The sequence below is a fragment of the Streptomyces melanosporofaciens genome, from assembly GCF_900105695.1.
Lineage (GTDB): Bacteria > Actinomycetota > Actinomycetes > Streptomycetales > Streptomycetaceae > Streptomyces > Streptomyces antimycoticus.
This window is the reverse complement of the sequence record NZ_FNST01000002.1, coordinates 5,200,037-5,257,707: the sequence shown is the minus strand read 5'-3', so window position 1 is coordinate 5,257,707 and position 57,671 is coordinate 5,200,037. Positions and strand designations below refer to the sequence as shown.

Below are 57,671 nucleotides of genomic sequence, written 5' to 3'. Positions count from 1 at the left end.
GAAACCCGGTCGTCTTCGGGGGAGTTGCCGTCTTCGGGAAGGTTGCCGATGGACACGGGGGCGCCTTTCGAGCGTGAGCCACCTGCTGGGGGTTCAGTCTAGGGGTGGGGCGAAAGGGTCGGGCAAGCGGGAGGACGGAGTTTGTCCGCCATCGGGATTGCCGTTCGATCACGATTCTGGGGTCTCACTCCGCCACCTCCCTCAACTTGACGTTTCGGTAGGGGAAACGGTTGCCCGCCAAACCCTTATGAGTGAGCCTTACCGCGGATCACGTCGAGCACGCCATCCAATTCATCCGGCTTGACGAGCACATCGCGCGCCTTGGATCCCTCGCTCGGGCCGACCACGCCCCGCGACTCCATGAGATCCATCAGCCGCCCCGCCTTGGCGAAACCCACCCGCAGCTTGCGCTGCAGCATCGAGGTCGAGCCGAACTGAGTGGAAACCACCAGCTCAGCGGCCTGGCAGAGCAGATCGAGATCATCGCCGATCTCCTCGTCGATCTCCTTCTTCTTCGACGAGCCGACCGTCACGTCCTCGCGGAAGACCGGTGCCATCTGCGCCTTGCAGTGCGCGACGACCGCCTCGACCTCGGCCTCGGTGACATAGGCGCCCTGCATCCGGGTGGGTTTGTTCGCGCCCATCGGCAGAAAGAGGCCGTCGCCCTTGCCGATCAGCTTCTCGGCGCCGGGCTGGTCCAGGATGACGCGGCTGTCGGCCAGCGAGGAGGTGGCGAAGGCGAGCCGTGAGGGCACATTGGCCTTGATCAGACCGGTGACGACGTCCACGGAGGGCCGCTGGGTGGCCAGCACCAGGTGGATACCGGCCGCGCGCGCCAGCTGTGTGATCCGCACGATCGAGTCCTCGACATCCCGCGGTGCGACCATCATCAAATCGGCCAGCTCGTCGACGATCACCAGCAGATACGGATAGGGCTTGAGCTCCCGCTCGCTCCCCTCGGGCTCCTTCACCTTCCCCTTGCGGACCGCCGCGTTGAAGTCGTCGATATGGCGGAAGCCGTACGCCGCGAGGTCGTCATAGCGAAGATCCATCTCGCGCACGACCCACTGGAGCGCCTCGGCGGCGCGTTTGGGGTTGGTGATGATCGGTGTGATCAGATGCGGAATGCCCTCGTAGGCGGTCAGCTCCACGCGCTTGGGGTCGACCAGCACCATCCGCACATCGTCCGGGGTGGCCCGGGCCATGACCGACGTGATCAGGCAGTTGATGCAGGACGACTTGCCGGAACCGGTCGCGCCCGCCACCAGCACATGCGGCATGGTGGCCAGATTGGCCGCCACATAGCCGCCCTCGACGTCCTTGCCCAGCCCGACGAGCATCGGATGGTCGTCGCCGACGGAGTCCGCCGAGCGCAGCACATCGCCCAGGTTGACCATCTCGCGGTCGCTGTTGGGGATTTCGATGCCGACGGCCGACTTGCCGGGGATCGGGCTGATGATCCGCACATCGGGGCTGGCGACCGCGTAGGCGATGTTCTTGGTCAGCGCGGTGATCCGCTCGACCTTGACGGCCGGACCCAGTTCCACCACGTAGCGGGTGACCGTCGGGCCGCGGGTGAAGCCGGTGACGGCGGCGTCCACCTTGAACTCCGTGAACACCTTCGTCAGCGAGTCCACGACCGCGTCGTTGGCCGCGCTGCGGGTCTTGCCGGGACCGCCGCGCTCCAGCAGCTCGAGCGAGGGCAGGGAGTAGGTGATGTCGCCGGAGAGCTGCAGCTGCTCGGCGCGCGGCGGCAGCGGCTCGCTCGTCTCGGTGACGGGCCGGGTGAGGTCGGGGACCTGGGCCGGGTCCGCCTCGCCGGCTCCGTCCGTACGGCCCTTCCCGCCCGCGGCCTTGCCCCTGGCGCCGCCCTTCCCGGAGTTCTTGTCGGCGTCGCGCGCGACCGGCACCCCGCCGCTCGCGGCCCCGTCCTCACGCTCGCCCGAAATCCCGCTGCTGAGCCCGGCGACGAGCGGCGAGGGCTGCACACCGTGCAGCACGGCCCCGTCCAGCGAGGCGGCGGCCGCGGCCGCCACGTCCACGGCGTCCATGGGCCGGTCCAGCGGCTGCCCCGCGGACGACGAGCGGCGCGGGCGCCGGCGCTTGCGCAGCGCCTCCTCCTCGGCCCGCTCCGGGCCTCCGGCACCGTCCGGGTCCCCTTTGGCGAGCGAGGTCCTGCGAGCGCCTCTGGCGGGCCTCTCGCGCCATTCGCCGGCGTACTCCCCCGCGTCGTACCCGGCCTCCGACGCGTACGCGTCCTCGTCGTCCCGCACCAGGCCGAGCCGGACGCCGAGCTGCCGCAGCCGCTGCGGAATGGCGGCGACCGGCGTCGCGGTGACCACCAGCAGCCCGAAGACGGTGAGCAGCACCAGCAGCGGTACGGCCAGCACGTCGCCCATCAGGTAGATCAGCGGCCGGGACACGGCCCAGCCGATCAGGCCGCCCGCGTCCTGTATCGCCTCGGTGCCCTGGCCGCGCCCCGGGGCGCCGCAGGCGATGTGGACCTGCCCCAGGACGCCGATGACGAGCGCCGAGAGCCCGATGACGATCCGCCCGTTGGCCTCCGGCCGCTCCGGGTGGAGGATCAGCCGGGCGGCGATGGTGCCCAGCAGTATCGGCACCACCAGGTCGAGACGGCCGAAGGCACCGGTGACCAGCATCTCGACCAGACTGCCGACCGGCCCGTCCAGATTGGACCAGGTGCCCGCCGCGACGATCAGGGCGAGGGCGAGCAGCAGCAGGGCGCTGCCGTCCTTACGGTGGGCGGGGTCGAGTCCCTTGGCGCCGCGTCCTATGCCGCGGAACATCGCCGCGACGGCGCGCGCCGTGCCCATCCACACGGCGCGCACGGCGCGGTACACGCCGCTGGTGGGATTCGGTGCGGGAGGCGGCGCCACCTTCTTCGCCGCGGCCTTCCTCGCGGGCGCGGCGGCCTTCTTGGCGGGTGCCTTCTTCGCGGGCGCCTTCTTGGCGGCCGCCTTCTTCGCAGCGCCTCCGGACTGCCCGGCGCGCTTCTTCGAGGTGCCCGCCGTGCTCTGGGAACCCTTGCCGGACGTACGAGAGGCCATGGAGGCGAGATTACCCGCGTCCGCCGTACGGAGCACGCATGGCGGGGGTATCAGGCGCCACGGACGTCACACCGGTGCCGCTGCACCGTCGAGACGGTGAGGCGGCCGTGACGGCGCGTCAAAGTGCGGGTGACCGATCGGCTATGACCGACCGACGGTGACGGTGGGGTGACCGCTCAGTTCTGCGAGGGGACCTGGCCGGCCCCGCTGCCCGCACCCGGCTCCAGCGCGTCCAGCGCCCGCCGCAGTCCGGTCAGCTTGCGCTCCAGATGAGCCGCGGTGGCCACGGCGGCGGCATCGGCCGACTCGTCCAGCTGCTTGGAGAGCGCCTCGGCCTGCTCCTCGACGGCGGCGAGCCGCGCGGACAGCTCGGCGAGCAGCCCCGCCGACTCCTTGGCCTCACCGGCGGCGGGCTGACCGCCCTCCAACTGCAGCCGCAGCAGCGACGCCTGCTCCCGCAGCTGGCAGTTCTTCATGTACAGATCCACGAAGACCGAGACCTTGGCTCTGAGCACCCAGGGATCGAAGGGCTTGGAGATGTAGTCCACCGCGCCGGCCGCATAGCCCCGGAAGGTGTGGTGGGGGCCGTGGTTGATCGCCGTGAGGAAAATGATCGGGATGTCCCGGGTCCGCTCCCGGCGCTTGATGTGCGCCGCGGTCTCGAATCCGTCCATGCCCGGCATCTGGACGTCCAGCAGAATCACCGCGAAGTCGTCCGTCAGCAGCGCCTTGAGCGCTTCCTCCCCTGACGATGCCCGCACCAGGGTCTGATCGAGCGCGGAGAGAATGGCCTCCAGCGCCAGCAGATTCTCCGGCCGGTCATCGACCAGGAGGATCTTGGCCTTCTGCACCATGCCCCGTCCTCCTCGTCCCGGCTTGGGGTCTCCCCAGCTCGAAGAGCTGAGGGAAGCACCGGGCGCCGCCCCAGGGGACGACTCCCTTGCGCCGCCCGTCCTTGTGCCGGTCATGGTAGCCGCACCCCGCTGTTCGCCACACCCTGTCACCGCGATGTCACTGTGCACGTAGCAGAAACGCGGTGGGAGACCAGAAGGTTCCCCGAATACCGCGTTCCCACACGTGTTCGGCGACACTCAGTCAACACCACGGCCGGCCCGAGCGTGCCGCGGGTCACTCAGTCGACATCCAGTGCTCCATCACGGTAAGGAGATGATCGGTGTCGACCGGCTTGGTGACGTAGTCCGACGCGCCCGCTTCGATGCTCTTCTCCCGGTCGCCCTTCATCGCCTTCGCGGTGAGGGCGATGATCGGCAGCCCGGCGAACTGGGGCATCCTGCGGATCGCGGCCGTCGTGGCGTAGCCGTCCATCTCCGGCATCATGATGTCCATCAGGACGAGCACGACATCGTCGTGCTGCTCCAGGACCTCGATGCCCTCCCGGCCGTTCTCCGCGTACAGGACCTGCAGCCCGTGCTGCTCCAGCACACTGGTCAGCGCGAAGACATTACGGATGTCGTCGTCGACGATCAGCACCTTCTCGCCGTGGAAGCCGCCCACCGGCTCCGGGGCCACCAGGTCCTGGCCGCCCAGCAGCCACGGCTCGGGGGCCTGCGACTGCCGCCCGGCGCGGCGGCCGGACGACCGGGCGCTCAGCTCCGCCTGCGGCGGTGCCTGCTCCCCGTCGGCCCGCGAGGCCTCCTGCTCGGCCCGCTGACGCCGCCGGAACAGCCCGGAGCCGCCACGGCCGCGCGCCGCCGAGGAAGCGCCGGAGGCGTCCTGTGCGCCCTCCTGCTCCGCCCCGGCCCCGTTCTCCGCGGTCTCCTCCGCGCCGCTGGGGAGCGCCGCGAGTGCCAGCGGGCCCGGCCCCGAACTGCTCGGGGCGAGCTGCGGATAGCCCTGGGGCGGCAGCTCGCTGGGGTGCAGCGGCAGATAGAGCGTGAAGGTCGAGCCGCGGCCCGGTTCGCTGGCCGCGTGGATCTCGCCGCCGAGCAGCCGGGCGATCTCCCGGCTGATGGACAGGCCGAGTCCGGTGCCGCCGTACTTCCGGCTGGTGGTGCCGTCGGCCTGCTTGAACGCCTCGAAGATCACCCGCATCTTGCTGGCCGCGATGCCGATACCGGTGTCGGTGACCGAGAAGGCGATCATGTCGGCGTCCGCGTCGCGCAGGGCGCCGTGCTCCAGCAGCTGCTCCCGGATGGCGTGCGGCACATCCGCGCCCGCCGGCCGGATGACCAGCTCCACGGCGCCGCTGTCGGTGAACTTCACCGCGTTGGACAGCAGGTTGCGCAGCACCTGCAGCAGCCGCTGCTCGTCGGTGTGCAGCGTCGCCGGAAGCTCCGGCGACACCCTTACGGAGAAGTCCAGGCCCTTTTCCGCGGTCAGCGGCCGGAAAGTGGCCTCCACATAGTCGACGAGCTGGACCAGGGCGATACGGGTCGGGCTGACGTCCATCTTGCCCGCCTCGACCTTCGACAGGTCCAGGATGTCGTTGATCAGCTGCAGCAGGTCCGAGCCCGCGCCGTGGATGGTCTCGGCGAACTCCACCTGCTTCGGCGAGAGATTGCCGTCGGCGTTGTCGGCGAGCAGCTTGGCCAGGATCAGCAGCGAGTTGAGCGGTGTGCGCAGCTCATGCGACATGTTCGCCAGGAACTCGCTCTTGTAGCGCATCGAGACGGCGAGCTGCTCGGCGCGCTCCTCGAGCACCTGCCGGGCTTCCTCGATCTCGGTGTTCTTGACCTCGATGTCGCGGTTCTGGCGGGCCAGCCGCTCGGACTTCTCCTCCAGCTCCGCGTTGGACGCCTGGAGCGCCTTCTGCCGGTTCTCCAGCTCGGCGGACCGCTCGCGCAGCTGCTCGGTCAGCTCCTGCGACTGCTTCAGCAGCACCTCGGTCTTGGTGTTGACGCTGATGGTGTTGACGCTGGTGCCGATCATCTCGGCGATCTGGTTGAGGAAGTCCTTCTGGATCTGGGCGAAGGGCTGGAACGAGGCCAGCTCGATCACGCCCAGCAGCTGCCCCTCGAAGAGCACCGGCAATACGATCACATGGGCCGGAGCCGCCTCGCCGAGCCCCGAGGCGATCTTGAGATAGCCCGGTGGCACGTTCTCCACCAGGATCGGGCGCTTCTCCTCGGCGACCGTGCCGATCAGCGTCTCCCCGGCCTTGAAGCGCGTGGGCATCGAGCCGAGGGTGTAGCCGTAGGAGCCGACCAGCAGCAGTTCGTAGCCGTTGTCCGAGGTGCTGTCCGCGACCACCTCGGTGCCCTCGCCCGGCGGTACGGCCAGGAAGAAAGCGCCGTGCTGGGCGGAGACCACCGGGGTCAGCTCGCTCATGATCAGCCGGGCGACGTCCTCCAGGTCGCGCCGTCCCTGCATCAGACCGGAGATCCGGGCGAGGTTGCCCTTGAGCCAGTCCTGCTCCTTGTTGGCGAGCGTCGTCTCGCGCAGGTTGGCGATCATGGTGTTGATGTGGTCCTGGAGGACCTGGATCTCGCCCGAGGCGTCCACATCGATCTTGAGGTTGAGATCGCCGCGGGTCACCGCCGTGGCGACCTCGGCGATGGCGCGCACCTGACGGGTCAGGTTGCCGGCCATCTCGTTCACCGACTCGGTCAGGTCCTTCCAGGTGCCGGCCACGTCCCGCACCCGCGCCTGGCCGCCCAGCTGACCCTCGGTGCCCACCTCGCGGGCCACCCGGGTCACCTGGTCGGCGAACGACGAGAGCTGGTCCACCATCGTGTTGATGGTCGTCTTCAGCTCGAGGATCTCGCCGCGCGCCTCGATGTCGATCTTCTTGGTCAGATCACCCTGGGCGATGGCCGTGGTGACCATCGCGATGTTGCGGACCTGTCCGGTCAGGTTGGACGCCATCGAGTTCACGGACTCGGTGAGGTCCTTCCACGTCCCCGAGACGCCGGGCACCCGCGCCTGGCCGCCCAGGATGCCGTCCGTGCCCACCTCGCGGGCCACGCGGGTGACCTCGTCGGCGAACGAGGACAGCGTCGTCACCATCGTGTTGACGGTGTCGGCCAGCGCCGCGACCTCGCCGCGCGCCTCGACCGTCACCTTCTTCGTCAGATCACCGTTGGCGACCGCGGCCGAGACCTGCGAGATGTTCCGCACCTGGATGGTCAGGTTGTTGGCCATCAGGTTGACGTTGTTGCTCAGGTCCTTCCAGATACCGGTCACGCCCGGAACCCGCGCCTGACCGCCCAACTGCCCCTCGGTGCCCACCTCACGGGCCACCCGGGTCACCTGCTCGGCGAACGACGACAGCTGGTCCACCATCGTGTTCACGGTGGTGACCAGCTCCAGGATCTCGCCCTTGGCATCGACGGTGATCTTCTTCGACAGATCGCCCTTGGCGACCGCCGTCGTCACCTCCGCGATCGAACGCACCTGGGACGTCAGGTTGTTGGCCATGCTGTTGACGGACTGGGTGAGGTCCTTCCACGTCCCGGAGACGCCCTGCACCTCGGCCTGGCCGCCCAACTGGCCCTCGGTGCCCACCTCACGGGCGACCCTGGTGACCTCCTCCGCGAAGGACGACAGCTGGTCGACCATCGTGTTCAGGGTGTTCTTCAGCTCCAGGATCTCGCCGCGCGCATCGACGTCGATCTTCTGGGAGAGGTCACCGCGCGCGACCGCCGTGGCGACCTGCGCGATATTGCGCACCTGGGCGGTCAGATTGCCCGCCATACCGTTCACCGAGTCGGTCAGATCGCGCCATACGCCCGCCACACCGGGCACCTGCGCCTGACCGCCCAGCCGGCCGTCCGTACCCACCTCACGGGCGACGCGGGTCACCTGCTCGGCGAAGGCGGAGAGTTGGTCGACCATCGTGTTGATGGTGTTCTTCAGCTCCAGGATCTCGCCGCGCGCGTCCACCTCGATCTTCTGCGACAGATCGCCGCGCGCGACCGCCGTCGTCACCTGGGCGATACCGCGCACCTGCGCCGTCAGGTTCCCGGCCATGGAGTTGACGGAGTCGGTCAGGTCCTTCCAGACGCCGCTGACCCCGTCCACCCGGGCCTGACCGCCGAGCCGGCCCTCGGTGCCCACGTCCCGCGCCATCCTGGTGACCTGGTCGGCGAACGAGGAGAGCTGATCCACCATCGTGTTCACGGTGTTCTTCAGCTTGAGCATCTCACCGGAGACATCGACGGTGACCTTCTGCGACAGATCGCCGTTCGCCACCGCCGTCGTCACCTGGGCGATGTTGCGCACCTGTCCGGTGAGGTTCCGGAACGCGGTGTTCACCGAATCGGTGAGGTCCTTCCACGTTCCCGCCGCACCGGGCACCTGCGCCTGACCGCCCAGCTCGCCCTCGACGCCGATCTCCCGGGCGACCCTTGTCACCTCGGCGCCGAAGGACTGCAGCTGGTCGACCATCGTGTTGGTGGTGTTCTTCAGCTCCAGCATCTCGCCGGCCACATCCACGGTGACCTTCTGCGACAGATCGCCGTTCGCCACCGCCGTCGTCACCTGGGCGATGTCCCGCACCTGCGCGGTGAGGTTCCGGAACGCGGTGTTCACCGAATCGGTGAGATCCTTCCACGTTCCCGCCGCACCCGGCACCTGCGCCTGACCGCCCAGCAGCCCCTCGGCGCCGACCTCGCTGGCCACCCGCGTGACCTCGTCCGCGAAGGTGCGCAGCGTCTCGGTCATGGTGTTGATCGTGTCGGCCAGCTGCGCGACCTCGCCGCGTGCGCTCACCGTCACCTTCTGCGACAGATCGCCGTTGGCGACCGCCGTGGTGACCTGCGCGATCCCGCGCACCTGCGCGGTCAGGTTCCCCGCCATGAGATTGACGGAGTCGGTCAGGTCCTTCCAGACGCCCGCGACGCCCGGAACCTTGGCCTGACCGCCCAGCTCGCCCTCGGTGCCCACCTCACGGGCCACCCGGGTCACCTCGGAGGCGAACGAGGAGAGCTGGTCCACCATCGTGTTGACGGTTTCCTTCAGCTCGAGCATCTCCCCGGACACATGAACCGTGACCTTCCGGGACAGATCACCCTTCGCCACCGCCGTCGTCACGAGAGCGATATCACGCACCTGGGCGGTGAGACGGGAGGCCATCGTATTGACGGACTCCGTGAGGTCCTTCCACGAACCCGACATTCCACGTACTCGGGCCTGGCCACCCAGCTTGCCCTCGGTGCCGACCTCACTCGCGACCCGCGTCACCTCGTCGGTGAACGCGGAGAGCTGGTCCACCAGGCCGTTGACCGTGCGCCCCACCTTCAGGAACTCACCCCGCAGGGGATGCGCCGATCCATCGGCGCCCTGTGCCCGCAGGTCCATGCGCTGCTCGAGATCGCCCTCGGCGACCGCCGACAGCACCCGGCCCACCTCGGACACCGGCCGCACAAGATCGTCCACCAGGGCATTGGACGCGTCAATGGCCGCGGCCCACTGGCCCTCACAGGCGCCGGTCTCCAGCCGCTCGGTCAGCTTGCCCTCCCGGCCGACCACCCGCCGCACCCGGGTCAGCTCACCGGTGAGCTGCAGATTGCGATCCGCGACCTCGTTGAAGACCGCGGCGATCTCGGCCATCACGCCCTCGCCCGAGACCGTGAGCCGCTTGCGGAAGTTTCCGTCCCGCATGGCTGTCATCGCGGTCAGCAGCCGGTTCAGGGCCGCCGTATCCACTTCAGTCGTCCCATTGCTCCGGGACCGTCCGCCTTTCGCGCGCGTATTCGTGCCCCGCGCCGCTGCGCCAGACTCCACCGTGTCCCTCCCGCAGGGTTGACCATCCTCGTCGGGTTCTTCTTCCAGCTTCCCCAGTGTTTCACCATGCCCCAACCAGGCCATAACAGTTCGGCAGCATCCCACACCCTCGAACGCCCACTCTGGGGGGAATCGAGGCCGACCGGCATTCGCGCGGGCGCCGGTGGTAAGTAACCTGGCAACCGGCCAGGGCATCGGAGGGGCGCTGCGACATGGGTGAGCAGTTCGCCGAGACACATATGAGGAGACCTGTGATCACCGCGCGGGCAGCCGCCACCTTCGAGCCGGTGGGACGCTCGGTCGCCGCCGCCCGCACTTTTGTCCGGGACACCCTCCAGGGGTGGGGCCTCACCGACATCGTGGACGACGCCGTCGTCCTGACCAGCGAACTTGTCACCAACGCGGTGGTGCACGCCGGTACCACCGCCGATGTGATCTGCATCCGCGCCGACACCGGCGTGCGCGTCGAGGTCGCCGACCGCTACCCCGAGCGCGAGGTCCCGCTGCAGAGCAACGGCGGCCACCACTTCGGAAACCCCGACCGCGAGGGCGGCCGCGGCCTGCTGCTGTGCGCGGCCCTCGCCGGCCGCTGGGGCGTCGAGTACACCGCGACCCACAAGCAGGTCTGGTTCCAGCTCGATTTCCCCGACCGTCCGGCCGGAACCCGAGCGGCCGGACCCGCCCTGCCCTCCAGCGCCCTGCCCATCGCCGACGCCCGGGTCCGGGTCGGAGTCGTCCAGGTCGACAGCAGCGGTCTGATCAGCGCCTGGAACGACGACGCTCAGGAGCTGTTCGGCTACCCACCGGAGCAGGTCATCGGCAAGCCGCTGACCGATCTCGCCGCGTGGCCCCACACCCCGGGCACCGGCACCGGCGTCGCCGAGGCGCTCCTGCTCTCGCGCTGGGAGGGCTCCTACGGCATCCGCGGCGCCGACGGCCGCGTCGCCCCCGTCTACGCCTCCCATCTGCGCATCCGCGACGCCGAGGGCGAGCCGTCCACCGTCTGTCTGCTGGTGCGCGAACGCGAGCGCGCCGTGCTGCAGAGCCCGATGCGCGGTGCGAACGTCGACACCGCCGACAACTCTGACCGGGGCCAGGCCACCGACGCCTTCGAGGTCTTCATCGGCTCCCCGGCCCCCGACGACCTCGACGGTCTGCTCCAGCGCACCGTCGAGCGGGCCCGCGACATGCTCGACGGCGACGCCGCCTATCTGCTGCTCGCCACCGATGACGAGACCGAGTTGGAGGTCCGCGCCTCCACCGGGCTGCCCTCCGCCCGCCAGCGCTTCGCCCGCGTCCCCGTCGAAGCGGGCACCGGGCGCTACGGCTCGGCCCGCATGCCCGCCGTCCACGAGGATCTGTCCGCGGTGCCCGGCGCCGTTCCACTGCTGGTGAACACGGGGATGCGCTCCGTCGTCACCGTCCCGCTCAAGGTCGAGGGCCGGCTCACCGGCTCGCTCGGCGTCGCCGCCGAGTCCCCCGCCCGCTACAGCAACGAAGAGGCCCTGCGGCTGCAGTTCGCCGCCGACCGCATCGCCCTCGCCGTCGAGCGCGCCCGCCTCACCGAGCTGGAGCGGCTGCGCCGTGGCTCCCTGTCCTTCCTCGTCGAGGCGTCCGACCTCCTCGCCGGCACCCTGGACCGCGATCAGACGCTGGCGCTGATGGCCCAGATGACCGTGCCCACGCTGGCCAGTTGGTGCGCCGTCTATACGGTCGCCGACCAGGCGTCCGAGCCCGAGCTGTCGTACGTCCTGCACGAGGACGAAGACCGCATCGACGGGCTCAAGGCCCTGCTGATGAAGATCGACCCACCGGAGCAGGTCCCCACCGGCGGGGCCCGCAGCTGGTCCGGCCCCTACGACGCGGCCCACGCCGCCGCCCTGCGCACCTCGCTGCGCAGCCTCAGCCTCGGCGACTCCGCCCGCCCCTCCTCCGGCCCCGGCGCCTCGCTCGCGACCGCCTCGGCGGTCGGCGGGGAGACGGTCGTGCTGCCCCTGGTGGCCCGTAACCGCGTCATCGGTATGCTCATCCTCGGCAAGCCCACCGACGAGCACTTCCGCCAGGAGAACCTGGAGCTCGCCGAGGACCTCTCCCGCCGGGCCGCGCTCGCCCTGGACAACGCGCGGCTCTACTCGGAGCGCACCGCCATCAGCCAGTCCCTTCAGCGCAGTCTGCTGCCGCCCGAGCAGCCCGAGGTCCCCGGCGTCGAGGTCGAGGTCATCTACCGCGCGGCGGGCGAGGGCAATGAGGTCGGCGGCGACTTCTACGACCTCTTCCCGATCCGCGACGGGGCGTACGGCTTCGCCATCGGCGATGTCTGCGGCACCGGTCCGGAGGCCGCCGCGGTCACCGGACTGGCCCGGCACGCCCTTCGGCTGCTCGCCCGCGAGGGTTTCGGGGGCCCGGCGGTCCTGGAGCGGCTCAACGCGGCCATCCTCGACGAGGGCGCCCGCAGCCGCTTCCTGACCCTCCTCTACGGGGAGTTGTGGCCGCAGCATGACGGAAGCGCGGTGCTCAAGGTCGTCTGCGCCGGGCACCCCCTGCCGCTCCGGCTGCGCCAGGACGGCAGCGTGGAGGCGGCGGCCGAGCCCCAGCCGCTGCTGGGCGTCATGGAGGATCTCGAGCTGTACGAGCAGACGGTGACGCTCGACCCGGGCGATGTGCTGCTGTGCGTCACCGACGGTGTGACGGAGCGGCGCGAGGGCACCAGGATGCTCGGCGACGACGGCCTTATCGACGTCCTCACGACCTGTACCGGCCTTACGGCGGGCGCGGTGGCCGCCCGGGTGCTGCGGGCCGTCGAGCGCTTCGCGGCGGAGCCGCCGTCGGACGACATGGCGATCCTGGCGATGCGCGTCCCCGAGCCCGCCGACTCCTGAGGCGGGCGGCCGGGGACGCCCCGGCCCAATACCGCAACATGACGAAGCCCGAACATGACGAAGGCCCCCGCCATATGGCGGGGGCCTTTCGCAGGAGAGCCCCAATACGGAATCGAACCGTAGACCTTCTCCTTACCATGGAGACGCTCTGCCGACTGAGCTATTGGGGCGCGTCGACGGGATAGATCATACCCGAACTCGGGTGCGTTCCCGACCACTCGCCCCCGTGCCTCAAGCGGCTGACTGCAGCAGCCCGCCCAGCGCGTTGCAGGCCGAGACCACGCGCTGCAACTCCCGCCGCGACATGGTCGGATCGACGGGCAGCGCCAGGCACTCATCGGCCGCCCGCTCGGTCTCCGCGAGCCACAGATCGCGCCGGAAGCGCGCGGTGCGGTGCGCGGGGGTCTGTACGGGCACATGGCATACGACGCCGCGAGAACGCAGCGTGCGGGCGAAGGCGTCCCGGTCCGGCCGGCCATTGCCGGGGACCCGAACGACGTACTGCTGATAGGTGTGTTCCACGCCGGGCGCGACCAGCGGCGTGAGAACACCGCGCAACTTTCCGTCCAGATAGGCCGCGTTGGCCTGCCGCCGCAGAATCTCCCCGACGGGCTCACCGACCGACCCGTATCCGATCACCAGCACGCCGTGCCGCTGGCCCAGATCGGTGAGGGCCGCCATGTCGGCGGGATGTCCGAAGGTGTGAATGGCCACGATGGCCGCGGTCCGGGGCGTCAGCGCCTCGGCCACCGCGGCCGGGTCTATGCAGTAGGTATGGGCGTCGATGTCCACGAACACCGGCCTGGCGCCGGCCAGCAGCACCGCTTCGGCGGCCTCGGGAGTGCCGTAGGACGGCACGATTACCTCGTCGCCCGGCCGCACCCGCGCCCGGGTCAACTCATGCAGCAGCTCATCCGTAGGTGTCCCCATGAGCGGCATGTTGCCCAGGCAACATGAACACCGAGTAGCCCACAACACAACAGCAGAAGAGCCCTGTCGGTGACCGAAGTCCCGACAGGGCTCTCTGCAATATTTGTTCGGCGGTGTCCTACTCTCCCACAGGGTCCCCCCTGCAGTACCATCGGCGCTGAAAGGCTTAGCTTCCGGGTTCGAAATGTAACCGGGCGTTTCCCTAACGCTATGACCACCGAAACACTATGAAACCAAAACCGGAACCACACCCCAAAAAGGGGGGCTCAATACGGTTCATTGCTTCAGAACCAACACAGTGGACGCGAGCACCTGAGGACAAGCCCTCGGCCTATTAGTACCAGTCAACTCCACCGGTTACCCGGCTTCCATATCTGGCCTATCAACCCAGTCGTCTACTGGGAGCCTTAACCCATCAAGTGGGTGGGAGTCCTCATCTCGAAGCAGGCTTCCCGCTTAGATGCTTTCAGCGGTTATCCCTCCCGAACGTAGCCAACCAGCCATGCCCTTGGCAGAACAACTGGCACACCAGAGGTTCGTCCGTCCCGGTCCTCTCGTACTAGGGACAGCCCTTCTCAAGACTCCTACGCGCACAGCGGATAGGGACCGAACTGTCTCACGACGTTCTAAACCCAGCTCGCGTACCGCTTTAATGGGCGAACAGCCCAACCCTTGGGACCGACTCCAGCCCCAGGATGCGACGAGCCGACATCGAGGTGCCAAACCATCCCGTCGATATGGACTCTTGGGGAAGATCAGCCTGTTATCCCCGGGGTACCTTTTATCCGTTGAGCGACGGCGCTTCCACAAGCCACCGCCGGATCACTAGTCCCGACTTTCGTCCCTGCTCGACCCGTCGGTCTCACAGTCAAGCTCCCTTGTGCACTTACACTCAACACCTGATTGCCAACCAGGCTGAGGGAACCTTTGGGCGCCTCCGTTACCCTTTAGGAGGCAACCGCCCCAGTTAAACTACCCACCAGACACTGTCCCTGATCCGGATCACGGACCCAGGTTAGACATCCAGCACGACCAGAGTGGTATTTCAACAATGACTCCACACTGACTGGCGTCAATGCTTCACAGTCTCCCACCTATCCTACACAAGCCGAACCGAACACCAATATCAAGCTATAGTAAAGGTCCCGGGGTCTTTCCGTCCTGCTGCGCGAAACGAGCATCTTTACTCGTAGTGCAATTTCACCGGGCCTATGGTTGAGACAGTCGAGAAGTCGTTACGCCATTCGTGCAGGTCGGAACTTACCCGACAAGGAATTTCGCTACCTTAGGATGGTTATAGTTACCACCGCCGTTTACTGGCGCTTAAGTTCTCAGCTTCGCCACACCGAAATGTGACTAACCGGTCCCCTTAACGTTCCAGCACCGGGCAGGCGTCAGTCCGTATACATCGCCTTACGGCTTCGCACGGACCTGTGTTTTTAGTAAACAGTCGCTTCTCGCTGGTCTCTGCGGCCACCACCAGCTCACCAAGAAAATCGGATCACCAGCAATGGCCCCCCTTCTCCCGAAGTTACGGGGGCATTTTGCCGAGTTCCTTAACCATAGTTCACCCGAACGCCTCGGTATTCTCTACCTGACCACCTGAGTCGGTTTAGGGTACGGGCCGCCATGAAACTCGCTAGAGGCTTTTCTCGACAGCATAGGATCATCCACTTCACCACAATCGGCTCGGCATCAGGTCTCACCCCTCATGAGGAACGGATTTACCTACTCCTCGGGCTACACCCTTACCCCGGGACAACCACCGCCCGGGCTGGACTACCTTCCTGCGTCACCCCATCACTCACCTACTACAGGTCTGGTCCGTCGGCTCCACCACTCCCCTTCACCCGAAGGCTCCAGGGCGGCTTCACGGACTTAGCATCGCCTGGTTCGACGTTGGCGCTTCAAAGCGGGTACCGGAATATCAACCGGTTGTCCATCGACTACGCCTGTCGGCCTCGCCTTAGGTCCCGACTTACCCTGGGCAGATCAGCTTGACCCAGGAACCCTTAGTCAATCGGCGCACACGTTTCCCACGTGTGTATCGCTACTCATGCCTGCATTCTCACTCGTGAACCATCCACAACTCGCTTACACGGCTGCTTCACCCGGCACACGACGCTCCCCTACCCATCACAGCGATCGTTGGACCACATGCTGCAATGACACGACTTCGGCGGTACGCTTGAGCCCCGCTACATTGTCGGCGCGGAATCACTTGACCAGTGAGCTATTACGCACTCTTTCAAGGATGGCTGCTTCTAAGCCAACCTCCTGGTTGTCTCTGCGACTCCACATCCTTTCCCACTTAGCGTACGCTTAGGGGCCTTAGTCGATGCTCTGGGCTGTTTCCCTCTCGACCATGGAGCTTATCCCCCACAGTCTCACTGCCGCGCTCTCACTTACCGGCATTCGGAGTTTGGCTAAGGTCAGTAACCCGGTAGGGCCCATCGCCTATCCAGTGCTCTACCTCCGGCAAGAAACACACGACGCTGCACCTAAATGCATTTCGGGGAGAACCAGCTATCACGGAGTTTGATTGGCCTTTCACTCCTAACCACAGGTCATCCCCCAGGTTTTCAACCCTGGTGGGTTCGGTCCTCCACGAAGTCTTACCTCCGCTTCAACCTGCCCATGGCTAGATCACTCCGCTTCGGGTCTTGAGCGCGCTACTAAACCGCCCTATTCGGACTCGCTTTCGCTACGGCTTCCCCACACGGGTTAACCTCGCAACACACCGCAAACTCGCAGGCTCATTCTTCAAAAGGCACGCAGTCACGACCGTGCTCCGAAGAACACGGCGACGCTCCCACGGCTTGTAGGCACACGGTTTCAGGTACTATTTCACTCCGCTCCCGCGGTACTTTTCACCATTCCCTCACGGTACTATCCGCTATCGGTCACCAGGGAATATTTAGGCTTAGCGGGTGGTCCCGCCAGATTCACACGGGATTTCTCGGGCCCCGTGCTACTTGGGAAATGAACAAGCAAGCCACAACGATTTCAGCTACGGGGGTCTTACCCTCTACGCCGGACCTTTCGCATGTCCTTCGCCTATCGCAATGGTTTCTGACTCACCCAGCCGCCGGCAGACGACTGAAGTCCACTCCCACAACCCCGTATGCGCAACCCCTGCCGGGTATCACACACATACGGTTTAGCCTCATCCAGTTTCGCTCGCCACTACTCCCGGAATCACGGTTGTTTTCTCTTCCTGCGGGTACTGAGATGTTTCACTTCCCCGCGTTCCCTCCACATACCCTATGTGTTCAGGTATGGGTGACAGCCCATGACGACTGCCGGGTTTCCCCATTCGGACACCCCCGGATCAAAGCTCGGTTGACAGCTCCCCGGGGCCTATCGCGGCCTCCCACGTCCTTCATCGGTTCCTGGTGCCAAGGCATCCACCGTGCGCCCTTAAAAACTTGGCCACAGATGCTCGCGTCCACTGTGCAGTTCTCAAACAACGACCCGTACCCCGTCACCCACACCTTGCGATGCAGTACACCGGGACCGGCCGAAGGAACAAGCAAAAATTGCCCGTGCCCTCAGACACCCAACAGCGTGCCCGACACCGTCCCCCTGCTCCGAGCCGCGTTCCACGCCCCGAAGGGCAGTACTAGCAGTCATCACACGAAGGACTGTGCCGAATAGTCAACGTTCCACCCATGAGCAAACCGTGCGAGACATGCGCTCGCAGTCGGCTATGCGCTCCTTAGAAAGGAGGTGATCCAGCCGCACCTTCCGGTACGGCTACCTTGTTACGACTTCGTCCCAATCGCCAGTCCCACCTTCGACGGCTCCCCCCACAAGGGTTGGGCCACCGGCTTCGGGTGTTACCGACTTTCGTGACGTGACGGGCGGTGTGTACAAGGCCCGGGAACGTATTCACCGCAGCAATGCTGATCTGCGATTACTAGCGACTCCGACTTCATGGGGTCGAGTTGCAGACCCCAATCCGAACTGAGACCGGCTTTTTGAGATTCGCTCCACCTCACGGCTTCGCAGCTCATTGTACCGGCCATTGTAGCACGTGTGCAGCCCAAGACATAAGGGGCATGATGACTTGACGTCGTCCCCACCTTCCTCCGAGTTGACCCCGGCAGTCTCCTGTGAGTCCCCATCACCCCGAAAGGCATGCTGGCAACACAGAACAAGGGTTGCGCTCGTTGCGGGACTTAACCCAACATCTCACGACACGAGCTGACGACAGCCATGCACCACCTGTACACCGACCACAAGGGGGCCCCTGTCTCCAGAGGTTTCCGGTGTATGTCAAGCCTTGGTAAGGTTCTTCGCGTTGCGTCGAATTAAGCCACATGCTCCGCCGCTTGTGCGGGCCCCCGTCAATTCCTTTGAGTTTTAGCCTTGCGGCCGTACTCCCCAGGCGGGGAACTTAATGCGTTAGCTGCGGCGCGGACGACGTGGAATGTCGCCCACACCTAGTTCCCAACGTTTACGGCGTGGACTACCAGGGTATCTAATCCTGTTCGCTCCCCACGCTTTCGCTCCTCAGCGTCAGTATCGGCCCAGAGATCCGCCTTCGCCACCGGTGTTCCTCCTGATATCTGCGCATTTCACCGCTACACCAGGAATTCCGATCTCCCCTACCGAACTCTAGCCTGCCCGTATCGAATGCAGACCCGGAGTTAAGCCCCGGGCTTTCACATCCGACGCGACAAGCCGCCTACGAGCTCTTTACGCCCAATAATTCCGGACAACGCTTGCGCCCTACGTATTACCGCGGCTGCTGGCACGTAGTTAGCCGGCGCTTCTTCTGCAGGTACCGTCACTCTCGCTTCTTCCCTGCTGAAAGAGGTTTACAACCCGAAGGCCGTCATCCCTCACGCGGCGTCGCTGCATCAGGCTTTCGCCCATTGTGCAATATTCCCCACTGCTGCCTCCCGTAGGAGTCTGGGCCGTGTCTCAGTCCCAGTGTGGCCGGTCGCCCTCTCAGGCCGGCTACCCGTCGTCGCCTTGGTAGGCCATCACCCCACCAACAAGCTGATAGGCCGCGGGCTCATCCTGCACCGCCGGAGCTTTCCACACACATCCCATGCGGGAGCGTGTCATATCCGGTATTAGACCCCGTTTCCAGGGCTTGTCCCAGAGTGCAGGGCAGATTGCCCACGTGTTACTCACCCGTTCGCCACTAATCCCCGGCCGAAACCGGTTCATCGTTCGACTTGCATGTGTTAAGCACGCCGCCAGCGTTCGTCCTGAGCCAGGATCAAACTCTCCGTGAATGCTTCCGGGATATCCCGGTCACACAGTCACGAGAGCGGAGCAGACCGGAGGAATAATCCAGTCCGCTCACAGCGTCCTCGCTGTGTATTTTTCCAAAGGAACCTCGTCCGAGATGGACGGGGTATCAACATATCTGGCGTTGACTTTTAGCACGCTGTTGAGTTCTCAAGGAACGGACGCTTCCTTCGAAACCGTTTCACCGGTCTCTCCGGGCGCTTCCCTTCGGTGTTTCCAACCTTACCAGATCCATTTTCCGTTCCGTTTCCGGTCCGAATTCCGTTTCCGGTGGCCGTTGGAGGGCCTTCCCTTTCGGTGTCCTCGACTTTATCAGAATCTCTCTGAGTCGATTTCCACCCCCGCCGGTGGGCTCCTCCGGAGACCGTTGAGTCCTCGGGGTTCCCCTCTGGCGGAGCCGTAAACGTACTGGAGCGGGGCTCCTCGATGCAAATCGAGGAGCCCCGCCGGGTGTTCAGTGCCGGTGTGGTGCTGAGGAGGTGTCAGGCCAAACGTCAGACCTCGACGACCACAGGGAGGATCATCGGGCGCCGTCGGTAGCTGTCGGAGACCCACTTACCGACCGCACGACGCGCCAGCTGCTGGAGCTGATGCGCGTCCACGACCCCGTCGGAGGCGGACTTCACCAGGGCATCCTCGATCTTCGGGATGACCGCGGTAAAGGCCGAGTCCTCGATCCCGGAGCCTCTCGCATGGATATGCGGACCACCCACGACCTTGCCGGTCGAACTGTCGACGACCACGAAGATCGAGATGATGCCTTCCTCGCCGAGGATGCGGCGGTCCTTGAGCGAGGTCTCCGTGACATCGCCGACCGAGAGGCCGTCCACGTACACGTATCCCGCCTGCACCTTGCCGACGATCTTGGCGATGCCGTCGACGAGGTCGACCACAACACCGTCCTCGGCGATGACGCAACGGTTCTTCGGAACCCCGGTCAACGCGCCCAGCTCGGCGTTGGCGCGCAGATGGCGCCATTCGCCGTGCACCGGCATCAGGTTCTTGGGCTTGCAGATGTTGTAGAAGTACAGCAGCTCTCCGGCCGAGGCGTGGCCGGAGACATGGACCTTGGCGTTGCCCTTGTGGACGACCGTGGCGCCCCATCGCGTCAGCCCGTTGATCACCCGGTAGACCGCGTTCTCGTTGCCGGGGATCAGCGACGAGGCCAGGATCACCGTGTCGCCCTGGACGATCCGGATCTGGTGATCGCGGTTGGCCATCCGGGACAGCGCGGCCATCGGCTCGCCCTGGGACCCCGTGCAGACGAGCACCACCTCGTCGTCCGGTAGGTCGTCGAGGGTCTTCACATCCACCACGAGACCGGCCGGCACCCGCAGATAGCCGAGGTCACGTGCGATGCCCATGTTGCGGACCATCGAGCGGCCGACGAAAGCGACCCTGCGTCCGTACTCATGCGCCGCGTCGAGGATTTGCTGGATGCGGTGCACATGGCTGGCGAAGCTGGCGACGATGATGCGCTTCTGCGCGTTGCCGAAGACCTGGCGCAGCACGCCGGAGATATCGCGCTCGGGCGGTACGAACCCGGGGACCTCGGCGTTGGTGGAGTCCACCAGGAGCAGATCGATGCCCTCCTCGCCGAGCTTGGCGAAGGCGGGCAGATCCGTGAGGCGGCCGTCCAGCGGCAGCTGGTCCATCTTGAAGTCGCCGGTGTGCACGGCCATGCCGGCCGGGGTGCGGATGGCGACCGCGAGGGCGTCCGGGATCGAGTGGTTGACCGCGATGAACTCGCACTCGAAGGGGCCGATCCGCTCGCGGTGCCCCTCCTCGACCTCGAGGGTGTACGGGCGGATCCGGTGCTCCTGCAGCTTCGCCTCGATCAGGGCGAGCGTCAGCTTGGAGCCGATCAGCGGGATGTCTGGCTTCTCGCGCAGCAGGAAGGGGACACCGCCGATATGGTCCTCGTGCCCGTGGGTGAGGACGATGCCGTCGATGTCGTCGAGACGGTCCCGGATGGATGTGAAGTCCGGCAGGATCAGGTCGACTCCGGGCTGCTCCTCCTCGGGGAAGAGCACCCCGCAGTCGACGATCAGCAGCCGGCCACCGTACTCGAAGACCGTCATGTTCCGGCCGATCTCACCGAGGCCGCCGAGCGGGGTGACGCGCAGGCCGCCCTCGGGGAGCTTCGGCGGGGGGCCAAGCTCAGGATGCGGATGACTCAAAAGACTCTCCTCACCACGCGCGCCACATGCCCCCTGGGCACATGGCGCGCGTGACATTCGTGCACTTGCTGATGTGTCTGTATGCAGTTGTGAAGTATGAAGGTGCGACCAATCGCCTCTTTGCTTAGAGCTGTACCCCGCCCGCGGCGAGATCGCGCTTCAGCTGTTCCGTTTCCTCGGGGGTCAGCTCGACCAACGGCAGGCGCAGCGGCCCCGCGGGCTGGCCCTGAAGGGCGAGCGCGGCCTTGGTCGTGATCACTCCCTGGGTGCGGAACATGCCGGTGAAGACCGGCAGCAGCTTCTGGTGGATCTCCGTTGCCTTCGCGACGTCGCCCGCGAGATGGGCCTCGAGCATCGCCCGCAGCTCGGGGCTGACCAGGTGGCCGACCACGGAGACGAAGCCGACCGCGCCGACCGACAGCAGCGGCAGGTTCAGCATGTCGTCGCCGGAGTACCAGGCGAGGCGCGAGCGGGCGATGGCCCAGCTCGCGCGTCCGAGGTCGCCCTTGGCGTCCTTGTTGGCGACGATGCGCGGGTGCTCGGCGAGCCGGACGATGGTCTCGGTGCCGATCGGGACACCGCTGCGGCCCGGGATGTCGTAGAGCATGACCGGCAGGCCGGTGGCGTCGGCGATGGCGGTGAAGTGCCGCAGGAGACCCTCCTGCGGAGGCTTGCTGTAGTACGGCGTGACCGCCAGCAGCCCGTGGGCACCGGCTTGCTCGGCCGCGCGGGCGAGCTCGACGCTGTGCCGGGTGTCATTGGTACCGGCTCCGGCCACGACGTGGGCGCGGTCTCCGACCGCCTCTACCACGGCGCGTACGAGCTGGGCTTTCTCCGCATCGCTGGTGGTGGGGGACTCGCCGGTGGTGCCGTTGAGGATCAGGCCCTCATTGCCGGCGTCCACCAGATGAACGGCGAGTCGCTGGGCGCCGTCGAGATCGAGCGCGCCGTCAGCGGTGAATGGCGTGACCATGGCGGTCAGCACCCGCCCGAAAGGGGTCTGCGATGTGGATGTCGGTGCCATGGGGCCCACGCTACTCGTAGCGCGCCCTACGGCGCTCGCTCGGGGCGGCGGACGGAGCGAAGAGATGGGACCCGGCACTGCCTGCTCGGGGGTTCAAGCAGTGCCGGGCCCGTTTGTTCAGCCTAGATGAACTTCTCGAAACGCCGCAATACGGACACTTCGCCCGGTGATCCGTCCGGGGAGCGGGCCAGCCCCGGGCTACGGGGCCACTCGGCCGTTGGCGTTGAAGGCCGCGTGGGTGAGCGGCATCAGCCGCGACCAGGCCGCCTCCATCTTCTCCCCCACCATCTCGATCTCCCGCTGCGGGAACGAGGGCACCGCGGCCTGCTCATGCTGGGTGCGCAGGCCGAGGAAGTGCATCAGCGAGCGGGCGTTGCACGTCGCGTACATCGAGGAGAACAGGCCGACCGGGAGCACTGAACGGGCCACCTCGCGGGCCACTCCGGCGGCCAGCATCTCCTGGTACGCCTCGTACGCATGGCGGTACGCGTCCTCCATCACCCGGCCGGTCAGCTCGTGCTGCGCCGCGGTGCCCTCGACGAACTCGTACTTCCCCGGACGGCCCTGCTGGACCAGCTTGCGCGCCTCTCCCGGCACGTAGAACACCGGCTCCAGGCGGCGGTAGCGACCGGACTCCTCGTTGTACGACCAGCCCACGCGGTGCCGCATGAACTCGCGGAAGACGAAGATCGGAGCGCTGATGAAGAAGGTCATCGAGTTGTGCTCGAACGGGCTGCCGTGGCGGTCCCGCATCAGGAAGTTGATCAGCCCCTTGGAGCGCTCCGGGTCCTTGGTGATCTCCTCGAGCGACTGCTCGCCCGCGGTCGACACCCGCGCGGCCCACAGCACATCGGAGTCGGCAGCGCTGTGCTTGACCAGCTCGACGGTCACATCGCTGCGGAAGCCGGCCTTTTCGCTCTCGGCGGGGATCTCGGTCACGTGCGGGGTCCTTCCGTGGTGCATCGCTCGGGGCGGCGCCCAGCTTACGGGCCACCACCGACAGTCCCGCTCCGCCAAACTTTTTGACAGAAAGTGGACGGTGCAGGGCACCCAATCGCTCATTCACACGTCCTACACATTGAAGTACTCACGTTCGAGGTTCCAAGGAGAGCCCGCAGATGTCCCGCCGGCGAGAGCCCGTGCCGTTCGCCTTCGTCGCCGAAGCCGACCGTTTCCGCAGCAATGTCACCCCACCGCCCCGCCCCCGCGCCACACCGTCCCAGATAGCCGGGCGGACCCTGATCGGGCTCACGATCATCGCGGGGTTCATCGGCTCGCTGATGTTCGGGATGCCCGCCCTCGACAGCCAGTCGCACCCCACCCAACAGATCCAGCAGCCCGAGGCGTCCGACGGACGCTGACCGGCGCTGGGATAGCCTCACCCAGCACAGGCTCATCCGGACATGTGTGTGAGTGAGGACCTCCCGTGCCCCTGCCCTTCCTGACCGCCGACCGCGCCCACGATGATGACGCGGCGGCCGGAGCGGACCCGCTCGGCTACGAAGACCGGGACCGCTGGCGCCGTCCTTACCGACCGGGGCCCTGGAGGGTCGGGGGCGCCGCTCTTCTGCTTCTGCTCGCCTCGTACGTCCTCTTCTCCGCCATGATCATCGCGATGGCGGGATCGCTGCCCGCGGCGGGCATCTGCGCGGCCGTCGGGGCGCTGATGATCGTGACAGCCGTAAGGCTGGTGCGCATCGGCGTCGAGGTGAGCACCCAGGGGCTGCGCCGGATCGGCCTTCTCCGCAGCACCACCGTGCGCTGGCAGGACATCGCCGCGATACGCACGGCCCAGCAGCCGGTCCGATGGCTGGGCCTGCCGCGGACCGTCCAGGGCCAGGCGGTGCTGCTCGAAACGGTGCGCGGCGGAGCGCCGGACACCATGTTCACCACCCATGGCGCCGACTTCCTGGGCCATGCGGAGAGCTTCGAGCGGGCCGCCGACGCGATCGAGGGCTGGGCCGCCGCCCACCGCTGAGCCATGCCGCCGCGGGCGGCCCCGGGTCAGCCCCCGGCCGCCCGCACCGGCTTGCCGTCGTGCAGGGCGATGGCGCGCTGCATCGCCTTACGGGCGCGCGCGGTGTCCCGGGCGTCGTGGTACGCCACGGCGAGCCGGAACCAGGACCGCCAGTCGTCCGGCGACTGCTCCGTCTCGGCCCGGCGCTTGGCGAAGACGGCGTCCGCCGAGTCCCGGTCGATCCGCCCGCCGGGCGTGCGTACCAGCTCGTCGACGGGGAGGCCGCCCTCCGCCTCCAGCTCCCGGGCGAGCTGGTCCGCGCTCCGCGCGAACTGCGTGGTCTGCCACAGGAACCAGACGCCGATGAGGGGCATCACCAGCACCGCCAGGCCGAAGACGATCGTGACCGGGGTGCCCTCCCGGATCAGCAGCACCCCGCGGTCGCCGACCAGTACGAAGTAGACGACCAGGACGGCCGCGAGAACGAAATATGTGATCTTTGCGCGCACTGCTGTGCCCTCAGTCCAGATCCAGGAAGTGTTCCAGGCCGAAGGTCAGGCCGGGGGTGGTCACCACGCGGCGGACGCCGAGCAGGATGCCGGGCATGAAGCTGCTGTGATGGGTGGAGTCATGGCGGATGGTGAGCGTCTCGCCCTCGCCGCCCAGCAGGACCTCCTGATGGGCGAGGAGCCCGCGCAGCCGCACCGAGTGCACCGGCACCCCGTCCACGTCCGCACCCCGCGCCCCGTCGAGCGCCGTGGTGGTGGCGTCCGGCTGCGGGCCGCAGCCGGCCTCCCGCCGGGCCTCGGCGATCAGCTGGGCGGTGCGCGCGGCCGTGCCGGAGGGAGCGTCCACCTTGTTGGGGTGGTGCAGCTCGATGACTTCGACCGATTCGAAGAACCGGGCGGCCTGGCGGGCGAACCGCATGGTCAGCACGGCACCGATGGAGAAGTTGGGCGCGATGAGCACACCGGTGGTCGGCGAGGCGTCGAGCCGGCCGCGCAGCTTGGCCAGGCGCTCGTCCGTCCAGCCGGTGGTGCCGACGACGCCGTGGATGCCGTGCCGGAGGCAGAACTCCAGGTTGTCCATCACCGAGGCCGGTTCGGTCAGCTCGACCGCCACCTCGGCGCCCGCCTCGACCAGGGTCTCCAGCCCGTCGCCCCGCCCCAGCGCGGCGACCAGCTCCAGGTCCTCGGCGGCCTCCACGGCTCGTACGGCCTCGGAGCCGATCCGGCCCTTGGCGCCGAGGACGGCCACACGCAGCTTGCTCATCGATCCTGTTTCCTTCGCTCCGGGAGGCTTCCGCACGGGCTAGGCGACGGCCTCGTCCAGACGGGCCGCCTGCTTGTCCTTCAGCGGGCCGATGACGGACAGCGAAGGACGCTGCCCCAGTACATCGCGCGCCACCTCGCGCACCTCGTCCGGGGTGACCGCCGCGATCCGCTCGAGCATGTCGTCCACCGACATCTGCTCGCCCCAGCACAGCTCGCTCTTGCCGATCCGGTTCATCAGCGCGCCGGTGTCCTCCAGGCCCAGCACGGTGGAGCCGGCGAGCTGGCCGACGGCGCGCCGCAGCTCCTCGTCGCTCAGGCCGTTCTCCGCGACCTGGGTGAGCTCGTCGCGGCAGATCTTGAGGACGTCGTGCACCTGGTTCGGACGGCAGCCGGCGTAGACGCCGAAGAGTCCGCAGTCGGCGAAGCTGGAGGTGTAGGAGTAGACGCTGTAGGCGAGCCCGCGCTTCTCCCGGACCTCCTGGAAGAGCCGGGAGCTCATACCGCCGCCGAGGGCGGTGTTGAGCACCCCGAGCGCCCAGCGGCGGTCGTCGGTGCGCGGGATGCCCGGCATGCCGAGGACGACATGGGCCTGCTCGGTCTTGCGGTTCAGCAGCCCGACCTTGCCCGCCGTACGGATCGCACGGATGCCGGAGCGCGGGGCGACCGGGACCGCGTCGGTGCGGGACAGGGCGCCCGCCCCGTCGAACGCCGCGTGCACCTGGCGCACCACGTCGTCGTGGTCCACATTGCCCGCGGCGGCGACGACCAGATGCGTCGGGTCGTAGTGCTTCCGGTAGAAGCGGGCGATCTGGTCGCGGCCCAGGGCGTTGACGGTGTCGACGGTGCCCAGGACCGGGCGGCCGAGCGGGGTGTCGCCGAGCATGGTGTGGGCGAACAGGTCGTGCACACAGTCGCCCGGGTCGTCCTCGGTCATCGCGATCTCTTCGAGGACGACGCCGCGCTCCGCGTCCACGTCCGCCGCGCCGATCACCGAGCCGGTCAGCATGTCGCAGACGACGTCGATGGCCAGCGGCAGATCGGTGTCGAGCACCCGCGCGTAGTAGCAGGTGTACTCCTTGGCGGTGAACGCGTTCATCTCGCCGCCGACCTCGTCGATGGCGGCCGAGATGTCCAGCGCGCTGCGCCGCCGGGTGCCCTTGAAGAGCAGATGCTCCAGATAGTGGGTGGCGCCGCCGAGCGTCGGGGTCTCGTCGCGCGAACCGACGTGCGCCCAGATGCCGAAGGTCGCCGAGCGCACGGACGGGAGGGTCTCGGTGACAACGCGCAAGCCCCCGGGGAGGGTCGTCCTGCGGACCGTGCCGATGCCGTTCTCGCCTTCGAGAAGCGTTTGGGTACGGGCGACGGCCCGCGCCTTTGAAGAGGTGCGGGCCGTCGTCTCGTCGTCGCGGGACGTCACTTGGCGGCTTCGTCCTTCGTCTGGGGCTGCGCTTCGGCGCCGGCCTCCTCCGCATCCGCGTCCGAGCCCTCTTCGCCCTCGAGGACCGGGATGAGGGAGAGCTTGCCGCGCTGGTCGATCTCGGCGATCTCGACCTGGACCTTGGCGCCGACCTTCAGCACGTCCTCGACGTTCTCCACGCGCTTGCCACCGGCCAGCTTGCGGATCTGCGAGATGTGCAGCAGGCCGTCCTTGCCCGGGAGCAGGGAGACGAAGGCACCGAAGGTGGTGGTCTTCACGACCGTGCCCAGGTAGCGCTCGCCGACCTCCGGCATGGTCGGGTTGGCGATGCCGTTGATGGTCGCGCGGGCGGCCTCGGCGGCCGGGCCGTCGGCGGCACCGATGTAGATGGTGCCGTCGTCCTCGATGGTGATGTCGGCGCCGGTGTCCTCCTGGATCTGGTTGATCATCTTGCCCTTGGGGCCGATGACCTCACCGATCTTGTCGACCGGGATCTTGACGGTGATGATCCGCGGCGCGTTGGGGGACATCTCGTCCGGGACGTCGATGGCCTCGTTCATCACATCGAGGATGTGCAGCCGGGCGTCGCGGGCCTGCTTGAGGGCCGCGGCCAGCACGGACGCCGGAATGCCGTCCAGCTTGGTGTCCAGCTGCAGCGCGGTGACGAACTGCTTGGTGCCGGCGACCTTGAAGTCCATGTCGCCGAACGCGTCCTCCGCACCGAGGATGTCGGTGAGGGTGACGTAGTGGGTCTCGCCGTCGATCTCCTGGGAGATCAGACCCATGGCGATGCCCGCGACCGGCGCCTTCAGCGGCACACCGGCGTTCAGCAGCGACATCGTCGAGGCGCAGACCGACCCCATGGAGGTCGAGCCGTTGGAGCTGAGCGCCTCGGAGACCTGGCGGATGGCGTACGGGAACTCCTCGCGCGTGGGCAGCACCGGCAGCAGCGCGCGCTCGGCCAGGGCGCCGTGGCCGATCTCGCGGCGCTTGGGGGAGCCGACGCGGCCGGTCTCACCGGTGGAGTACGGCGGGAAGTTGTAGTTGTGCATGTAGCGCTTGCGCGTCTCGGGCGCGAGCGTGTCCAGCTGCTGCTCCATGCGGAGCATGTTCAGCGTGGTGACGCCCAGGATCTGGGTCTCGCCGCGCTCGAACAGCGCCGAGCCGTGGACCCGCGGAATCGCCTCGACCTCGGCGGCGAGCGTACGGATGTCCGTGACGCCGCGGCCGTCGATGCGCTTCTTCTCCTTGATGACGCGCTCGCGCACCAGGGTCTTGGTCAGCGCGCGGTACGCGGCGGAGATCTCCTTCTCGCGCCCCTCGAACTGCGGCAGCAGCTTCTCGGCGGCCAGACCCTTGACCCGGTCCAGCTCGGTCTCGCGCTCCTGCTTGCCCGCGATGGTCAGCGCCTGGGCCAGCTCGTCGCGGACGGCGGCGGTCAGCGCCTCCAGGATGTCGTCCTGGAAGTCGAGGAAGATCGGGAACTCGGCGGTCGGCTTGGCGGCCTTGGCGGCGAGGTCCGCCTGCGCCTTGCACAGGACCTTGATGAAGGGCTTCGACGCCTCCAGGCCGGCGGCCACGATCTCCTCGGTGGGAGCCTCGGCGCCGTCCTTGACCAGCTGGATGGTCTTGTCGGTGGCCTCGGCCTCGACCATCATGATCGCGACATCGCCGTCTTCCAGCACCCGGCCGGCGACGACCATGTCGAAGACGGCCTCCTCCAGCTCGGAGTGGGTCGGGAAGGCCACCCACTGGCCCTTGATCAGGGCGACGCGGGTACCGCCGATGGGCCCGGAGAAGGGCAGCCCGGCCAGCTGCGTGGAGCAGGAGGCGGCGTTGATCGCGACCACGTCGTAGAGGTGGTCGGGGTTGAGCGCCATGATCGTCTCGACGACCTGGATCTCGTTGCGCAGGCCCTTCTTGAAGGACGGGCGCAGCGGGCGGTCGATCAGACGGCAGGTGAGGATCGCGTCCTCGGAGGGGCGGCCCTCACGGCGGAAGAACGAGCCGGGGATGCGCCCCGCCGCGTACATCCGCTCCTCGACGTCGACCGTGAGCGGGAAGAAGTCGAGCTGGTCCTTGGGGTTCTTGGAAACGGTGGTGGCCGACAGCACCATGGTGTCGTCGTCCAGGTAGGCCACGGCCGAACCGGCGGCCTGACGGGCCAGGCGGCCCGTCTCGAAACGGATGGTGCGGGTGCCGAAGGTGCCGTTGTCGATGACTGCTTCGGCGTAGTGGGTCTCGTTCTCCACCAGGGAAATCTCCTCTTCTGCGTCCCTCGTCCGTGTGACGGGGGACGGTGGTGGAGCAGCGCCCCTGGCCTTGCGGGCCGGCGGCCGGGCCGGTCTTCGATCGAAGCCACCGGAATTGCCAGTTCCGGGAGCCACTACCGAGGACCGGCTCCTGTGGCGCCGGTGCGGCGGGAATGAGGCGCTCCTCCTCGTTCGTTATGGCGTTGTTGGGACCAGACTACAAAGCTTCGGCCGTCATCACGACGGCTGTGCTCTCCGGCCCCTACGGTACGTAGCACGCTGGCTACGCACCGGCGTGAAGGCCGTACGGGTCACCTTTGGCTGAAACCGTACGGCGCCGTGTATGGCAAAGGGAGCGGCCCCCATAGCGGGAACCGCTCCCTCCTTGGCGTCTTACTTGGCGCCCGCCGCACCCCGGCGGATGCCCAGGCGCTCGACCAGCGCACGGAAGCGCGTGATGTCCTTCTTCGCCAGGTACTGCAGCAGCCGGCGGCGCTGGCCGACCAGGAGCAGCAGACCACGGCGGGAGTGGTGGTCGTGCTTGTGGGTCTTGAGGTGCTCGGTCAGGTCGGAGATGCGGCGCGTGAGCAGCGCGACCTGGACCTCGGGGGAGCCGGTGTCGCCCTCCTTGGTGGCGAACTCGGTCATGATCTGCTTCTTCGTAGCGGCGTCGAGCGACACTCGGTACTCCTTGCTTCGTATCAGCCGCCGAGTGCCCCTGGTCGTTGTCTCAGGGGATCTTCCGTGACTCGGGAGGCGGGGTCCGCTGGGCGCTGTCTCCCGAGACTCGGAGCCTCCGGGGACGCGTACGCAAACGGCCAACACACAGAGTACCAGCGTCGGGGGCGGGGGCTGGTGGGGGCGTGCGCGGTGGGGCTGGAAGACGGGCATGGCGGTGAGCGTGCCGGACGCAGAGCGAACACCCGGTTCCCGGCCGCCGCGAGCCGCCAGCCTCCCTCGGCCCCCGGCGCGTACGGCCAAGCGATGCTTCCGCTGCGGACATCGGCCGCCGCCACGCCGTGGTCCCCGTGCTCGTCGGGAGCCGCTCACACACTGCCACCCTCGGCGACGGGGGCGTCAAGGCGATGGTCGTCGGACGCGCACGGCAGCGTCCACATCTCCGCCCCGTCCTCCGCCTGCCGCGCCGACAGGTCGGTGCCGTCCACGGCGTACACCACGCTCCCCGCACCGCCGGCGCGGTCCAGCCGGTCCCGCCCTGCCCGGCATGGGTCCGCCTCTCCTCACCGCTCACCAGGACGAGCGCCCTCAGGCCCTTCCCTCCGAGGTAGACGACGCCGTCCGCGACGGCGGGGGCGAGGGCCGTGGGGGAACCCTGTTCGCGCGGGCCCCATGCGGTCCGGCCCGTGCGGGCGTCGAGGGCGGCCACGCCGCCGCCCGATCCGTGGATCACCAGGCGGCCCCCGGCGACCGCCGCTCGGGCCGGCGCCTTGGCCGATGTGGCCACGGGCGCCGGGATGGTCCACAGCGTGCGGTGCGAGGCGAGGTGAGGTCCACGGCGCGTATCCCACCACTGCGCGTGGCGAGGTTGGCAGCGCCCTCGTCGGCGCCGAGCAGCACCGCCGCGTCGGCGCCCGGTGCCGACCACCGCTTCCTGCCGTCCTCGGTGTCCAGCCCGAGCAGCGCCGCGGTGGCGTCGCCGTCTCCCTGGTAGGGAGCGGGAAGCGGCGCACGCCATATCCCCTCGCGCCGCACGGAGTCGTAGCAGACCACCGCGTGGTCCTCGGTCCCCGTGCCCCCGCTCGCATACTTTCCAGTCAGGACCATGAGCAGCGTGGCCCGCGGCGATATCCCGGCGTGCACGAGGCCGCCCGCGTGCCAGTCCGCGAGGGCGTGTGCGAGGACCGCGCCGAGCGCGCGCACCGTGGGTTCCGGAAGCGGACGGTCGCACGCGGCCAGCGCGGCGGGAAGCGGCAATGCGAGGAAGCAGGCGTAGGCGACCCAGGGGAGATCCGCGCCCGGTCCCGCGACGTCGATCACGGGAGCCGCCCGACCCCCGGTCAGTCGGTGCGAGTTCTCGCCCTCCGAGCGGAACCGCACCCGGTATCCGGGGTCGTCGGCGAGGGTTTCGTGCGGCAGCATCAGCACGGCCGTGCGGCCGGTGCGGTCGTCCCGCGCTATACGGCGGCGCGCGTCATCGGCCCGCCCACCGGCGTCCAGCGTGCCGATGACCCGGTACGGGCCGAGCCGTGTCGGTTCGGCCTGTCGCCGCGGTTCCATGCACTCCTCCGGACAGCCGTGGCTCAGCACAACGGCAGCGCGTAGACGCTTCTCCCGCTGGTGACGACGGCCGGGCCGTCGTCACGGCCACCCTGCGCCGCGCCGCGACGGACCCCTTGCCCGGCCCCTTGCCCGCCGCGGCGCCGAGGTCCCTGAAGCGCCACCGCAAAGCGTCGTCCTCGGCGTCGAAAGCGTCGACTTCCACATCGTTCGCCGTGAGCACCGTGCGCCCGGACGGATCCGCGGCCGTGTCGGGTGTGCGCGCACCCGACAGCGTCTTCGTCGCGAAGGCGTAGGCGCGCTGCCACCGCACCTCTCCCGTGGCCGTCGAGAGCGCGTGGACCGCGTGGCCCCCGTCGGTGGCGTACACGGTGTCGCCGTGCACGACCGGAGCCCCGGAAGTCGGCGGTGTGCCCGGACCCGGTCTCGCCCTTGGCCTTCACGCTCCACGCGGGGCCGCCGCCGTCCGCCAGGCCGTATCCGCGCAGCGCGGTGCCGACAGCGGCGATGAGGGTCTCGCGGCCGTCGGTGGTCACCTGCCGTCCGGCGGTCACGCCCTCGTAGGAACGCCGCCACCGCTGTGTCCCCCGCTCCCTGTCGAAGGCCAGGAACATCTCGCCCCGCACGACGAGCCTGTCCCTCGTCGGGTACCCCTCGTCGAAACCGCCGGGCAGCGGGCTGCGCCAGAGCTCTTCCCGACCGGCGAGGTCATAGGCGATCAGGAGGCCATCGTCGGCCGCGCCGCTCCCCCGGCGGCCCGCCGCGAGCCAGACGGTCCCGCCTTCCGCCGCCAGCAGGGCGGCGTACGGAGTGCGTCCACCCGCCCGGAGGCTCTTCGGCCACCACTGGATGATTCTCCGGTTTCGGCGGACAGCGCGGCGAGCCCGTCGCCCGGCACCAGATCGACTCCTTGCCGACGGGCAGAAGCCGTCCCCTGGGGCGGACGTCGTCCCGCGCCCAGAGTCGCTTGCCCGTACGGAGGTCGATTCCGGTGACGGCCGCGTCGTTCGCGACCACGGCGACCTTGTCCGACCGGATGAGCGGGGGCACGCCGGTGGCCCACCGGCGACGTCATGGCGCCACAGCGGTGTGGGCGGGGCACCGGCGAGCCGACGACGGGAGTGGTTGGCCGCCGCAAGGCGCTCGGCCGTGGTGGGCGGCGGAGGTGCGTCCTCGGCGGTCGCCATCCACGTCGCACCGCCGCCGAGCGCGAGACCGGCAGAGCCGGAGGCCGCCCCGGAGCAGGGCACGCCTGGAGGGCCGTGCGGCTCCAGCCGAGGCCGCCCCCCGGCGACGGCCGCCGCGCCGCCCGCCAGGCGGGTGGGCGGGTGCGGGGCGCCGGGTGTGTCTCCCGGCCCACGGCGATGGGGGCGGGCGTGCCGGGCGCCTCTCCCGGGTCGGCGCGTACTCCTCGGGGGCAAACCTTCCCTGAGCGGCAGGCTCTCCCCGAGGGGCACGTCCTCCTTGGGCGGCACGCTCTCCTTGAGCGGCACACACTCCCCGAGCGGCGCGCTCTCCAGGAGCGGCACGCTCCCCTGAGCGACACACACTCCCCGAGCGGCACGCCCGCCGCCGACTCCGCTTCCGCCGGTTCGACCTCGGCCGCCAACGTCGCCGCCGACTGTTCGGCCAGCGCGACGACCACCGGCGCCGGCGGCCAGCCGGGGCTCAGCAGCGCCGCGGCCCTGCCGAGGCCCCCGTCCACCGCGGTCGCACCGGGCCCACCGACCGGAACCGCCGGTGGCGGGGCCGCGGGCTCGCGTCGAGGAGCGTCGGCGGAGGCCCTGAGAGTGCCCCGGGCGGGCTCTCCGGCAGCGGGGACCTGACATCCCGGGTCAGCCCGTCCACCAGCGCCGCGGCGGTCGGCCGGGCCGCCGGATCCGGAGCGAGACACGGGAGCATGAGGTCCCTCAGCTCCTCCGGCAGCTCGCCCGCCTCCGGCAACTCGCCCCCCTCCGGCAACTCGCCCCCCTCCGGTCCGGCAGCCGCCGTCCCGTCGCCACGTACGCCAGCACCGCGCCCAGCGCGTAGACATCCCCCAGCGGCCGTGGGCGCCCGCCCGCCGCCTGCTCCGGTGGCAGGGCGTCGGTGGACAGCCCCGGAAGGGCCCACGCGACTCCGCCCGTCGGGCCCCACTGCCCGAACCGCGCCGAAGCCTCCCAGCCATGGCCCGTCACTCGCCAACCGAACACGGTCCCCGGCGCGATTCCCGCGTGGGTGAAGCCCGCCTTGTAGATCTCCGTCAGCGTCTCGGCCAGGGCCGCTCCCAGGCGCACGCACCGTCCGGACCGGAAGCGGCCCTCCGCACACCCGCAACGCGCCCGGCAGCGGCAGCATCGGGCGGTATGGAAACGCGCGCCACGGGGGTTCGGACGCGCTGTCGGAGATCAACACGAGGGTGAGCCGGGCAAGCGCCCGAGCGTCAGCGAGCCGTCGGGGGCTCTCCGCCTCCGTCAGGAAGCGGACCCGATACGCCGCGTCGTCGGGCAACTCGGCGGAGGGCGTGCTGATCAGCACCGTACGGACCCCACCGGGGCTGCGAGCGAGGAAGAGGCGGTCGGCCGCCGACGGGTCTTCCTCATCGGGAACCAGTCTGGCGATGCTGTGTTACGGCCCGAGCCGCCGCGGATCGTCCCCGCTCAGCGGTTCCATGTCCCCAACCCCCACGGTACGGCGAGCACTTCCGTCAGCCGCCGGGGCGTGGCTTCGGAAACGATGCCCTCGACATAGCTGTCGGAGGCAGTGAAGGTCTGGTGGCGGTCCGGTAACCGCCTGCTCCGATACCGCGGATGCCACAGGCGCTCCGCAGCATGCGCCCCGCCACCCTACCTACTCCGACCACAGCCGCCCCACGGCAGGTTCACACCGCAGACGTGGTCGCCTCCGGCTCCTGCCCGACCTGTCGGACAGGACTCCCAGCACCAACGATTCCGGCCGTGCGGGCGGTTGGACTCGCGCGAACCTCAGGGCCCGGAAAGGCCCACTCCCCAATGGTCATGGGTACCTGCAATCAGGCCACGAGATGGCACACAGAAGGGATGTAAACAGACACAACCCCTTGCTAGTTTAACGCTTTACGCCAATCACCGGACTCGCTGGTGGTGTTCAACCACGGGGGAAAACATGTCATTCGAGGATGAATGGGCCCAGATCAAGTCCGAGGCCGCACAGCGGCAGGAAACGCACATGCGCCTCAATCAGGTCGACGGCCCAGGTGGTACCGCCCCGAGTCCTGCGGCCCAGAAGGGAGACCTGAGCGTCAAGGCGAAGGACCTGGCCGCGATCGGTGACGCGGCATTCAAGCTCCACCAGCGGCTCGACAAGGACGGCGATCACGCCCAGGCCACCAGTGCCACAGCGGCCAAGGACCTCAAGGACGACTTCGACATCGGCGGAGCACTGAGCGACGTCGTCGAAACCTGGCGCACTCAGGTCAACTCGCTGCTTGCCGCCTGCGCTCACATCTCCAATCACCTGGACTACACCAAGAAGGCACATGCGGGCGATGAACATTACATCGCGGCCTCGTTCAGCTACGAAACCCTCGACGAGAACTTCCGCTAGGAGCACAGAGCCATGAAGTTTGAAGCCCTTCTCCACGGAAATTTTTCGTCCCTCGGCAAAGCGGTGACCGACTGGACCGAAATGATCGACAAGCTCGAGTCGCTCAAGTGGGATGCCGAAGAGGTACTGCAAGGACGCGCGAAGAAGGCCGACTGGGCGGGCGAGAATGCCACCGTGACACGCGAGTTCGTCACCAAAACCGCCAAAGAGTTCGGCGACGCCTACAATCAGGCGGTCACCATACGCAACATCCTTCAGGACACCCGGAACGAACTCATCGGCTACCGGGACGAACTCAAGAGGACGATCAGCGCCGCGCAAAAGGAGAAGAATCTCACGGTGGTGCCCAGCGGAAGCGGCTGGACGATCCAGATGAACATCCACCCCGATCGAGCCGGAAAAGGGGTTGATCTACCCGAGCACGACCAGGCCGACATGGAGGACCTGTCCGGCGACATCGAGCGGATCGTCAAGAACGCCACGGAGTCCGACTCATCGGCGGCGCAGGCACTCCGCATACTCACCACGCAGAGCCCCTACGGATTCTCCGAGACGTACTACCAGGACCGCGACCACGCCGCAAAGGCCATCGCCGACGCCGACAAGATCGTCAAATTGGCGAAGAAGGATCCCAGCGAGCTCACCAACACGCAACTCGCCCAGATCAACACGGCGCTGGACAACTACAAGGACGACCCGCTGTTCGCTGAGCGCTTTGCGACAGGACTGGGTCCCAAAAAGACCCTGGAATTCTGGGCAGGCGTCGCCGATCCTTACCAGGGAAGCTACGATCCCGGTCGCGGCGATATCGCCAAGAAACTCCAGAAAAGTCTGGGCACCACCATCGGCACTGCCACACTGTCCGATAGTAGCGACATGCAGGTATGGGAAAGCAAAATGGTCGAGCTCGGCCCGCAGCGCCTGGAGATCGACCACGCCGGAAATCCGCAGGGTTTCCAGGTCATGAGCAATCTGATGCGGTTCGGCGAGTACGACAAGACGTTCCTCACCAACTACGGGAACGATCTCATCGCGTACGACAAGAAGCACAACTCCAAGGACCTCCCCTACTGGACGAGCAATGCGGACACCGCCGATCTCAACTTCTACGGAAAGAGCGACCGCGGCCGCGACCCGATGAATGGCTTCCTCGAGGCCCTGGGCCACAACCCGGAGGCATCGACCGATTTCTTCGCCGCGCCCCCGGGAGAGAACGACACCGTAGACAGGGACTCCGAGGTCAACGAGAACCTGAAGTACCTCACCAAGGAGCGGGTCTGGCGCTCCGACGCTCCCATGGGTGATCCTGACAAGATCGTGGGCTACGACAAGCTCGGTCACGCTCTCGAATCAGCCACCACCGGCTACGCGTACGACGCGTCGGAGCTCAACGGAAAACACCCGATGGTGCCCGGTTCCGCTGATCGGAGGACCGCGGAGACCGCCGGCGTCATGGAACAGGTCGCCTACATTTACGGCGGCAAGGACGGACCCAAGCTCATCCACGAGCAGGAGGGCATCTCCGACAGTCTCGGCAGGATGGGCGCCGCCTACATCGACGACATCAACAACTCCGTCTCCGGCATCAGCGACAACGCCGGCCACGACCCGAGTGAGTTCCCCGCGAAGTACCAAGGCCGGGCCGAATTCGGCAATCAGGGAGCCATCGACTTCCTCAGCGTTCTGGGTCAGGACGAGAAGTCCCACGGTATCGTCACCGCTGCCGAGCACATCTACTCCCTCAGCGTCCTCGACGACAGTCCCGCCAACAGCGATGCGCACTACCAGCGCGGTAAGGACGCTTTGCTGACGGACGCTGAAGTCCGAGGGATCCTGGACCACTCACGTGTGCAACAGGCCGAGACCACGTACGGTGCGAATTCGGAGGAGGCCAACAAGTCCATCGCCAAGTCCGGAGAATGGGGGAAGTACCTCATCGGGACCGGTGTCGCCGCGGGGGTCGCGATGGTCCCCGTACCCGGCTCCACCGGTGCGGCCATCGCCCTCGCCCCCGTGGCCACCGAGGCCGCTGGTGAGATGCTGAACACGTTCCTCGGCCAAAAGGTCGACGAAGCGGTGGACGGTGCGAACAGCGACCCCATAGAACAGACCCAGGAGGCGAGAAGGAAGTTTTTCGCGGCAGGTGCCGACGACATGGGCAAGGCATACGACCAGTACTTCAAAGACTCTCGATTCGCGGACAAGGCCGATGACGACGACTTGGACCGCGATCTCAAGGATATGTACTACGGGACCGGGCCGAACGAGGACAAATACCGCGGGCGACCTCCCTACAAGAAGGACTGACCACCAGTGCACGCTTCTCTGAAGTCCTCACAAGAACCTCGGCTCAAGCCGCTGGCGCGCGGGACGCTTCTCCTCGCTTCGGTCTCCCTCCTCGTACTCACCAGTGCGTGCTCGAACTCGGACGGCGACCATGAAGAGGCAAACGAGGAGAAGCCGAAGGGGCTGTCGGCCACGAAAGTGTGCGACGCGTCGATCACTGGGCAAGCAGCCCGGGATCTGCGCAGGCTCACCGGCGCGGACACCTTTGAACAGACTGACGAGGTCAAGCTCAAGAGTGTTGCCGAGAAGCTCGCGTCATCGTCGGACACCGTCCGAAGCGCCTGTGAGATCTACCTTCCCGACGCGAGTAGCCCAGCCGTACAGATCGACTTCTCCCGGCGGACCGAGCATCCAACACGTAGCAGCTTCGAGTCGAGCGACGCGGATGAGTGGATCATCTTCCCCATTGGGCGGCACGCCCGCGCGTCGGGCAGCGGGGCGGACATCTACTTCTCTTGCCCGGCCAAGAACAAGGATGTTCCGGACCTGATCCACGGAAATCTGCGCAGTCCGCGGTCCTCACTCTCCGAGAAGGACACCGACTTCGCAAGGATATCGATTCTTAATTCCGTGTCGCGGAACCTCGCCAAAGCCCTGGGCTGCTCGGAAGAGTCGCAACTGCCGGAGAAAGTGCCGGCTTCGTCGGAGCGTTGGACAAAAAATTGAGGGCTTGGATGAAGCTGTCCGCCGTGTGACGAGAAGCGGACGCTCGGGGACACCGACGGACTCAGCGGTGCTGATGCCTGTTCAGGTGTCCCCGCCACTGGTGTTCCCGCGCGCCGCCGGGCGCCCCATCGCACCGACAGACGCGCGGTGGCCACTCAGCCACTGGTCAGGCTCCGTGCCGAGCTGTAGACGTCCAGCACGGCGAGACACAGGGGTACCAGAGAGAGCAGGAAGGCGCTCTCGGCCAGGTCGGACAGACGTCCCCAGAAGGGTGACAGGCCCTTCTTCGGAATGACCAGAGCGACGCCGATGATCAAGCCTGCGCCCACGGTCACGGACACCGCGAGCCAGATCGTACGGATGTCCAGCGGTCCGCGGTCGTTCTCGGTCAGGAGCTTGAGTACCGCGTCGGCCGGCGGGTTCAGCGACAGCCCCAGTACGAGCAGGGCCAGGGCGAGCAGACCCGCGCCGAAGACGGCGGCGACCTGGGCGGTGTACCGGAAGAGGCGGGCACGCAGCAGCATCGCCAGACCGGCCGCGAGCGCGAGAAGCTGCGCCCACACACCCTCGGAGAAGCCCAGGACCGCGGCGGCGCCCACGACGACGGCGGAGCAGCCGCCGACCATGCCCAGCAGCATCTCGTGACCGCGCCGGGTCTGGGCGGCGATGCGGTGGATGTCGAGGGGCTCGGCGTCCGGGCCGGCGTCCAGGTCATCGGCCGACGAGTGGGGCGCGGCGTAGCCGATGGGCAGACGGGCGACGCGAGCCGACAGCCCCGGCAGGAAGGCGATCACTCCGATCGCGACGACGGCGCACACGGCGGCCGTCTCGGTGGCGCCGGCGTCGGTGAGGATCTCGCAGAAGGTGGCGAGGGTCCCGACACTCGCCGCGAAGACGGCGGCGACGAAGGGAGCGTCGCCACTGGGCATGACGATGACCAGGACGGCCGAGCCGACGAGCACGGTGACGCAGCCGAGCAGGAACTGGAGCCGTCCGACGCCCTCCCCCGCGTCCAGGGCCATGATCCCCGACCCGGCGATCATGAGATGGGGAAGGGCGGCCATGCCGAGGGCGATGGCGGAGGCGCGGTCCTCGTACACCCGTGCCCGCACCCCCGCGAGGGCGGTCAACAGCACGCCCACGGCGGCGGCGATGATGCCCGGGAGGCCGTGCATATCGTGCTTGACGGGATCGGCGAACCAGAGCACGAAGCCCATGAGGATCAGGAGCAGCGCCCCTCCGAGCAGCCCCGCGGCCCGCAGGAACCGGTCGTTCCACAGCGTGCGGTCACGCGTGACCGCGGAGGCGATCGCATCGGACACATCGTCATAGACGGCGGGGGCAGCGACTCGGCGAAGGGCCGCAGAGCCAGCAGTTCCCCGTCCAGGATCTGCTGGGCGAGGAGAGAGCGGCTGCTGTCCAGGACGGTGCCGTCGCGTCGCACCAGGTGATACCCGGTGGGAGCGCCGGTCGGCTGCGTCTGCCCGGTCAGGCGCAGGATCTCCGGGTAAACGTCGGCGACAGGGATGTCCTCCGGGAGGGCGACATCGATCCGGCTGTCGGGTGCGACGACGGTCACCCTGCAGAAACCGGTTGTTGCGGACGTACTCACGTGTAGGGCCCCCTGGTTCGGTCTGCGACATCGCCGGTGTCATGCGCGCGGCGGCCACCCTACCGGGGCTCTGGAGCCGATACGTCGATAGGATCGCTGACTCGCGGAGGGAGGCCGTCGCCACGGGGGTGCCGGACGAGAACTGTCCCTCCGTGTGGAGGGATGAGGGATCCGGTGAGCCAGGTCGTCGTCAAGCGCCAGCCAAGGGCTCTGCCACCCGAGGTGCCGACCGAGGAACTCCGCCTCGAACCACCCCCGGAACTGCCGCGCGGGCAGCAAGAGGGCATGCTCATGCAGCTGCTGCCCACACTCGGCATGGGTTCGTCGATGGTCTACTTCTTCATGCCGGGTGCCGCCCCGATGATGAAGATCATGGGCGTCATGATGATGTTCTCCACGCTCGCCATGACCATCGCCATGGTCATGCGGCATCGGCAGGGCTCTCAGGGCCAGCGGGCGGACATGCGTCGCGATTACCTCAAGTACCTCGCACAGACGCGCCGGACCGTACGGCGCACGGCCCAGCGGCAGCGCGACGCCCAGTTCTATCTGCACCCCGCCCCGGAGCAGCTCTGGTCGATCGTCGCCGAAGGCAGCCGGGTGTGGGAACGGCGGCTGACCGACCACGACTTCGTACAGGTGCGGCTCGGGCTCGGAACACAGCAGCTCTCCACGCCCCTGATCGCTCCCGAGACCGCCACCGTGGACGAGCTGGAGCCGCTGACGGCCGGCGCGATGCAGCGTTTTCTCGCGACCCAGGGGTCACTGGACAACCTGCCCATGGCGGTGTCGCTGCGCGCCTTCTACCACATGACCGTGTCCGGGGCTCCGGAGCAGGTGCACGGGATCGCCAGGGCACTGATCGCCCAACTGGCCACCCTGCACTCGCCGGAGGACCTCGTCATCGCGACGGTCGCCTCCCGCGGCGCGGCGGAGCAGTGGGAGTGGACGAAGTGGCTCCCCCATGCGCAGGTGCCGGGATCCTTCGACGGCGCGGGCTCGCGACGGCTGTTCGGCGACTCCCTGGCCGAGGTGGAGGAGCTGCTGAGGGGGCGTCTGGAGGGCCGTACCCGCTTCAGCAGGGACGGACAGCCGCTCCTCGACCAGCCGCATCTGGTGCTCGTGCTCGACGGCGCGATGGTGCCGCCGGACTCGGCGTTCGCGGCGGCCGAGGGGCTGCAGGGCGTCACCGTCATCGAGGTGGTGGCGGGCGAACTCGACGAGCCGCGCGGCGGTCTGTCGATCGTCGTACGGCCGGGCAAGCTGCAGCTGGAGTCGCAGGTCGCCGGATACGACGGCACACCCGACTCGCTGTCCGTGGAGGCGGCGGAGGCGCTCGCGCGGCAGCTCGCGCCGCTGCGCATGGGCGGGGACGACGACGATGAGCCGCTGCTGGCCAATCTCGACTTCACCGAGCTGCTGGGGCTGGGCGACGCCGGTTCGGTGGATGTCTCCCGCACCTGGCGGCCCCGCTCGCTGGCCGAGCGGCTGCGGGTGCCGATCGGGGTCTCGGAGGACGGCTCCCCGGTCATGCTGGACCTGAAGGAGGCGGCACAGGAGGGTATGGGCCCGCACGGTCTGTGCGTCGGCGCGACGGGCTCGGGCAAGTCGGAGCTGCTGCGAACGTTGGTGCTGGGGCTGGCGGTCACGCATTCGTCCGAGACTCTCAACTTCGTCCTCGCGGACTTCAAGGGCGGCGCCACCTTCGCGGGCATGTCGGAGCTGCCGCATGTGGCCGCGGTGATCACCAACCTCGCGGACGACCTGACGCTGGTGGACCGCATGCGCGACTCGATCACCGGTGAGCTGCAGCGGCGTCAGGAGCTGCTGCGTTCGGCGGGCAATTACGCCAACATGCACGACTACGAGAAGGCGCGGGCGGCCGGAGCCCCACTGGAGCCCCTGGCGTCACTCGTTCTGGTGATCGACGAGTTCAGCGAGCTGTTGACGGCGAAGCCGGACTTCATCGAGATGTTCATCCAGATCGGCCGAATCGGCCGTTCGCTGGGTGTGCATCTGCTGCTCGCCTCGCAGCGGCTGGAGGAGGGCCGCCTGCGCGGCCTGGAGACGTACCTCTCCTATCGCATCGGTCTGCGCACCTTCTCCGCCGCCGAGTCCCGTACGGCCCTGGGCGTGCCGGACGCCTACCACCTTCCCCCCGTGCCCGGCTCCGGCTATCTGAAGTTCGGTACCGACGAGATGACCCGCTTCAAGGCGGCGTACGTCTCCGGCACGTACCGCACGGCCCCCGCGCGATTCGACAGCGCGTCCCTGCCCGTCGAGCGCCGGCCGGTGCTGTTCACGGCCGCCCCCGTCCCGGTGACCTACGCCGCCCCGGATCCGGCGAGGCTGAACGCCCCGGCCCAGCCCGAGGACGACGCACTGGCCGAGACGGTCCTGGACGTCATCGTGAGCCGTCTGGAAGGCCAGGGCCAGCCCGCCCACCAGGTCTGGCTGCCTCCCCTGGACGAGGCGCCGTCCATGGACGAGCTGCTGCCGCCGCTGGCCCCCACCCCGGAGCGGGGTCTTCAGTCGGCGGACTACGCAAGGCCCGGCGGTCTTGTCGTTCCTCTGGGCCTCATCGACAAGCCGTTCGAGCAGCGGCGCGACATCCTCTACCGCGACTTCTCCGGCGCCGCGGGCCACATGCTGGTGGTGGGCGGCCCGCAGTCCGGCAAGTCCACTCTGATGCGCGCCTTGGTCACGGGCTTCGCCCTCACCCACACCCCCGCCGAGGTGCAGTTCTACGCACTCGACTTCGGTGGCGGCGGTATGAGTGCCATCGCGGATCTGCCGCATGTGGGCGGGGTCGCCTCCCGCCTGGACCCGGAGAAGGTGCGGCGGACCGTCGCGGAGGTCTCCGGGGTTCTCGCCCGGCGTGAGGAGTACTTCCGCGCCAAGAACATCGACTCCATCGGCACCTACCGGCGCCAGCGGGCGGCAGGACAACACGCCGACCAGGGCTGGGGCGATGTCTTTCTCATCGTCGACGGCTGGGGCAACTTCAAGGCCGAGTACGACATGCTGGAAGGCATTGTCACCGACATCGCCGGCCGAGGGCTCGGCTACGGCGTCCATGTCGTCATCACCGCCTCCCGCAACATGGAGGTCCGCGCGTCGCTGAAGGACCAGCTGCTCAACCGGCTGGAACTGCGTCTCGGCGACACGATGGACTCGGAGTTCGACCGCAAGGTCGCCGCGAACGTCCCGGTCGGCGTCCCCGGCCGCGGGCAACTCCCGGAAAAGCTCCACTTCATGGGCGCTCAGCCGCGCATCGACAAGGGCCACGACCCCAACAGCATGACGGAGGCCACAACCGAATTGGTCCGCGCGGTCAGCGCCGCCTGGTCCGGCCCGCCCGCCCCGCGCGTGCGGTTGCTCCCGCGCAAGCTCCGCGCGGACGACCTCCCCAAGGGCTTCGAATACCCGCAGCACGGCATTGCGATCGGCATCGACGAGACAAACCTCGAACCGGTATTCATCGATTTCGAGACCGACCCGTTCTTCGTCATCTTCGGTGAAAGCGAGTCGGGCAAGACATCGCTCATCCGTCTGATCGCCAAGCAGATCATCGAGCGGTACGGTCCGGATGAGGCGAAGATCGTGGTCGGCGACTACCGCCGCTCCCTGCTCGGGGTCATCCCGGACAGCCATCTCCTCGAGTACGCTCCGATCGCGTCCGCGCTGGAACTCCACGCCAGTGCGCTGAACGGCCTGATGGAGCGACGCGCCCCCAAGCCGGATATCACCCCGCAGCAGCTCCGCGACCGCAGTTGGTGGAGCGGCCCCCAGTTCTTCGTCATCATCGACGACTACGAGCTGGTCTCCACCAGCAGCGGCAACCCGCTGGCAGTCCTGACCGAGAACCTGCCCTTCGCCCGCGACGTCGGCATGCGCTTCATCATCGCCCGCAATTCCGCGGGCTCCTCCCGTTCGATGTTCGAGTCCTTTATGCAGCGCGTAAAGGAACTCGGCGCCCAGGGCATGGTGCTGTCCGGTGACCCAGGCGAGGGCGACGTCTTCGGTGGGGTCCGCCCGCGGCCCATGCCGCCTGGTCGTGGCTTCTTCGTCTCGCGTAAGCGTGGGGTGCCGCTGACCCAGGTGGGGTGGCTGCCGGAGCAGTAGCGCTGAACATGGTGGGCGAGACCCCACCCAGTTGCTAGCTTTTGAGGAACAACTGCCGTGCAGACCACGCGGCTTCATACATCTTGGGGGAAGTATGACGTTCGACGACGAGTGGTCCCAGCTTCGGGCCGCGGCCGTGGACAAACAGTCGACACGTATGCGCCTCAACCAGGCGGACAGTGGAGGCGCGGCCAGTACGTCCTCTCGAGGCGATCTGGTCGTGAACCAGGACGACCTGGGCCGGGTGGGCCATGAAGCCTACATACTGCACGGCCGTCTCAAGAAAGCCGGCGACATTACCCGTGGCGCCAAGGACGACGGGTCAACCTCCAAAGCGGCGACCGTCCTCTCCTCACACCACTTCACCATCGGCGATGCTCTGACGACGACAGCGATGATGTGGAACGATCAGCTCAAAACGCTCCTCCAGGCATGCGCTCATATCTCGAACCATCTCGACTACACAAAAAAGTCGCACACCAATGAGGATGCGAAGATCGCTGCGTCCATGGCACGGAGGGACGGCAGCGCCATGCCGGCCTCCGAAATCTCCAAGTACTACAAGTAAAGGGGACTTGCCATGGCACGCCTGACCTTCGACGACATCTATCACGTCTCCTTCAGCAGCCTCGGAGCTGCGGCCGACGACTGGAAGGAGATGGTGGACCAGCTCGATACGCTGGCCACCGACGCCGTTGACGGCATGATGAAGCAGGCCGACGCGGCCCGCTGGGCAGGCGCCAATTCCGACGTCACCAAACCGTTCGTACGCAAGACCGCCAAGGAGTTCGGCGACGCCCACACCGAAGCCAAGGGCATCTGGAGCATGCTCCGGGACGCACACTCGGACCTCGTCTCGGTCCAGTCGGACATCAAGAAGATCGTCGATGTCGAGGCCAAGAGCAAGAACGTCCGGGTCACAGGCCTGGACGACGGCACGGTGTACTGCGTCTATCTCCATCAGCGCGGAGACAGCGACCAGCGCACGCAGAAGCAACTCGACTATCTGGACGACCTGGCGAGCCGGATCAACAACCTCATCGCCAAGGCAGACGAGATCGACAACTCCGTGGCCGGCGCCCTGAAGAAGATCCACGGCAGCGACAGCCACAACTTCGGCCATGCGAAGTACGACTCGCTGGATGACGTCCAGGCCGAGCGAGCGGTTCAGCTGGCCAAGAAGAGCCTCGCCAAGTACAAGCAGGGCGAGGAGCTCAGCACCAAGGAGCTCACAGAGCTCAAGCAACTGCTGTCGGACAACGCAAAGGATCGCGAGTTCACGGTCGACTTCTACAAGTCCCTGGGGCCCAAGGACGCACTCCGTTTCGAGGCGCAAATCGCCATCGACGCCTCCGCGGAGGGAGACAAGACCCAGCTCAAGCTGGCGCACAGCATTCAAACAAGCATGGGCGTAGCCCTGGCGACCGCTACCGACCCGCCCTCTGGCAAGGACAACCCCGACACCGCGTTCCGTGAGAACAAGGACTACCTCGGTAAGGCATGGCAGTCAGAGCTCAAGCGGGTCGGTCGAAACAAACTCGAGCTGGGCATCGGGTTCGACCACGCCGAGCCCGTCGGCTATCAGGCCCTCTCGTCCTTGCTGCGACATGGAAACTACGACAAGAGCTTCCTCGTCCCCGTTGCCGAGGACATGGTCACCATCGAACGAAAAGGTGGCGGCTGGCCCATTCCTGACCAGTTCAACGGCGAGAATCACTTCGGCCTCAACCTCGACAAAAAGGGCGGCCCCGGCTGGGATCCGATGACCGGGGTCCTGGAAGCCTTCGGTCACAGCCCCGAGGCGTCGACTGCGTTTTTCAACGGTTCCACGGGTGAAGGCGCGAACGACGACCTCAAGAAGCTGAGCAACCTTGATTACTTCCTGGGCGACAAGGACGGGAAGGGCGGCCGCGAATGGCCCGCGGACAAGACAAGCGGCTACGTCCTGCCGGACGAAAAGAGTAAGACGTTCGGGAAGGATGCACTAGGCCACGCTCTTGAGTCCGCCACGACTGGCCGGGCGTATGACAGCGACGGGCCTTCAGTGAAGCACAGCCAGGGAGGGGCAGAACTTTTTGCAACACTAGTGGACAAACTCGGCGCGAATCCTGGCCTCATGAAGACGGATGGCGACCTCGCACCGATTGCCGACAGCCTAGGTAACATCTCGGCCGAGTACATGCACGATATTCAGCGATCGATTTCCGGCGGCGACGAAAGCGGCTACATCGGCCATTTCGGAGCCGACGCCTACCTAGAAGATGTCGAGAAGGGACATCTGAAGCAATTTCTGCGTGCTACCGCATGGGACCCCGACGCCTACGCCTCCATCACACACGCCAGGCAGGCCGTGACCACCGAAATGATGCGCGATGCACTGGCCGACCCTGGGGGCGAGTCAGCCTCAAGCGTCGCCGCTCGTGCGACCACTCCTGGAGCAACCATCGCCGGCATCACAGCCGTTGGCCGGGCCGATGCAATAGCCGCCGCGGACGACAGCGTGGAAAAGATCAATCAATACAACGAGAAGTTGGAGACAGGAAACAAATGGGTATCCCGCATCGTCGAAATGGGGGTTGGCAAAATCCCCGTGGCGGGCGATGCGGCCGGCTGGGTAGCTGAAGACATCCAGGAATCCGTAGTCGGTCATTACACCAAGGACCCGGCTGAAGCGGCCCAGCAGATCACAGAGAACCGAGAAGATTACTTGGATGGTGAACGTGAGGACACCGGGCAGTCCATGAAGCAGGCAGCGCGCGCCGCGGCTAAACAGGCTGGACTTCACGAGGACAAGATCAGCGGCGTAGTTGATGACGTATACGGCGCATCTAACGTGGCGTTCTCCGATGGAAAGGCTAGGTGAACGGAATGCCTCTCGCTTCGATATCGTCCGAGGTATTGAGGTCACGACCGAGGATAGTCATCATGGCTACACTAACCATGGCCCTCATCGGCGCCGGGGTATGGTGGATGACAGCCGATCCACGTTCAGACGACGACGCGATAGAGATCCCATCCAGAGTCTGCCTCGAACGTATCCCGGGCAAGACCGTGGCCCCCCTGCTTCCCACCAAGGGATCAAAGGTCGAGGAAGACACATCCGGCTTCTCGAAGCCAACCCCTGGGTATAGCGGGGAATGCGTCCTGAAGGCCGGGGACCAGGAAGTCGGAATCGGGTTCACTCGCATTCCAGGTAATAAATACACGCGCAGCCGCATCCAGCGCCGAGGAACTCCTGTCTCTCTCGGTGACGCATACGGCACCATGACCGACAAGAACCGAATCAGGCTCTACGTGCCCTGCCCGTCTACACGATACCCCGAAGACCGACTGATTATTGCCACAAATGCCGATGCCGCAGAGCAGGCTGACAGCTTCAGTCGAACAACTCATAAGTTGACGACGACAGACCGCGCGTACCTCGAATTCACCGCCCAGGTAGCTCGCACTTTGTCCCAAGAATGGTTCAAGTGTCCAGATTCAGCGAAGCTGCAGGACGGACCCGTATCAGTTCACTGGAATGGCTCTGGGTCCGATGGGTCCCATTGACAGGAGCAACCTCACTCGACGCCATTCAAATTCTGCGCTCAAGGTACATCAAATCAGCGAACTTATCCATGGTCAGGGGATCCTGGTAAGTCTGGGTGAATCATATAGCTACCTCAGCAACCGCAATGGAGCGATGTACATGCATTATGGCTCCCATCCGGAGAAATATACCGGGGCTGGCAGCTCATCACTATTGGCACCAGTGTAGCCACGTCCGTTCGCTCCATTTGCTGCATAGGCGGCACGGGATATGTCTCGAGAATGGGTCAAGTGCCCGGGCTCCGAGAGCCTTCCAGATGGTCCTGTAGTCATTCATTGGAATGACTAACTGTTCTCGTAGCTAGATGCGCTCCGCAATACAGCACGTCACCGGGTTTTTGCGCGCCCCGGGCGCGGTCAAACAATGCGAATGCCCCGCATCATGGGCACTCAACCCCGTAGCGACAAGGTCATGATCGCGTCGGCATGAGGCGCGGCGACGGCCCAACTGGTCCACGCTCTCAGCCTCCTCGGCCCGGCCTGGCCGCTCCGCCCGGGTGAGGAGTCCTTCAGAGGGCGACGCCCCGGCCGCGTCTGCCCTCTCCCCATGCCGCCCGGCCGCGCCTTCTTCGTCTCCCGAAGGTGTGATGCCGCTGACGCAAGTGGGCTGACTACGGGAGCAGTAGGGCGGCGTGCGCAGGGGGCTGCGAGCCGCACAGCCCCCTGCTAGCTTGACGTGGACATCAAACAAGTTCGCTTTGCGACGTCAATCAACGGGGGAATCATGGCATTCGAGGACGAATGGGCTGATATCAAAGCCGAAGCCGCAAAGCAGCAGGAATCCCATATGCGGCTCAACCAGCTCGACGACGGCAACGGCGGCCGGGGAATTCCACAGAAGAAGCTGAAGGTCACCGCTTCGGTACTGCGAAACAAGGCCGGCAAGGTCGACCACGTGAGCACCGGCTTCGCCAAAGCGGACAACGAGACCATGACCGAGACCGGTCAGGTGAAAGCGAGCCTCAAGGGCTTCGACTCCGCCGCAGCTTTCGCCACATTCCAGGAGCGGTGGCGGGACCAGATGCGGTACGCCCAGGGGCTCCTGTCGCAGGGCCTGGCGGGGCCGCTGAGGGACGCCGCCACGCACTTCGAGGTGACCGACAAGGGCGTCGGCGAGGGGCTTGACCGAGGGAAGAAGCAGGGCGGCGGCCAGGACAAGGTCGCCAGGTAGCACCTGCCCCCCGGAACGACGGCCCCAGCTCAAGGCGGAAGCACACATGGTCACATATCACTCGCTCATCACCGTCGACCTCACCCCACTCTCCGAAGCGGTCGGCAAGTGGCGCACCCTGCCAGGCAAGTTCCGACAGGTCGGCACGAATCTGCGCACGGAGGTGGAAACGCCCCTGACCAACTCGGATTGGGAGGGCGAGGCGGCGGAGGCAGCTTTCACGAGGATCCAAAAAGCGGCGAAAGAAATCGAATTGGCCGCTTGCGAGGCCGAGGACGTCCATAGCCTCCTGCACGACGCACACAAAGCGTTCAAGGAGGCCAAGAAGAAGCTCCTGGAATACAAGAAGGACGTCGAGGACTCGAAGCAACTGGCGATCGACGACACCGGGCACGTCTCCTACAAGCCGACGAACCTTGATGACCTTACGCCGGCGGAACAAGGGATGCAGGCGAAGAACTACCGCGACGTGGTGGCGGACTACAACCGGTACATCAACGAGATCGTCGCCAACGCCACCACGACCGACGAGATCCTGGCCTGGGCACTGACACAGGACGGCAACGGACGGAAAGAGGGGTTCTCCGCCGACGGGTACACCAGCACCAAGGACGCCAAGGCCGGTCGCGAGCAGGCACGCAAGGACCTCAAAGAGGTCGAGGAGCTGGCGAAGTCCAAGAAGAACCTCAGCGCCACCGAGATCGCGCGGGCGAACACGCTCCTCGCCCGGCACGAGGGCGACCCCTACTTCTCCGAGAAGTTCGCCACCGACCTCGGCCCGAAGGGAACCCTCGAATTCTGGCAGCACGTCACGACGGGTCAGCAGTTCGGCGACGAACGCACCAAGAACCTGGAAAAGCTCCAGAGATCTCTCGGCTACACCCTCGCCACCGCCTCTCACTCCAACAGCGATGAGATGAAGCAGTGGAAGAAGGACATCATCAAGCTGGGGCCCCAGCGTGTCATGGACACCGACTGGGAGGCCGGGACGCGTGATCCGGGGTCGTATGGCTTCCAGGTGATGAGCAGCCTCCTGCGGTACGGCGAGTACGACAAGGACTTCCTCGTCGACTACGGCAAGGGCTACCCCGATCCGCACAGCAAGGACGGTCGCACCGGCGGCCTGTTCGAGTTCGACCGCAAGCACAAGGACGACCTGAAGGACCTCTACTGGCCCGACGGGTACGAGACGTACGTCAACTTCGGCGAGGACAATGACCACGGAGTCGACCCCATGGCCGGCTACATGGAGTCGCTGGGGCACAACCCCGAAGCGGCGCAGACGATTTTCCACCGTGACCGCTTTGAGCAGGATGCGAGCGTCCCGCCGAACGACGACCTCATGTATCTGCTCAAGGAACGCAAGTGGCTGAACGGAAACTTCTTCGCCGACGACGGCAAGGGATACGGCTACGACGAACTGGGGCACGCCTTCGAGGCCGCCTCGCTGGGGCATCCGTACGACCAACCCGAGCTGGGCCTCCACCGCGACCCCGCCAGTGTCAATGTCGCGACACAGCTGATCAGTGTGGTCGGCGACAACTCCGGCATCCTCGCGGACAAACAAGGCCTCAGTGACAGCTTGGCCCGCGTGGGCGCCGGCTACATCGACAATCTGGACTGGGCCACCGCCAACCACGGCGATGCCGAATCGGGGGCGAAAACCCGCGACGCCGCCTTCGGCGCACTCGGCCCGTCCGACATCTCCGTCGCCAATGAGACAGCGAAGAACTTCCTGTCGGCGGTCGGCAGGGATGACAGCGGCTACCAGATTCTCTCCGCGGCCCAGCACGACTTCACGACAAACGTTCTCAAGGCCCATCCGAATGCGGACGACCCTCTCACTCTGGCTCTGGGCACCGGCGCGGAGACGCAGGGCATCCTGGACGAGGCTCGCTCGGACGCCATCATGAGCGACGCGAACGACAGCAAAGAGGAGAAAGCGAGGAAGCTGTCCGAGGCGGGAGAGTGGCAGAAGTACCGGACGAGTACCGGGATCAGCACCGTCACCAGCCTCGTCACCGTTCCGTTCGAGGCGGCCAAGGCCACGCCTTTCGTCACGCCCTTCGTCGACGCCGCCACCGGCGCCATCGATACCCAGGCCGGCATCAACATCGACCGGGAAATCGAGAAGCAGCAGAAGGAGTTCGACGCGAAGGTCGACGCAGACGCTCACAACATGCAGAAGAAGTTCGTCGAAACGAGTCAGCGTCGTTCGGTCAACCCGCTCGACGCCTATATCGCCGGCCATCCTGAACTCGACAACAGCGCTTGGTACAACCAGGCCAGCGAGCGCGTAAAGGCCGGCTACATACGTGGCGTCGGTGACGCCCAGCTGACCGGGAGCGGCAGTTGATGGAGTCGACAGGAGAGATCGTGCACCGCAAATTTCGCCCGACTCTGGGGCGACTGGCAGCCCTCGTCTGCACGTCTGTCATCGCCGTCACGGGCTGTGGCGGCGACGACGGCGAATCCGGGGCCCCGAAGCCGACCTCGAAGCCGACCGCCGGCGCCGGGCTCATACCTGTCGCCCAAGCCTGCGATGGCCTGTTCGACGAGGCCATCGCGAAGGAGGCTCGGGAACCGAACGGGCCCAGCAAGGTCTATCCGGTCAAGACCGAGAGCACCGGTCAGGTAGCGAAGGCACTGCGGGAGGAGCCGGCCAGGAGAGGCACGCCCGAGGACCTCTGTACCTTGACGGACAAGGCTGAGGGGAAGGAACTGCTCGCCATCACCGTGGCGTGGACTCCCCATTCGCCCCCGTCGGGCCAATCGGTGCACTACACGACCACCGTCGGCCCGGAGGACGCCGGCAGGCTCCGCGTCACGTGTGACCTCGGCAGCGGCAGCGGCAGCGGGACAGAATCGGGAGGCGCTCGCTTCCTGGAGTTCGCCCTGCGCGACTACTTCACCGTCAGCGACCACTCCCACGCCAAACTGCTCATCGCCTCGGCGAAGAAGATAACGTCACAGTTGGACTGCCGGGAAACTCCCGAATACCCGGACCCGAAGGATGTGGCACCGCCACCGAAGCCGGGGCTGCGGTAAAACGCAAACATGGGGGTGGGCAACCGCTGAAGCGGTTGCCCACCCCCATGTACTTGCGACCAGAGCCTCAGATGGTGATGTCCTGGAACAGCTGAGCCGACTTCTTGTCGGTCGCGTGGTAGTCCATGCTGCCGGTCCTGACCTTGGTCGCGACCTCTTTGAGCGTGCTCTCGATGTGGTTGGCGCGCGTCTTGAACTGCCTCTCGGCGGCCAGCATCATCTGGTGAGCCTCACCCTCCCAACCTTCGGTCACGGTCTTGACCGAGGCGATGATGGCCTCGATCTGCTGGCTCACGACCCTGGCGCCGCGCTCGAGGTCACCGGCGGTGTCCTCGAGCGAGTTGTATGTGACCTTGATGTCCATCCCGTCACCGGACACTTATGCTCCACCCCTCGTGGTGTCTTGATGGTTGTCGATCATTTCTGTCCCAGGGGCCTTGATGGCGCCCCTGAGCGACTAGAACTGGTCGACCTTGCTGTGGGCCAGGCCATCCGCACCACTGCCGAGGTGCCCGCCGGCCGCGCTGCCGTTGACGTCAACGCTGCGGAGCTGGGACGCGATCTCACTGTCGTTGGCACCACCGGAACGGTGCGTGAGCTGCACCGCCTCGTGGATGTTGACGATCAGCTGACGCAGAGCCTCGTGGTCCTCATTGAGGCTCATCTGCGCCCTCCTGAACGCGCTTCCGCCCTGACCGGTCCACGCCGCCTCCACCGTGTCGATGGCGTTGATCAGCGTGCGCAGGTTCTGCGAGAGGTCCTCGCTGACGCGGCCGAGGTCGCCCTCGAACTTCTTGAAATGTGCGTCGCTAATCCGCTGCGAGCCCGACATCTTTCCACCTTCCCCCATGATGTGTTGGTGAGCCGAGCTGGGGATTCTTCGTCAGCTCACCACTCTGTGGAGTTCCTACCCGACATGGCAGGAAGCGTCTAGCTGTAGTTGGTGCTGTTGCTGTTGCTGCTTACGGCCTGGCCATCGTTCCACCACGACGTCGCACGACGGTGAAGGCGACCGCGGCCCCGGCGACCACGACAACGCCCGCGCCCAAGGCGACCCAAAGCGTCGTATTACCGCCGTCGTCGCTCGCCTTGGCCTCTGCTGCGGGCTTCTCAGCGGCTTGCTTATCTGATGCGGGGGGCTGTGAGGCGTCCCCTGCGGCCTTAGACGCCGATTCTGAGGGCTTTGGTTTCGTAGCTCCCTCACGAGCGAGCAACGGATTGGTGTTGGCCGGCCCCGGGTCCCCTTCGCCATCCAGAAGCACCTTGCGAGGACGAACCGAGCCATACCCGACATAGCTACTCGGGACGTCACCAGTCTTGGGCTTCGCGGCGGTCTGCATCATGACGCGCAGGACCTGGTTGTTGGTCCACTTGGGGTGCTTGGACCAGATCAGGGCGGCGGAGGCGGAGGTGATGGCGGTGGCATCACTGGTCCCGCGCGTCATGCAGACCGACTCGCTGTCCTTACACCGCACGGGGATCTGGTCTCCGACTGCCACCAATCCGACCTGATCGCCGGTCGTTGAGAATTTGGCCACCTTGCCTGTGCGGTCAATGGCGCCTACGCCAACGACACCGGGAAGAACCGAAGGGTATTCGGAATGGTTCTCCTTGTCACCAGCGTTTCCAGTTGCCGCAAAGATCAAGGCTCCCTTTTTGAGGGCATAGTTCACGGCATTCTGAGTTTTGGAGAAGTAACCAGGAAGTCCAGTCACTCCGAGCGAAATATTCAAGACTTTCGCCCCATGATCAACAGAATATTTGATGGCTTTTGCCATCACCGATCCGACGGATTCCGACTTCATTTCAACGAGCGATGCCTTCACCGGCAAGATTTTCGCCTCAGGTGCCAGCCCTTGAATGCCACCGCCTTTACCGGTACCTGCGATAATGCCAGCCATACTAGTACCGTGCCCGTTGGGATCGTCAGTGGGATCGGTAGCCTTATCAGAGGCGTCTATACCATCGAGAACCCGGCCTCTCAGCTCTGGCAGTGAAGCGTCCACGCCCGTGTCGATAACGGCGACGGTAATTCCCCTGCCTTTGCTCACCTTCCACATACCGTCAGCCTGCATGTCTTTCAGGTACCACTGCTGCGAGCTGATGTCCTGTGCGGCTGCCGCAGGCGCGATACCACTCACCGCCATGAGCCCGGCTCCGAGTGTCGCCAGAGCCGACAGGGAGCGCCGCCGCGCTCCGTACTTCTGAAGTGGCATAGGTGAGTGCTCTCCTCGGCATTGCACAGGGATCTGTCGATCTACTCGATGACCGGCGGGACCGTGTCACGCCGTCCACCCGACCAGCTCTCTTCGTCTTCCTGAAGGTAATCGGGCCTGGAGCCGGAGGGTTCCGAGCCGTTCGGGGCTGTCCCGCCAGATCGCGGCATCGGCTCAGGCTCCTCCTGGTTACCGCGCACAAGCCCGGATCCCCCTGGGGTGAACTCGGACCGCGTTCCCCGCCCAGAACGCGTACCGCTGACGGGGCCTCCCGACTCAGACGCGAGCCGCCGCCCCTGGCCACCACTGCTCCCGGGCGCATGCGCACCTCCATCGGCGGGCACACCGCCCGTGCCCAGGGGACCACGCCTGAGAGGGATGCCATGTTCGTCTCCGACGACCGCGCCCTTCGGTAGACGCTGCCCATTCGCGTTGTTCGGTCCTCGTGGACTGTCCACGGTCCCACCCGGCTCTGAGGCGAGTCGTCGGCCCGGCCCGCCGTTCGCGGGCGAAGGCGTGCCCTTGAAACCGTGCGTGGCGGGTCCCATCGGCCCACGCCTCATGAGCCCCTGCTCTTCTCCGATAACCCTGCCGCGGGGAATCCGCGGAGTGTTGGTTTGCCCTGGTGGGCGAGCCTGTTGCCCACCGTGAATGCCGTCAGGCAATCCGGTTCGAGGTAGGGTCGTCGGCCGAGGCTGCTTTGCCACCCCTTGGTAAGGCGCGAGGGGCTCACGTACAGGGTTGCCCCCGCCTCGGATGGGCGGCGGGGCACTTGGCAGGAGCGGCCTGGGTCCGTTCGGCACCACAGGGGTAGGTTGGTGCTCCTGCATATTAGGCGGTGACGCAGGATGCCTGGTCTTGTCGATAACCTCAGGCGAAGGCAGAGTGTCCGTGGCGTCGATGGTCGTATGCGCATCCGGCATCGTGCCCGGATCCACTACGGGTCCATGTACGCCAGTGCCATCAGCGCCCAGGGACTTCTGCGAATGGGCACCAGTGCCCGGTGACGAGGGACCGGCTACGGTTCCGCCGCCAGTCGTTCTCTCTCCCGACACTCCTTGGGGCCAAGAGCGGATTTCACTACTGGGCGGAGCGAACCCGGCTGGCAGAGGTGGAAAGTTCGGCTCCTCGAGAGCCTTGATCTCCGTGTACGCCGTCTCGTAGTACGAGTCCAGCTTGTCCATCTGCTGGAGCGCTTCCAGGTGGTGCTTGTCCGCGACCGCCTTCTCCGCATCACTCTTGTGCTTCTTGTCATCGGCCGCCGTCGGGGCCGGCATCGCTGCCTTGACCTCGGTCAGGCCCTGGCCAGCAGTGGACATATGGAGGCCGACGAGCAAGGTGTAGTCGGCCATCTTGTGGGTCTGCTTGGCCACCTCGCGACCCCAGGTCCGGAATGCGTCGGCGCCCTCGCCTTCCCAGTGCACCCGCTCGGCGTGGGCCTTCAGCTCGTCCGCGATGGCGTTGATGTCGTCGAAGGCAGCCATCAGCGCGGCACCGACGTCGGTCAGCTGACCCGGCTGCGCGGAAGCGACCATGTTGTAGAGCTCGTCGTGCGACCGATTCTCGAACTTCCCCCCGGCCATCTACCTTCTCCCCCTCACAGCGCGTCGCCCCCGACCTCTTTGCTGCCGTGGTTCTCACTCTGACCAGCGTGCTTTTCGGTGGGCTCGCGGTAGTACTTCTGCGTATGTGCCTGGATCTCCCGCATGCGACGAGCCTGTTCGGCGTCCATGCCGTCGTACCCACGCTCGGCGACGATCGCCAAGAGGCCCATGGCCTCAATCTGGTCGCCGAAGGACTTGCACAGGGTCTCCAGCCGCGCGTGGACCTTCTCGTAGAGGTTGGCCAGGTCGTCAGAAGAGGTGAACCCGGAGCCCGAGCCGTACGCGTCCCGCGTGATGGACTGTTGCGAGATCGTCTTGCGCGATGCCGGGGACTTCTCCAGGTCGGTCAGGACCTTGTCCAGGCGCGTCTTGAACTTCGCAAGCGTCTCGGCTTCCTTGACCAGCTTCTTGCCGAACGGCGTCTGTGGCTCAGACCCCGGCTCTATGGGCCTCACGCTGTCCCTCCCCGTATGACACCAACGATGTCCTAAGCCACTCTATCCGTCAGGCTTGAACGCCCCAACTGCCCCGTAGCTGTGGGACGTCGACGGTTCAGTAACGGTCCCCTCCCCCAAATGGCGCATACGAGGCACACGTCACATCCGGTGACACTATCGACTTCACCACAGACGCACATGAGTACGCATACCTATTTCTCGGGACGACAGCCCGACGTCCTCTCGCTCTCGGAGGAGACGCAGCACGCAGCAACACGGCACCGGGTATGGGCCTGGCGCGGTCGGCCCCTGAACGCGCTTGCCACAGCGTGGCGGCGGGGGGCACAGTGCGGCTGTGCGCGGCGGGATCAGCGTTCACCCCCACCCACAGCCCTCTACTGGTCGTTGGGCTTGTAAGCCTTATCGACGTAGCAGGGCGATGCCAGCGAGATCGAGATGCTGTCGCGCATCTTCTTCTCCCACTTCGATGGATTCGGGTAGGTGGAAGGAAGACTCAGCTCGATCGTCACCGTGTGGTGCTCCTTCTTGTCCTCCACCTCAAGTCGAAGCTGACGTGCCTTGGAGTTGGCCTCTCCATAGCGATAGACCTTCCAGCCATGCTTCGGAAGCTCACGATGAAGCCTGTCCATGGCTTCCTTCAGAGCATCCGCGGACGGCCCCACCACCGACCACCAATGGTTCACACGGTAGCCATGATCAACTTCCTTGCAGGGGCTGGCGTGCGGGGCAGCCGGGGAAACGTCGCCTCGCAGTTCAGAGAGGTCGAGGATCTTGCTGGATTGTCGCCTGACCAAGTCCTTTGCATCTTCCAGGCTCATGTGCTGTGGCGTGTAATCCAGACCATCGTCGTCTTTTGTCACCGTTGAGCATCCTGTCGCGGCGATGAGGGAAGATATGGCGAGGCCGACACGCCAGGCGAATCGGCGTTGTGCGGACTCTGTCACTTTCGTGTCACTTCCCCATACGTTCCGACACGCTTCATCCCTCGCCACGGAGGGGCCGGGTTTAGGCGAGGTCCGGCACTTGGGTTACCCACCGTGACAACCCAAGTCCAGCGCAGAACCTTGCTCAGACAGGGACGTGGGTGCTCCCACTGAGACCGGGGCATGTATGAGGTCAGTAGTTTGCAGGCTCGGTGGCGCCATGCCTCAGTCGGTCAGTACTCATCTACGGTCTGGCCATCAGGGACCTGGAAGCAGTTCGAGGTCATAAGCACATAGATCAAGGACTTGGGTGCCTTGGACCCGCTCTTGTCACTCTCGTCGTAGAGATGGATACTGACCGAGAACTGCTTCTTGATGGAATCCGCAATAAGTTCGGGGCTTTTGCTCGGGCTCTTGTCGGGCCCGTATTCGACGATCTTCCAGCCCTTCTGCGGGAGGTCTTCCTTGAGCCTCGCCATGGCCTGCTTCATATCCTTGACAGGCACGCCCCACAGTGACCAAGCATGGTTGATCTTATAGAATTTATCCTCATCCTGGCCGTTGCATCGGGCAACCGACGGTCCCGGTTTGCTCGTCTTTCCGCGCAGGTCAATGACGTCGAAGATTTCACTGGAAAGACCAGCCGCTTCTTCCTCCGCGTCAGCAACCGTCCGCGTCTTCGGCGTATAGCCCAGCTCGTCCTTCTTCTTACCACTCATTCCCGAACATCCCGCCAATGCCCATACCGAAGCCAGAGACATGATAATACCGATAGACGAAATAAGTCCCATCCGGTTACGCGCGGAGCTAGTCACTGATTTGCACCTTGTCATGTCGCCCCACTACCACGTTGGCTTGGTTTAGCAGACTTTGCGAGCTGTCTTCACGATCCAAGTCATAATCCCAGTAGCCACTGTGCCCCTCGGTGTCGGTCGTCATCTGATGAGCTCCGAATTGGGCATCGGCGGGAATGATGGGCATGTCCGCGTCGTGCCAGAAGCGGCTGCTCTTGTCGCCACCGTGGAATGCGCGGCCTAGTTCGGGAACAGGGTCATCGTCAGCGTACTCGTTCCAGACATGCCCCCTGGGTACGTCCAGGCCTTCGGCGCTGCCCACCTGGACACCCGGACTTCCCGCGAAGATAACATCGTCCGCGTTCAGGTCCCCCTGGCGCGCTGCGGA

General features: G+C 66.4%; 34 protein-coding genes, 1 tRNA gene, 3 rRNA genes and 3 pseudogenes (2 of these 41 running past the window's edge). 12 read left to right on the top strand and 29 right to left on the bottom strand.

Translation table 11 applies throughout. The features are described from left to right. From BLV72_RS25590 to BLV72_RS25575, 4 genes are all read right to left on the bottom strand, one after another. Positions 1-56 carry the beginning of a helix-turn-helix domain-containing protein gene (locus BLV72_RS25590; protein ID WP_093465110.1) on the bottom strand. It extends 775 nt beyond the left edge of the window, so only the first 56 of its 831 coding nucleotides appear in the window; the start codon lies at positions 54-56; the stop codon falls past the left edge of the window. 189 nt (positions 57-245) lie between these two features. Beyond that, complete coding sequence (locus BLV72_RS25585) at positions 246-3,068, bottom strand: DNA translocase FtsK (protein ID WP_093470535.1); 2,823 nt, start codon at positions 3,066-3,068, stop codon at positions 246-248. A 176-nt stretch (positions 3,069-3,244) separates the two neighbouring features. Beyond that, on the bottom strand, positions 3,245-3,922 hold the full coding sequence (locus tag BLV72_RS25580) for a response regulator (protein ID WP_020868040.1): 678 nt from the start codon (positions 3,920-3,922) through the stop codon (positions 3,245-3,247). Positions 3,923-4,196: 274 nt separating this feature from the next. Next, a complete protein-coding gene (locus BLV72_RS25575; protein WP_093465108.1) occupies positions 4,197-9,752 on the bottom strand; it encodes a HAMP domain-containing protein in 5,556 nt (1,851 codons plus the stop codon). A 212-nt stretch (positions 9,753-9,964) separates the two neighbouring features. On the opposite strand from BLV72_RS25575, the gene BLV72_RS25570 reads away from it, so the two are divergent. Beyond that, complete coding sequence (locus BLV72_RS25570) at positions 9,965-12,631, top strand: SpoIIE family protein phosphatase (RefSeq protein WP_244320955.1); 2,667 nt, start codon at positions 9,965-9,967, stop codon at positions 12,629-12,631. Positions 12,632-12,728: 97 nt separating this feature from the next. On the opposite strand, the gene BLV72_RS25565 is transcribed toward BLV72_RS25570, so the two are convergent. The 8 genes from BLV72_RS25565 to thyX all read right to left on the bottom strand — a co-directional run bounded on the left by BLV72_RS25565 (position 12,729) and on the right by thyX (position 22,993). Beyond that, positions 12,729-12,801: transfer RNA gene (locus BLV72_RS25565), tRNA-Thr, on the bottom strand. A gap of 61 nt (positions 12,802-12,862) precedes the next feature. Next, the gene (locus BLV72_RS25560; protein ID WP_425288396.1) at positions 12,863-13,570 is read right to left on the bottom strand and encodes a DegT/DnrJ/EryC1/StrS family aminotransferase; all 708 of its coding nucleotides are present in this window, start codon (positions 13,568-13,570) and stop codon (positions 12,863-12,865) included. A 96-nt stretch (positions 13,571-13,666) separates the two neighbouring features. Further along, positions 13,667-13,783: ribosomal RNA gene (gene rrf, locus BLV72_RS25555) — 5S ribosomal RNA — on the bottom strand. Between the two features lie 92 nt (positions 13,784-13,875). Then, positions 13,876-16,995: ribosomal RNA gene (locus BLV72_RS25550) — 23S ribosomal RNA — on the bottom strand. Positions 16,996-17,283: 288 nt separating this feature from the next. Beyond that, positions 17,284-18,810 (bottom strand): 16S ribosomal RNA (locus BLV72_RS25545). The 16S, 23S and 5S rRNA genes sit together here, the layout of an rRNA operon. A 510-nt stretch (positions 18,811-19,320) precedes the next feature. Further along, entirely contained in the window at positions 19,321-21,006 is a 1,686-nt protein-coding gene (locus BLV72_RS25535) for a ribonuclease J (protein ID WP_093465102.1), read from the bottom strand. Positions 21,007-21,130: 124 nt separating this feature from the next. Continuing rightward, positions 21,131-22,030: a 4-hydroxy-tetrahydrodipicolinate synthase gene (gene dapA, locus BLV72_RS25530; RefSeq protein WP_093465100.1), complete on the bottom strand. Its 900-nt coding sequence runs from the start codon at positions 22,028-22,030 to the stop codon at positions 21,131-21,133. 198 nt (positions 22,031-22,228) lie between these two features. Continuing rightward, positions 22,229-22,993, bottom strand: a complete 765-nt coding sequence (thyX, locus tag BLV72_RS25525; protein WP_425288395.1) for an FAD-dependent thymidylate synthase — start codon at positions 22,991-22,993, stop codon at positions 22,229-22,231. A gap of 155 nt (positions 22,994-23,148) precedes the next feature. On the opposite strand from thyX, the gene BLV72_RS25520 reads away from it, so the two are divergent. After that, entirely contained in the window at positions 23,149-23,391 is a 243-nt protein-coding gene (locus tag BLV72_RS25520; RefSeq protein ID WP_069873979.1) for a hypothetical protein, read from the top strand. 65 nt (positions 23,392-23,456) lie between these two features. Beyond that, positions 23,457-24,008, top strand: coding sequence for a PH domain-containing protein (locus BLV72_RS25515; RefSeq protein ID WP_093465096.1), 552 nt, complete (start codon positions 23,457-23,459; stop codon positions 24,006-24,008). Positions 24,009-24,034: 26 nt separating this feature from the next. Here the strand turns inward: BLV72_RS25515 and BLV72_RS25510 are convergent, their stop codons facing one another. The 9 genes and pseudogenes from BLV72_RS25510 to BLV72_RS52070 all read right to left on the bottom strand — a co-directional run. Then, a complete protein-coding gene (locus tag BLV72_RS25510; protein WP_078644121.1) occupies positions 24,035-24,496 on the bottom strand; it encodes a tetratricopeptide repeat protein in 462 nt (153 codons plus the stop codon). A 10-nt stretch (positions 24,497-24,506) separates the two neighbouring features. Beyond that, positions 24,507-25,259, bottom strand: coding sequence for a 4-hydroxy-tetrahydrodipicolinate reductase (dapB, locus tag BLV72_RS25505; protein WP_093465094.1), 753 nt, complete (start codon positions 25,257-25,259; stop codon positions 24,507-24,509). Positions 25,260-25,298: 39 nt separating this feature from the next. Then, entirely contained in the window at positions 25,299-26,678 is a 1,380-nt protein-coding gene (locus tag BLV72_RS25500) for a M16 family metallopeptidase (RefSeq protein WP_093465092.1), read from the bottom strand. Next, a complete protein-coding gene (locus BLV72_RS25495; protein ID WP_093465090.1) occupies positions 26,675-28,930 on the bottom strand; it encodes a polyribonucleotide nucleotidyltransferase in 2,256 nt (751 codons plus the stop codon). The genes BLV72_RS25500 and BLV72_RS25495 overlap by 4 nt, the downstream gene beginning before the upstream one ends. A 393-nt stretch (positions 28,931-29,323) precedes the next feature. Further along, positions 29,324-29,611: a 30S ribosomal protein S15 gene (gene rpsO / locus BLV72_RS25490; protein ID WP_020868053.1), complete on the bottom strand. Its 288-nt coding sequence runs from the start codon at positions 29,609-29,611 to the stop codon at positions 29,324-29,326. A 365-nt stretch (positions 29,612-29,976) separates the two neighbouring features. Continuing rightward, positions 29,977-30,108, bottom strand: coding sequence for a hypothetical protein (locus BLV72_RS51105; protein WP_280143016.1), 132 nt, complete (start codon positions 30,106-30,108; stop codon positions 29,977-29,979). Between the two features lie 116 nt (positions 30,109-30,224). Further along, positions 30,225-30,395, bottom strand: a pseudogene (locus BLV72_RS52075) (hypothetical protein); the annotation flags it as partial. After that, positions 30,338-31,168, bottom strand: coding sequence for a serine/threonine-protein kinase (locus BLV72_RS48825; protein WP_208905720.1), 831 nt, complete (start codon positions 31,166-31,168; stop codon positions 30,338-30,340). The pseudogene BLV72_RS52075 and the gene BLV72_RS48825, both read right to left, overlap by 58 nt. Further along, positions 31,083-31,559, bottom strand: a pseudogene (locus BLV72_RS52070) (outer membrane protein assembly factor BamB family protein); the annotation flags it as partial. The gene BLV72_RS48825 and the pseudogene BLV72_RS52070, both read right to left, overlap by 86 nt. Positions 31,560-34,291: 2,732 nt before the next feature. On the opposite strand from BLV72_RS52070, the gene BLV72_RS25460 reads away from it, so the two are divergent. Genes BLV72_RS25460 through BLV72_RS25450 form a run of 3 tightly spaced genes read left to right on the top strand, consistent with a single transcriptional unit; the run spans position 34,292 to position 37,744 of the window. Next, complete coding sequence (locus tag BLV72_RS25460) at positions 34,292-34,732, top strand: hypothetical protein (protein WP_093465084.1); 441 nt, start codon at positions 34,292-34,294, stop codon at positions 34,730-34,732. 12 nt (positions 34,733-34,744) lie between these two features. After that, on the top strand, positions 34,745-37,039 hold the full coding sequence (locus BLV72_RS25455) for a DUF6571 family protein (protein ID WP_093465082.1): 2,295 nt from the start codon (positions 34,745-34,747) through the stop codon (positions 37,037-37,039). Between the two features lie 6 nt (positions 37,040-37,045). Continuing rightward, positions 37,046-37,744, top strand: coding sequence for a hypothetical protein (locus BLV72_RS25450; RefSeq protein ID WP_093465080.1), 699 nt, complete (start codon positions 37,046-37,048; stop codon positions 37,742-37,744). A gap of 155 nt (positions 37,745-37,899) precedes the next feature. On the opposite strand, the pseudogene eccD reads toward BLV72_RS25450, so the two are convergent. Further along, a pseudogene (eccD, locus tag BLV72_RS25445) lies at positions 37,900-39,356 on the bottom strand (type VII secretion integral membrane protein EccD). Positions 39,357-39,530: 174 nt separating this feature from the next. Here eccD and eccCa point away from each other — a divergent pair. The 6 genes from eccCa (at position 39,531) to BLV72_RS25415 (ending at position 51,288) form a co-directional block, all read left to right on the top strand. Beyond that, positions 39,531-43,481: a type VII secretion protein EccCa gene (eccCa, locus tag BLV72_RS25440; protein WP_093465078.1), complete on the top strand. Its 3,951-nt coding sequence runs from the start codon at positions 39,531-39,533 to the stop codon at positions 43,479-43,481. Between the two features lie 94 nt (positions 43,482-43,575). After that, a complete protein-coding gene (locus tag BLV72_RS25435; protein WP_093465076.1) occupies positions 43,576-44,049 on the top strand; it encodes a hypothetical protein in 474 nt (157 codons plus the stop codon). 12 nt (positions 44,050-44,061) lie between these two features. After that, complete coding sequence (locus BLV72_RS25430; protein WP_208905718.1) at positions 44,062-46,344, top strand: DUF6571 family protein; 2,283 nt, start codon at positions 44,062-44,064, stop codon at positions 46,342-46,344. A 1,449-nt stretch (positions 46,345-47,793) separates the two neighbouring features. After that, positions 47,794-48,240: a type VII secretion target gene (locus BLV72_RS25425; RefSeq protein WP_093465075.1), complete on the top strand. Its 447-nt coding sequence runs from the start codon at positions 47,794-47,796 to the stop codon at positions 48,238-48,240. A gap of 46 nt (positions 48,241-48,286) precedes the next feature. Then, positions 48,287-50,596 (top strand): hypothetical protein, encoded by a 2,310-nt coding sequence (locus tag BLV72_RS25420; protein WP_093465074.1) that lies wholly within the window; start codon positions 48,287-48,289, stop codon positions 50,594-50,596. Then, positions 50,593-51,288 (top strand): hypothetical protein, encoded by a 696-nt coding sequence (locus tag BLV72_RS25415; RefSeq protein ID WP_143059806.1) that lies wholly within the window; start codon positions 50,593-50,595, stop codon positions 51,286-51,288. The genes BLV72_RS25420 and BLV72_RS25415 overlap by 4 nt, the downstream gene beginning before the upstream one ends. 67 nt (positions 51,289-51,355) lie before the next feature. Here the strand turns inward: BLV72_RS25415 and BLV72_RS25410 are convergent, their stop codons facing one another. The 7 genes from BLV72_RS25410 to BLV72_RS25380 form a co-directional block, all read right to left on the bottom strand. After that, positions 51,356-51,652, bottom strand: a complete 297-nt coding sequence (locus tag BLV72_RS25410) for a WXG100 family type VII secretion target (protein ID WP_244320953.1) — start codon at positions 51,650-51,652, stop codon at positions 51,356-51,358. Between the two features lie 93 nt (positions 51,653-51,745). Next, positions 51,746-52,120, bottom strand: coding sequence for a WXG100 family type VII secretion target (locus BLV72_RS25405; RefSeq protein WP_093465071.1), 375 nt, complete (start codon positions 52,118-52,120; stop codon positions 51,746-51,748). Positions 52,121-52,250: 130 nt separating this feature from the next. Next, positions 52,251-53,504 (bottom strand): type VII secretion-associated serine protease mycosin, encoded by a 1,254-nt coding sequence (gene mycP, locus BLV72_RS25400; protein WP_093465069.1) that lies wholly within the window; start codon positions 53,502-53,504, stop codon positions 52,251-52,253. 1,597 nt (positions 53,505-55,101) lie between these two features. After that, positions 55,102-55,563, bottom strand: coding sequence for a hypothetical protein (locus BLV72_RS25395; protein ID WP_093465068.1), 462 nt, complete (start codon positions 55,561-55,563; stop codon positions 55,102-55,104). 377 nt (positions 55,564-55,940) lie between these two features. Next, the gene (locus BLV72_RS47390) at positions 55,941-56,426 is read right to left on the bottom strand and encodes a hypothetical protein (RefSeq protein ID WP_143059805.1); all 486 of its coding nucleotides are present in this window, start codon (positions 56,424-56,426) and stop codon (positions 55,941-55,943) included. Positions 56,427-56,722: 296 nt separating this feature from the next. Further along, on the bottom strand, positions 56,723-57,208 hold the full coding sequence (locus BLV72_RS47385) for a hypothetical protein (protein ID WP_143059804.1): 486 nt from the start codon (positions 57,206-57,208) through the stop codon (positions 56,723-56,725). An 88-nt stretch (positions 57,209-57,296) separates the two neighbouring features. Further along, a protein-coding gene (locus tag BLV72_RS25380; RefSeq protein ID WP_093465063.1) for an alpha/beta hydrolase crosses the window boundary here: on the bottom strand, positions 57,297-57,671 show its final stretch. It continues 1,491 nt past the right edge of the window; only the last 375 of its 1,866 coding nucleotides appear in the window; its start codon lies beyond the right edge, outside the window — the gene reads right to left on this strand; it ends in the stop codon at positions 57,297-57,299.

Coding starts and splice junctions, on each gene's coding strand:
- BLV72_RS25585 (WP_093470535.1), bottom strand. CDS start 3,068: ATGGCCTCTCGTACGTCCGGCAAGGGTTCCCAGAGCACGGCGGGCACC.
- BLV72_RS25580 (WP_020868040.1), bottom strand. CDS start 3,922: ATGGTGCAGAAGGCCAAGATCCTCCTGGTCGATGACCGGCCGGAGAAT.
- BLV72_RS25570 (WP_244320955.1), top strand. CDS start 9,965: ATGGGTGAGCAGTTCGCCGAGACACATATGAGGAGACCTGTGATCACC.
- BLV72_RS25560 (WP_425288396.1), bottom strand. CDS start 13,570: ATGCCGCTCATGGGGACACCTACGGATGAGCTGCTGCATGAGTTGACC.
- dapA (WP_093465100.1), bottom strand. CDS start 22,030: ATGGCACCGACATCCACATCGCAGACCCCTTTCGGGCGGGTGCTGACC.
- thyX (WP_425288395.1), bottom strand. CDS start 22,993: ATGCACCACGGAAGGACCCCGCACGTGACCGAGATCCCCGCCGAGAGC.
- BLV72_RS25520 (WP_069873979.1), top strand. CDS start 23,149: ATGTCCCGCCGGCGAGAGCCCGTGCCGTTCGCCTTCGTCGCCGAAGCC.
- dapB (WP_093465094.1), bottom strand. CDS start 25,259: ATGAGCAAGCTGCGTGTGGCCGTCCTCGGCGCCAAGGGCCGGATCGGC.
- BLV72_RS48825 (WP_208905720.1), bottom strand. CDS start 31,168: ATGGAACCGCGGCGACAGGCCGAACCGACACGGCTCGGCCCGTACCGG.
- BLV72_RS25460 (WP_093465084.1), top strand. CDS start 34,292: ATGTCATTCGAGGATGAATGGGCCCAGATCAAGTCCGAGGCCGCACAG.
- BLV72_RS25455 (WP_093465082.1), top strand. CDS start 34,745: ATGAAGTTTGAAGCCCTTCTCCACGGAAATTTTTCGTCCCTCGGCAAA.
- BLV72_RS25435 (WP_093465076.1), top strand. CDS start 43,576: ATGACGTTCGACGACGAGTGGTCCCAGCTTCGGGCCGCGGCCGTGGAC.
- BLV72_RS25430 (WP_208905718.1), top strand. CDS start 44,062: ATGGCACGCCTGACCTTCGACGACATCTATCACGTCTCCTTCAGCAGC.
- BLV72_RS25425 (WP_093465075.1), top strand. CDS start 47,794: ATGGCATTCGAGGACGAATGGGCTGATATCAAAGCCGAAGCCGCAAAG.
- BLV72_RS25420 (WP_093465074.1), top strand. CDS start 48,287: ATGGTCACATATCACTCGCTCATCACCGTCGACCTCACCCCACTCTCC.
- BLV72_RS25410 (WP_244320953.1), bottom strand. CDS start 51,652: ATGGACATCAAGGTCACATACAACTCGCTCGAGGACACCGCCGGTGAC.
- BLV72_RS25405 (WP_093465071.1), bottom strand. CDS start 52,120: ATGTCGGGCTCGCAGCGGATTAGCGACGCACATTTCAAGAAGTTCGAG.
- mycP (WP_093465069.1), bottom strand. CDS start 53,504: ATGCCACTTCAGAAGTACGGAGCGCGGCGGCGCTCCCTGTCGGCTCTG.
- BLV72_RS47385 (WP_143059804.1), bottom strand. CDS start 57,208: ATGAGTGGTAAGAAGAAGGACGAGCTGGGCTATACGCCGAAGACGCGG.